We start from the raw sequence: 56,560 nt of genomic DNA on the forward strand, positions 1-56,560 counted from the left end.
GGCGGGGCGGGGGGGGGGCGAAGGGGGGGGGGCGGCCCCCCCCCCACCATTCACCAAAATCCACTTCTCCCCACCCCGCCAAACCCGCGGGGGGGGGCGGCGCCCCCCCCCCCTTCGTTTGGGAGGTTGTATCAGGCAGCGATGTCGAAACGGTCGGCGTTCATCACCTTGGTCCACGCCTTGACGAAATCGCCAACGAATTTCTGCCCGGCATCCGCCGACCCGTAGACCTCGGCCAGCGCGCGCAGCTGCGCATGCGAGCCGAAGATCAGGTCGGCGCGTGTGGCGGTCCACCTGACTGCGCTGGTCTTGCGGTCGCGTGCTTCATAGACCTCATGCGAGCCCGGCTCGGAGGCCGGATCCCAGATGGTGCTCATCGAGAGCAGGTTGACGAAGAAGTCGTTCGTCAGCGTGCCCGGCCTGTCGGTCAACACACCATGCTTCGAGCCGCCGGTGTTGGCGCCGAGCACGCGCAGGCCACCAACCAGCACCGTCATCTCCGGCGCCGTCAGGTTGAGCAGTTGCGCCCGGTCGACCAGCATGGCTTCGACCGACATCGGCGGTTTGCCCCTGACATAGTTGCGGAAGCCGTCAATTTTCGGCTCGAGCGCCGCAAAGGAATGGACGTCTGTCTGCGCCTGCGAGGCGTCGGTGCGGCCGGGCGTGAAGGGAACCTTCACCGCATTCCCGCCATCCGTTGCGGCTTTCTCGACCGCGGCGACGCCGCCGAGCACGATGAGGTCGGCCAGCGAGACCTTCTTGCCGCCTGCGTTGAACTCGTTCTGGATGGCTTCGAGCTTCGCCAGCACGGTAGCCAGTTCGACAGGCTGGTTGACCTCCCAGTCCTTCTGCGGCGCCAGGCGAATGCGCGCGCCATTGGCGCCGCCGCGCTTGTCGGAGTTGCGGAAGGTCGAGGCCGAGGCCCAGGCGGTCGAGACCAATTGCGAAACGCTGAGGCCCGAAGCCAGGATCTTGGCCTTCAGCAATGCGATGTCCTGGTCGCTGACCAGCTCATGGTCGACGGCCGGAACCGGATCCTGCCAGATCAGCTCTTCCTTCGGCACCAACGGGCCGAGATACCGCACGACCGGCCCCATGTCGCGATGGGTGAGCTTGTACCAGGCACGGGCGAAGGCATCGGCGAACTGCTCCGGATGCTCATGGAAGCGGCGCGAGATCTTCTCATAGGCCGGGTCGGCCCGCAGCGCGAGGTCGGTGGTCAGCATTGCCGGCGCATGACGCTTCGAGGGATTGTGCGCGTCCGGCACCGTAACCGCGCCAGAGCCGCCCTTCGGCGTCCACTGATGGGCCCCGGCCGGGCTCTTGGTCAGCTCCCATTCGAAGTTGAAGAGATTGTCGAAGAAGTTGTTGCTCCACTTGGTCGGCGTCGTCGTCCAGGTAACTTCGAGGCCGGACGTGATCGCATCGCCGGCAATGCCGGTGGCATGCTTGCTCGACCAGCCGAGGCCCTGCGCCTCGATGCCCGCGCCTTCCGGCTCGGCGCCGACCAGTGTTGCATCACCGGCGCCATGGGTCTTGCCGAAGGTGTGGCCGCCGGCGATCAGCGCCACGGTTTCCTCATCGTTCATTGCCATGCGTCCGAAGGTCTCGCGGATGTCGCGGGCCGAGGCCAGCGGATCCGGCTTGCCGTTCGGCCCTTCCGGGTTGACGTAGATCAGGCCCATCTGCACCGCGCCGAGATGGCCGTGCAACTCACGGTCGCCGGAATAGCGCTTGTCGTCGAGCCACTTGGTTTCCGAACCCCAGTCGACATCCTGCTCGGGCTCCCAGACATCGGCGCGGCCACCGGCAAAGCCAAAGGTCTTGAAGCCCATCGATTCCAGCGCGACGTTGCCGGTGAGAATCAACAGGTCGGCCCAGGAGATCTTGCGGCCGTATTTCTGCTTGACCGGCCACAGCAGCCGGCGCGCCTTGTCGAGATTGGCGTTGTCCGGCCAGCTGTTCAGCGGCGCGAAACGCTGCTGGCCCGCACCGGCGCCACCCCGGCCGTCGCCGATGCGATAGGTGCCGGCGCTGTGCCAGGCCATGCGGATGAACAGCGGCCCGTAATGGCCGAAATCGGCCGGCCACCAATCCTGCGAATCCGTCATCACCTTGTGCAAATCCTCGATCACCGCGTCGAGGTCGAGCGTCTTGAACTCCGCAGCGTAGTCGAAAGCTTCGCCCATCGGGTCCGAAAGGCTCGACTGCTGGTGGAGAACGCCGATGTCGAGCTGGTTCGGCCACCAGTCGCGGTTGGTCCTGGCGGAGGTTCCATGCGCGACCGGGCATTTGCCGGCGCTGTTGTCGTCGGTCATCGCGTCCATCTTGGCCTCCGAATTGCTGATTTATGTGTTGTTTTTTCCGGGCCGGCCGGGAGCCGCGCCACTCTGGAATGGTTCCAGACTAAGCCGTCTCTTCGATAAAAACAAATTGCCTTTCCTGTTTGTTGCGATAGGTTTTCCTTATGATTGGCTTGACCGTGCGGCAGATGCAATATTTCGAGGCTTTGGCGCAAACGCTGCATTTCGGCCGCGCCGCAAAACTCGCCGGCGTCAGCCAGCCGGCGCTGTCCGCGCAGATCGCCGAGATGGAGCAAAGGCTGAACTGCCGGCTGTTCGAGCGCGGCGGCAAGACGGTGCGGATGACGGAAGAGGCGCAAGCGCTGCTGCCACGCATCGAGCGCATCGTGCGCGATATCAGCGACGTCGAGACGACGGCCCGGCGCGGCCGCCCGGCCATGGAAGGCCGCTTCCGGCTAGGCATCATCCCGACCGTGGCGCCGTATCTTTTGCCGCATGTGCTCCCGGAACTGAAACGGCATTTTCCGTCCCTGCAGCTCGAACTGCGCGAAGCAGTCACCGCATCACTGGTCGAGGACACGGCAAGCGGACGGCTCGACGCCTTCATTGCCGCGCTGCCGCTCGACCAGCCGGGCCTGGTCACCGAGGAACTGTTCGCCGACCGCTTCTTCCTCGCCGTGCCAGCCGGAGATCCAGCCTTCGCCTCGCCACCGGTGCCGCCGGAAAGCCTGGCGCTGGAGCGGTTGATGCTTTTGGAGGAAGGCCACTGCCTGCGCGAACAGGCGCTGGCCCTGTGCGGCAGCGTGCGTCCCGTAGCGATGGCAAGCTACGGCGCCACCAGCCTGACGACGCTGCTGCAGATGGTGGCGCATGGTCTCGGCGTCACGCTCATCCCGGAAATGGCGGCGAAGCCGGCCAGCGCCATGCCGGACCTCAAGATCGTGCCGTTCCAGGAGCCAATGCCGCAACGCACGATCTGCCTCGCCTGGCGCCGCAACAAGGTGCGGCATGATGAGTGCGTCGAGTTGGCGAAGATCATTCGCGGACTGGATGGGGTGGTGATGGGGGTGTGAGTCGTTTGGGTCTTGGATGTCGCCTTGGGAACCCCCGAAAAGCTCAAATCAGGCGCGTTCGAGAATACCCGCCTTGATGGTTGGTCGCCAGATCTAACCAAAGCCTCAAGGGACAAATACCAGAAATACATACGTAAAAAACACAACGGCATGGACGATTCCGGTCAGGAAGGTCGTCCTTTCGTTGCTAAAGCTTACGCTGCATATGAAAAGCGCTAAAACCAAAAGTACGGCGTCAGCTTCCGGGAGCCCCAGGGTCAACCCTCGTCCCGTAAGCAGGCTGGCTGCTGCGACCGCAGGTATCGTCAAACCAATCGTGGCGCAAGCCGAACCCATTGCGACATTCAGGCCGCGCTGCAGCTCATTGTTGAGTGAAGCGCGAACCGCCGAAATGGCTTCCGGCATCAAAACCAGACCCGCGATCATTGCCCCCACAATGCTGTCAGCCTGGGTCACCTGGTAAGCAACGAGCGCATTTTCAACACTTGCGGCGACCTGCTCGGCGAGCATGACAATTCCGATCAGTCCGATTACCAGGAGCAGAGCGCTGGAAGAGATGCTTTTGGGAGGGGCGGTTCGCGCCGAAAGGTCGTGTGCCGGTCCTTCGATGAAATCGTCCCGGTGCCGGACTGTCTGCGCGAACACAAAGCTTGCATAGAGCAGCACGGAAAGAACGCTTACCAGGCCAAGCTGAGCTGCCGAAAATGTGCCGGGATCGGTGGTCCGCGTGTAGGTCGGCAGGATAAGCGTCATGACGGTCAGTGCGGCCAGAACCGCCAGATATGCGCTGGTCCCTTGCCGGACAATTGCCTGCTTGCGATGCCGCCAGCCGCCAAACGTGAGACACATTCCGACAACGCCGGTGGAGGCAATCATCACTGTCGAGAAGACCGATTCACGTGCAAGCGTGGGGTTGTTCTCTCCATGCAGCATCATGGAAACGATGATCGACACTTCGATTGCCGTCACGGCAAAAGTCAGCACCAATGTGCCGTAAGGCTCCCCCACACGGTGGGCCACCGCCTCGGCGTGATCGAGCACCACGAAAATAGTGATGAACATGATCGCACTCGAGAGCGCTCCGACGAGAATCCTGACGCTCGGCGAACCTTCGTCCACCGATAGCCCGCTGACTCTGACCGCAACGGCCAGTGCCAGCGCGGCCAAAGGCATCGCATAGGAAGTCGCTGATCGTGCGAAACCAGTCATTCAAGCCCCAATGCGTTCGGCGAACCTTGCGGAAGCCTGTCGAGCACCCCAATGTCGTTTCGAAGCCGGCAGTCCTGTCCCCGGCGTTCAACCCTCAAGCCGTCTTCTGCACCACCAGCCCCAGTTCCTCCACCATCGCCTCGCGCATCAGAAACTTCTGCGGTTTTCCCGTCACCGTCATGGGCAGTTCGGTGCGGAAGCGGATGTAGCGGGGGATTTTGTAGTGGGCGATCTGGCCGGCGCAGAAATTCTTGATCTCCTGCTCGGTGGCGATCTGGTTGGGCTTCAGCACGATCCAGGCGCACAGCTCCTCGCCATATTTGGCGTCGGGAATGCCGAACACCTGCACCTCCTTGACCTTGGGATGGCGATAGAGAAATTCCTCGACCTCTCTGGGATAGACGTTTTCGCCGCCGCGGATGACCATGTCCTTGACCCGGCCGACAATGTTGCAATAGCCCTCGGAGTCGATGGTGGCGAGATCACCGGTGTGCATCCAGCCGTCGGCGTCGATCGCCTCGCGGGTTTTTTCCGCGTCGTCCCAGTAGCCTTTCATGACGGAATAGCCGCGGGTGCACAGCTCGCCCGGCGCGCCGACGGCGACGGTGGCGCCCTCGGCGTCGATGGCCTTGACCTCGACATGCGGATGGATGCGGCCGACAGTGGAGACGCGTTTTTCCAGCGGATCGTCGACGCTGCTCTGGAACGAGACCGGGCTGGTCTCGGTCATGCCGTAGGCGATGGTCACCTCTTCCATATGCATCAGCGTCACCACCTTCTTCATCACCTCGATCGGGCATGGTGAGCCCGCCATGATGCCGGTGCGCAGGCTGGAGAGATCGAAGCTGGCGAAGTCCGCATGGTCGAGCATGGCGACGAACATGGTCGGCACGCCGTAGAGGCCGGTGCAGCGTTCCTGCGCCACCGCCTTCAGCGTCGCGCCGGCGTCAAAACCCTCGCCAGGAAACACCATGGTCGCGCCCTTGGTGACGCAGCCCATCGTGCCCATCGACATGCCGAAGCAGTGGTAGAGCGGCACCGGGATGCAGAGCCGGTCGTCGACGGTGAGCTTGATCGCAGCGGTGACGAAATTGCCATTGTTGACGATGTTGGTGTGGGTCAGCGTCGCGCCCTTGGGCGCGCCCGTCGTGCCTGATGTGAACTGGATGTTGATGGCCTCGCCCGGCTTCAGCCCTTCGGAGATGCGGTCGAGGCTGTCATGCTCGTCGCGGCCGGCCATCGACAGCACGTCGGCGAAATTGAACATGCCGGGCGAGTTGTCGTCGCCCATGCGAATGACGATCTTCAGCGTCGGCAATTTCTGCGCCTTGAGCTTGCCGGGGGTGGCCTTGGCGAGCTCAGGCGCCAGCGTCTCGATCATGCCGAGATAGTCGGAGGTCTTGAAACTGGCGGCGGTGACCAGCGCCTTGCAGCCGACCTTGTTGAGGGCATATTCCAGCTCCGTCAGCCGGTAGGCCGGGTTGATGTTGACCAGGATCAGGCCGATCCGAGCGGTGGCGAACTGGGTGACCAGCCATTCCCAGCGGTTGGGCGACCAGATGCCGACACGGTCTCCTTTGTCGAGGCCAAGCGCCAGGAAGCCGGCGGCGAGCGTATCGACCGTGTCCGACAATTCGCTCCAGGTGAAGCGCTTGTCCTGTCCGACGAAGACGGCAGCATCCTGCGTGGCGTATCTGCCGACCGTGTCGGAGAAAAGCTGAGGGATCGTCTTGTCGAGCAGCGGCACCGAACGGTCGCCCGACACATGTGCCCGGCCGTCGAGCGGAGCGATGAAAGCCCTGCCGCGCCCGCGCAGATTGGTGGCGTTCTTGAGCTCGTCGAGATTGATCGCCATCGCCGTTTCCTCCCGGGATATGGCGAGCCTATCAGCCTGATGGGATGGTGGAAAGTAGAGGCGGTTCCCCTCCCCCTCGCGGGGAGGGTGCCTCGCGAAGCGAGGCGGGTGGGACCCTCGGCGAAGTGCTCGACTTCCTTGCTCACGGTCGACCCGGCTTGGGTCGTCTCGCGTCGAGCACTGCCGGAGCGACCCCACCCGTCCATCCGCCTTTGGCGGCTGTCCACCCTCCCCTCAAGGGGGAGGGAGCGCGCTCATCTTCGCGGCTATTTCCCGCACTAGCGCCTCATCCGCAGCAGCACGATCTTTCCTGGCAGCCACGAGGCAGGCCTGCGACTTCAGCACAACCCCATCGGCCAGCACCTTGAGATGGTTGGCGCGCAGGGTCGAGCCGGTGGTGGTGATGTCGACGATGACATCGGCAAGGCCTGCCGCCGGCGCGCCTTCGGTGGCGCCGAGGCTTTCGACGATGCGGTAGACCTGGATGCCGTGCTTTTGCGAGAAGAACTGCTGCGTGAGCCGCCAGTATTTGGTTGCGATCCTCAGCCGCCTGCCGTGGCGCTGGCGGAAATCGGCGGCGACATCGTCGAGATCGGCCATAGTATCGACGTCGAGCCAGATGCCGGGCACCGCGACCACGACATCGGCATGGCCGAAGCCGAGGCGAGCGACGAATTCGGCGCGCGCCTCCCAGTCGGCGAGGTTTTCGCGCAGCAGATCCTCGCCGGTAATGCCGAGGTCGACCGAACCGTGCCCAATCTCGCCGGCGATTTCGGACGCCGACAGGAACGCCACCTCGATGCCCTCGGTGCCGTCGATGCGGGCGCGGTACTGGCGCTCATCGCCGGGCAGGCTGACGGCAAGCCCGGCCCTGGCCAGTACCTCCAAGGCCTGCTCCTTGAGCCGGCCTTTCGATGGGATCGCCAGCGTGATCATTGCGGCTCTCCCCGCAGCGCTTCGATGCGGTCGAGCCAGACGGAGAAGCCGACGCCGGGGATCGGCGTCTTGGCGCCGAGCAGGGTCAGCAGCCGGTCGTAGCGACCGCCGCCGGCCAGCGGCCGCTCGCCACCAAGTGCTGCGATCTCGAAGACGATGCCGGTGTAGTAATCCAGCGGACGGCCGAAGGCAGCGTCGTAGCGGATCGTCTTTGCAGGCAGGCCATGTGCCTCGATGGCTTTGGCGCGGGCGGCGAATTTTTCCAGCGCCGCGCCCAGCGAAAGCCCGGCACCAGCGGCGAAGCTTTCGAGCGCAGCGCTGGCGCCATCTAGTGGCACGTCGATGGCGAGAAAATCCCTGAGCGCCGCAAACGCTTCGTTCGACAGCCGCACGCTGCGCAGTTCGGCCTTTTCGATCAGCCGCCGGGCAATGTCGGCGGGCGCGCGTCCGCCGGATGCCAGCAGGCCGGCCTCTTCCATGCCGCCGGCAATGTGGGCGGAAAGCGCTTCGAGATCGCCATCGAGGACACGGGCCGCGACTTCGCCGTCAAGCTGACCGTTGCGCGGCGGGTTGGCGAGATCGGACAACGCTGCCTGCAGCATCGGCGCCGAACCGAAGGCGCGCGCAAGTCGCATGCGCCAGCCGCGCGGCAGGCCGAGGGCCGCCAGCACCGCCTCGAAGATGGTCTGGTCGCCGAGCGTGATCGCAAGAGGTTGCGCCGGCAGCACCAGCTGCAGCAGCGCGTGCGCATCGGCCAGCGAACGCGCATCGGCCTTGGCCGTATCGCGGTCGCCGAGATCCTCGATGCCGGCCTGAAAGAACTCGTTGCCGCCCTCGCGGCGCTGGCGGAACACTTCGCCGAGATAGGAATAGCGGCGCGGCGTGCCGGCCTGCGAGGCGATGTGGTCGAGGCAGACGGGGATGGTGAATTCGGGCCGCAGACACAGCGTCTTGCCGGTCTCGCTTTCGGTCAGAAAGATGCGGCGGCGCAGATCCTCGCCGGCCATGTCGAGGAATGGGTCGGCCGGCTGCAGCACCGCGACCTCGACCGCATGGGTGTTGCGGGTGGCGAAGAGCTTGGTGATTTCCGTGGCGATTGCGGGGCGGGAGGTCATGGGCGGCGCGAGGCACCCCCCTCTGGCCTGCCGGCCATCTCCCCCTCAAGGGGGGAGATTGGCAGCTTTAGCGTCGGATTGTTTCCTGCAGCGATGAAGATTTGCGAAAGCGCCGATGACATCCAATCTCCCCCCTTGAGGGGGAGATGGCCGGCAGGCCAGAGGGGGGCGTTCAAGCGCCACCCTTCGAACGGTCAGCGGCCTGCGCAGCCAAAATCTTCTTCACCTCGGCGACCAGCTCAGCCTCCGCCACCGTGACCTGTGCCGGCCTTGCGGCGCGCCATTCGGCGTTGTCGGTGATCTCTGCCGACATGCGCGCGCCCTCGATCAGATCCTTGATCTGCAACTCGCCCTTGGCGCGCTCGTCGCCGCCCTGGATAACGGCGACCGGGCTGCCGCGGCGGTCGGCATATTTCAGCTGCGCCTTCATGCCGGCGCCGCCGACATACATTTCGGAGCGGATGCCGGCCGCGCGCAGATCGGCCACCATCTTCTGGTAGCGACCGAGGCTTTCCGTATCCTTGTCCATCACCAGCACGACGACCGGCGCGATGACATCGGTGGTGTCCAGCTTGCCGAGGTTCTTCAGCGCCGTCATCAGGCGGGAGACGCCGATCGAAAAGCCGGTCGCCGGCACCGGCTCGCCACGGAAGCGCGAGACCAGCCCGTCATAGCGGCCGCCACCACCGACCGAACCGAAGCGCACGATCTGGCCGTCTTCGTTGGGGATTTCGGCCAGAAGCTCGGCCTCGAAAACCGGGCCGGTGTAGTATTCGAGGCCACGAACGACGGAGCGGTCCATGGCGATGCGATCTTCGCCATATCCGGCCGCCCTGACCAGGGCTTCAATCGTCGCGAGCTCGCTGACGCCTTCTTGGTAAGTCGGGTTCGAGCTCACTATGGAAACCTGGTCGACCTGTGCGTTCCTTGCCGTGGCGAGGAGAACTGCTTCAGCTTGCCCGTCGTCCAAACCAGCGCCCTTGGCGAAGTCGCCCTCGCCTTCCTTGCCGCCATCCCATCGGCCCGGCCCAAGCAGAAGCTTCACGCCTTCCGGCCCGAGCTTGTCCAGCTTGTCGATGGCGCGCAGCACGGTCAGCCGGCGGCCGGCATTGTTGTCACCGCCAAGGCCGATCGCCTCCAACACGCCGTCGAGCACCTTGCGGTTGTTGACGCGGATGACGTAGTCGCCGCGCCTGATGCCAAGCGCTTCCATCACGTCGGCCATCATCATGGCCATCTCGGCGTCGGCTGCGACGCCCGGCGTACCGATCGTATCGGCGTCGAACTGCATGAACTGGCGGAAGCGGCCCGGGCCGGGCTTTTCGTTGCGGAACACCCAGCCGGAGCGGTAGCTGCGATAGGGTTTCGGCAGCTTCTCAAAATTCTCGGCGACGTAGCGCGCTGTCGGCGCAGTCAAATCGTAGCGCAGCGACAGCCACTGCTCGTCATCGTCCTGGAAAGAAAATACGCCCTCATTAGGCCGGTCCTGGTCGGGCAGGAACTTGCCGAGCGCATCGGTGTATTCGATCAGCGGCTGCTCGGCCGGCTCGAAACCGTAGAGCTCATAGACCGAACGGATCGTCGCCATCATCTTCTCGACGGCGCGGATGTCTTCCGCGCTGCGGTCGGCAAAGCCGCGCGGCAGCCGCGCTTTCGTCTTTTCCGATTTGTCGGCCATGGGATGGGTCTTTTCGCTTAGTAATCGATGACTTGTTTGGAGTGGGCGTGTCCTAACCGAAGCGGCTTTGTGCGGCAAGGGTTTGCGCTTTTTCCTTCTCCTCCGAAACAAAACGCACCAAAAGGAAACAATTCCGCCATCGGCGCGGCATCGTGCCGACACAATCAGAGCCGATAAGCGCGCCGAAACAAAGGGTTGGGCCATGACTGCGGCACACAAGTTCGACATCAGAGACGACGGCCTGCATGAAGTTCGACTGCGGCCGGCCGAGAACCGTGCGCCGGTGACGGCGAGCCTCGGTCCGTTCGAGGTCACCGCCGACGAGCGCAAGCGTTCTACCATGCGCGAGGCGCTGATGACTGGATTGCTGGTGATTTATCCGACCTTTGCGGCACTGGCGGCGATTGTCGCCGGGCTTTTTCTGACGGGCGCCAGCGGGACGTGAGTTCCTTACCCTCCCCCTTGTGGGGAGGGTCGACGCGTAGCGTCGGGGTGGGGGTGCAGCGCCAAGATACCCCCACCCGCGCCTTCGGCGCGACCTCCCCACAAGGGGGAGGTAGGGGGACAGCGCCCTACTTCGGCCTCTTAAAGGCCTTGCGTTCCTTCTCCACCTGCTCCCGGCACACGCACCCTTCGAGATGGTCGTTGACCAGGCCCATCGCTTGCATGAAGGCATAGACCGTCGTCGGTCCGACAAAGCTCCAGCCGCGCTTTTTCAACTCCTTCGAAATCCTGATCGAAACCGCTGTCGTTGGGTTGGCGCGCAGGTGGGCGAGGTCGACGATCTCCGGCCGCTCGTCCGGCCCCGGTTCGAACTTCCAGAACCAGGCGGCCAGCGAGCCGAATTCATCCACCATTTCGCGCGCGCGTTTGGCATTGTTGATGGTCGAGACGATCTTGCCGCGGTGACGGATGATGCCGGCATTGGCGACCAAGCGCTCGACATCCTCGTCGGTGAAGGCGGCGACCTTGTCGAAGTCGAAACCGGCGAAGGCCTCGCGGAAATTCTCGCGCTTGCGCAGAATGGTCAGCCAGGACAGGCCGGACTGAAAGCCTTCGAGGCAGATTTTTTCGAACAGCCTGCGGTCGTCGGCGACCGGCCGGCCCCATTCATGGTCGTGGTAGTGCAGATAGTCCGGCAGATTGCCGTGCCAGAAGCAGCGCGTGATCCCGTCGGAGCCGGTCAAAAGGCCGGTGTTGTCTTGTGCCATGGCCAATCCATTCGTTGACGCGCCTGCGCGCTGCATTTACCGCGGCTTTACCAGATTCCTGAACCCGGCGGTAACCACACCAAAAGGTTTACTGACAAAGCGGCATTTTACGCATTCCGATTCATGTTTCGGTTGCCGCTTCGCGCCAAGGATCGCGCAACCGGAGGCAAGTTCCCGCCTCCGCCCGTTCGACGATCAAGGTGCGTTCCGATGAAGATGTTTTTGCGTTCCGTGCTCGGCGCCGCGGCCATTCTGGCCGCCGGCGTCACTTCCTCCGCCGCCGGCGACCGCTATGCCGACAGGCCGCCGGTGATGGTGAGTCCCGACCTTTCCGCACCCTGGGTGCTGCAGCTCGGCCGCGCGCCCGGCATTGTGCGGCAGAGCAGCCGCCAGGTGATCCAGCAGCCGCGCATTCGCTATGCGCAGCCGGCGCGGCCTGACCGGGTGCGCACCGCTTCCCTGCAGGCGCCGGCCAAGCGCGTGGTGATGCGGCCGCAGATCAATCCGCTCTATCTGCCGCAGGAAGTCGCCTATGACGGCCCGCAGAGGCCGGGCACGATCGTCATCGATACGACGCAGAACTTCCTGTTCCTGGTCGAGAAGAACGGCAAGGCGCGGCGCTATGGCGTCGGCACCGGCAAGCCTGGCTTCGAATGGTCTGGCACGCACAAGATCACCAACAAGCGCGTCTGGCCGGACTGGCGCCCGCCGGCGGAGATGATCAAGCGCGAGGCCGCCAAGGGCCGCTACCTCCCGACCTATCTGGCCGGTGGCGAAGAGAACCCGCTCGGCGCCCGCGCGCTCTATCTCGGCACGACGGAATACCGCATCCACGGCACCAACCAGCCATGGACCATCGGCGGCTCGGTGTCTTCCGGCTGCATCCGCATGCGCAACGAGGACGTGGTTGACCTTTACGAGAGGGTCAATGTTGGAACGACCGTGGTCGTGATATAGTCGGCTACCGAATCATCTGGTCCAGAAGGTTAGACCTTCAGGATCGGGCAGAGTTTACGGGGGACGGGGCGTGTGGGGATGCGGCCAGTCAGGAAAGGGCAGCCCGGGAAACCGCGCTGCCCTTTCTCTTTGCGGCTATAGCTGAGCCAGGCTGCGCCAGAACGTCGCGCCAGGGGGATGACGGTTCGCTTTCACGCTGCCTTGCCGCATTTCCCCTGCTATAGGGACGGCCAAACTCCCCTGCGCCAAACTCCGCTGCAAAGGTCCAGCCATGTCTCCGCCAGACGATAGCCGCTATCTCCGGGGCGGCCCGGTCGCCCAGCGCATCATGGCATCCGTGCGCGAGGATGCCGCCATCGCCACCGCCGAAGGTTTTCCGCCCAAGCTGGTGTCGATCACCGTCGGCGATACCGCTGCCGTCGATGTCTATGTGCGCAACCAGCGCGCCAAGGCCGCCCTTGCCGGCATCGGTTTCGAGGAGCGGCGGTTCCCCGCCGACATCAGCGCAGGCGAACTCGAGGCGGCGATCCATGGCCTGAACGCCGACCCGCGCGTCACCGGCATCATCATCCAGCGGCCGGTGCCGGCGCATATCCCGATCAAGACGCTGCAGGCCGCGGTGCATCCGCTGAAGGATGTCGAAGGCATGCACCCGGCCTCGATCGGCAACATCGTCTACAATCAGCTCGACCTCGCACCTTGCACGGCTGCTGCCTCGGTCGAGCTGCTGAAGGAAACCGGCCTCGATCTCAAGGGGCTGGAGGTCGTCGTCGTCGGCCATTCCGAGATCGTCGGCAAGCCGATTGCCTTCCTGCTGATGAGCGAAGGCGCAACGGTGACGGTGTGCCATCACATGACGCGCTCGGTGGCCGCCCATGCGCGCCGCGCCGACGCACTGTTCGTCGCCGTCGGCAAGCCCAGGCTGATCAAGGCCGACATGGTGAAGCCCCGTGCGGCCGTCATCGACATCGGCATCAATTCCGAGATCGGCCCGGACGGCACGAGCCGCATCGTCGGCGACGTCGACACCGAGAGCGTGAAGGAAGTCGCGTCCTGGATCACGCCGGTGCCCGGCGGCGTCGGTCCGATCACCGTGGCGATCCTGCTGCGCAACACAATGGTTGCGCTCAGCCGCCAGCGCGCGCGCTACCAGGCGACATATGGCGTGGTGGACCGGCTGGCAGCGGAATAGCTGCTTACTCGGCGGCGACCAGGTTTCCTTCGGAGACGCCCTCCGGCTTCGGACCACCATAGGCCCAGTCGAGCAGCTTGATCGTGTGCACCACCGGCAGCTTTGCAGCCGAAGCGATCTGGGTGATGCAGCCGATATTGCCGGTGGCAACGATCTCCGCGCCGGTGGCCTCGATGTTTTTCACCTTTCGGTCGCGCAGCTTCTCCGAAATCTCCGGCTGCAGGATGTTGTAGGTGCCGGCGGAGCCGCAGCACAGATGCCCCTCGCGCGGTTCGCGCACGACGAAGCCTGCCTTGGACAGCAATTCCTTCGGCTGGCGGATGATCTTCTGGCCGTGCTGCATCGAACAGGCGGAGTGATAGGCGACGACGGTGCCGGGTTTGCGCACCGGCTCGGGCAGGTCGAGGCTTGCGAGATATTCGGTAATGTCCCTGGCCAGCGCCGAGACCCGCGCGGCCTTGTCGGCATAGGCCGGATCGAGGCGCAGCATGAAGCCGTAGTCTTTGATCGTTGTGCCGCAGCCGGACGCGGTGATGACGATGGCATCGAGCCCGCCCTGGTCGATGGCACGCGTCCACGCATCGACATTCTGCCGGGCCGAGGCAAGGGCTGCTGCCTCGCGGCCCATATGATGGACCAGCGCGCCACAGCAGGCTTCGCCCTGCGGCACCACGACCTCGACGCCAAGCCTGGTCAGCAATGCAATCGTCGTCTCGTTGATGGCGGGGTCGAGTACCGATTGGGCGCAGCCGGTGAGGATGGCGACGCGGCCTCTCTTCGTCCCCTGCCCGGCATGGACGCCGGAAGAGGCCATTGGCGAGGCCGTCGGGATCGAGGCCGGCGCCAACTTCAGCATAGCACCGAGCGGCTTCAAGGCTGGGACCTTTTCGAACAGGCCGATGAACGGCTTGCCCAATCTCGCCAGCTTCAGCGCGGCGCGAAAGCGCGCGGGGTAAGGCAGCACTAGGGCCAGCATGGCGCGGATGAGCCGGTCGAGCAGCGGCCGCTTGTAAGTTTCCTCGATATGGGCGCGGGCATGGTCGACCAAGTGCATGTAATTGACGCCCGACGGGCAGGTCGTCATGCAGGCGAGGCAGGACAGGCAGCGGTCGATATGGGTGACGATCTCCTTGTCGGCCGGGCGGCCATTCTCCAGCATGTCCTTGATGAGATAGATGCGGCCGCGCGGCGAATCCAGTTCGTTGCCAAGCGTCACATAGGTCGGGCAGGTGGCGGTGCAGAAGCCGCAATGCACGCATTTGCGCAGGATCTTCTCCGATTCCGCGACATGCGGATCAGCAAGCTGGGCAAGGGAGAAGTTAGTTTGCATTATCTTAGCCTTGGGCCATGCGGCCGGGATTGAGGATGGACTTGGGATCGAACTCGGCCTTGAGCCGCGCCGACAATGCGGCCTTATGCGGTGCCTGCGGCTCGAACACCGGAACGGCGGTGCGATGCGAAGGGGTGGCGCGCACCAGCGTCGCGTGGCCGCCGCCGTGCTTTTTGATCAGCCCGCGCAGCAGGGCGGCCTCGGGATCGCCCTCCTCCATGCGCAGCCAGACCAGCCCGCCCTGCCAGTCGTAGAAGGCGCTGACACCGATCTGCATGCGCAGCGTCAGCACCATCTGATGGGCCTGAGACGGCGCCATGGAGACGCGCCAGACCGGCTTTTCGCTACGGTCGGCGAATGGCGTGCAGTCCCTTATGTCACGCCAGAGGGTATGCGAGGCCTCGCCTGCAATCTCCTGCAGCGGGCCCGCATTTTTGAGCAGGGTTTTCAGTGCCTCGATGCGGTAGGCGACCGAAGGGCCGAAGCCTTCGACGCGCAGCAGCGTTGCGGCGTCGGCCCCGAGACTGCCGCCGGCAACGCGCGCGGCGGTGCGCTCGGGCAGATGGGCGGCGCTCGACACTTCGGCGCTGGAGCCGAGCGCCAGCGCCATGGCGGCAGAGGCGGCATCGTCGAGTAGGCCGCGCATGGCAAGCGTCACCTCGGTCTCGGCCGCCGGCAGCACCTTGAAGGTGACATCGGTGAACACGGCCAGCGTGCCCCAGCTGTTGGCCATCAGCTTCGACAGATCGTAGCCGGTGACATTCTTGACGACGCGGCCGCCGGACTTGAAAGCCTCGCCGCGTCCGGCAACCGCATTGATGCCCAGAATATGGTCTCGCGCAGCCCCCGCCTTCAGCCGGCGCGGACCGGACAGGTTCGCCGCGAGCACGCCGCCGATGGTGCCCTTGCCGGGCTCGCCGCCGAGTAAAGGACCGTAATCCATCGGTTCGAAGGCGAGCTGCTGGCCGTTTTCGGCGAGCAGGTTTTCGATCTCGGAAAGCGGCGTGCCGGCCTTGGCCGACAGCACCAACTCGGCCGGCTCGTAGAGCGTGACGCCGGTGAGTTTTGAGAGATCGAGCGTGTGTTCGCTCTGCTGTGGCCGGCCGATGCGGCGCTTGGAGCCGTGGCCGATGATTTCCAAAGGTGACTCTTCCGCGGCCGCCCATTGGACGATGGAGAGGGTCTCGGCCGATGTGGTGGGAGTGAAGGTCGTCATGGCGAAGATGGGTCGAGTTCCTTCGCGCCCCCCTCTGTCCTGCCGGACATCTCCCCCTCAAGGGGGGAGATCGGAAGTCGCGTCCGATTTCGCCAATCTCCGACCTTGAAGGAGGGGTAAGGCGCGCAAGCTGCCAATCTCTCCCCTTGAGGGGGAGATGTCCGGCAGGACAGAGGGGGGTGTTCACGCGCCAACTTAGCCACTCAAAACCTCGGAATATCCGGAAACGCGACCTGCCCGCGATGCACATGCGTGCGTCCAAGCTCCGCGCAGCGGCGCAGTTGCGGGAACACTTTTCCCGGGTTGAGCAGATGGTTGGGATCGAAGGCGCATTTGACGCGCATTTGTTGGTCGAGGTCGATCTGGTTGAACATCTCCGGCATCAAATCGCGCTTCTCGACGCCGACGCCGTGCTCGCCGGTCAAGACGCCGCCGACCTTGACGCAGAGCCGCAAGATGTCGGCGCCAAAACTTTCCGCCTTGTCGAGTTCGCCCGGCACGTTGGCGTCATAGAGGATCAGCGGATGCAGATTGCCGTCGCCGGCGTGGAAGACATTGGCGACGCCGAGGCCGTATTTCTCCGACAGTTCGCGCATGCCGGCGAGCACACCCGGCAATTCCTTGCGCGGGATGGTGCCATCCATGCAGTAATAGTCGGGCGAGATGCGGCCGACCGCCGGGAAGGCCGCCTTGCGACCGGCCCAGAAGCTCAGCCGCTCCTGTTCGGATTGCGAGACGCGGCATGTGGTGGAGCCGTTCCTGTAGGCGATCGCTTCGACGAGACCGATCAGGTGATCGACCTCGACGCCCGGCCCGTCGAGTTCGACGATCAGCAGCGCCTCGACATCAAGGGGATAGCCGGCGTGGACGAAATCTTCCGCGGCATGGATCGCCGGCCGGTCCATCATCTCCATGCCGCCAGGGATAATGCCGGCGCCGATGATGTCGGCGACGCATTGGCCGCCCTGCTCGCTGGTCGGAAAGCCGATCAGCAGAGCACGGGCCGTCTCTGGCTTTTTCAGGATGCGCACGGTGACCTCGGTGACGACGCCGAGCAGGCCTTCGGACCCCGTCATGACGCCGAGGAGATCATAGCCTTCCGAGTCCAGATGATTGCCGCCAAGCCGCACCACCTCGCCGTTCATCAGCACCATCTCAATGCCCAGCACATTGTTGGCGGTCAGGCCGTATTTCAGGCAGTGCACGCCGCCGGAATTTTCAGCGACATTGCCGCCGATCGAGCAGGCGATCTGGGAGGATGGATCGGGCGCATAGTAGAAGCCCTCCTGCTCGACGGCGGTGGTGATGCCGAGATTGGTGACGCCGGGCTGAGCGACGACGACGCGATCGGGATAGTCGATGGCAAGGATGCGGTTGAAGCGGCTCATGACCAGCAGCACGGCATCCTCGAGCGGCAACGCGCCGCCGGAGAGCGAGGTGCCGGAGCCGCGCGGCACGACACGGATGTTGCGGTCGTTGCAGTATTTCAGCACCCGCGACACCTGCGCCACCGTTTCCGGCAGCACCACGACCAGCGGCAATTGCCGGTAGGCGGTGAGACCGTCGCTTTCGAAGGCGCGCATTTCGTTGGTGGCGTCGACGACGCCCTCGCCCGGCACGATGATGCGCATATCGGCGACGATCTCTGCGCGCCTTCGCATCGTGGCGTCGTCTGGCTTGGGCATGACAAGGCCGGACATTCGCGGCGTCCTCCGCTTGGCTGGTAAAAATCTTTTACCAGTTACATCCGGATGTTGCAAACACCGCGTCGGGCAAAGAGCGTACTGCCAGCCTTCCGCAGCGGCAATCTGCCGCTATGGATCTTAACCCTCCCCCTTGTGGGGAGGGTCGCGAACGCAGTGAGCGGGGTGGGGGTCCGCGCGACGAAAGCTCTTTACGAGCACCCTCACCCCGATCCGCTATGCGGATCGACCCTCCCCACAAGGGGGATGGTAAAGTGCGCTCCTACTCCCCCGGATGTTTCGCCGGCTCGGAGTGCATCCGCCTGACTCGCCGCACGCCCCACCAGACCAGCAGGATGGCGACCGGCACCGCGACGGCCGTGACGACTTCCGGTGCAAAGGCATGGCCGAAGATCGAGGCGCCCTTGGCGAGATAGGAGATCAGGCCGACGACATAGTAGGACACTGCCGCCACCGACAGGCCTTCCACCGTCTGCTGCAGCCGCAGTTGCAGCCGGGCACGGTTGTTCATCGACGCCAGCAGATCGCGGTTCTGCTTCTCGACCTCGACATCGACCCAGGTGCGCAGCAGCGTGGTGGCGCGGGTTAGTTTGCGCGACAGGTTGGCCTGGCGCTCCTCGACCGAACGGCAGGTGCGCATGGCGGGTGCCACCCGCCGCTGCAGGAAGCCGCCCCAAGTGTCGTAGCCGGGCACGGCTTCTTCGTCCAGCGCTTCCAGCCGCTCGACAACGATGCCGTCATAGGCGCGGCTGGCGCCGAAGCGATAGAGGCTGGAGGCGGCATCAGCCTCGAGTTCAGCGGCAAGCTCGGTCAGGTCGGCGAGCAGCGTCTGGCTGTCGCGGGTTTCAGCGACCTTCATTTCCAGCGTGGTCTGCGCCAGCCGGTCCTCAATGCGGCGGGCGCGGCCCGACAGCGTCAGCGCCAGCGGCAGGCCGAGCATGGCAAGCGTGCGATACGTCTCGACGTCGATCAGCCGCTGCGACAGCGCGCCGGTCCGCGCCGGCGTCAGGCCGCGATCAAGCACCAGGATGCGGGTCAGGCCGTCGCCGTCCTGGCGGAAATCGGTGACGATGGCCGCATTGCCGCGCTCGACCAGCGAATAGCAGAGGCTCGTCGGGTCGAAGGCCGCAATCAGCTTCTCGCTTGCCGGCGTCCATTTGCGGATCTCCAGCCTTATGCCTGAGATCACCGTTCCCGGCGGCGAGAACCCGTTGCCGAAAGGAGAATCCTCCTGCGCCCTGCCGCTTTCGGCAAGCGGCCCTTCCCAAAGATAGGTCGAGAATTCCGTATGCCGCTCCCAGCGCAGCGTACCCTTGCCCCACTTCATGGCGTGGTGGCGGGCATGACGGTCGGGCGCCGCGATGCCGAGGCGCCGCGACAGTTCGGAGAGCACGGCCATGTCGACGCTGGAGCCGCCCTCGGTCATGAAGGCGAGTTGCACAAGCACGCGCGGCTTCTCGATCAGCGGATGCGGCCGGGCATGGACCTCGCCGATCGCGCCGGGCCGTCCCTCATGCGCGGGAAAGCCCATCACGCTGCCCTGGGCGCGCGGCTGGAATTCGAGGTTGGACGTCTCGTCCGACACGGTGGTCCCCCTGTTCTCGACCCTTCGTGTGATGGCGTCCTCTAAAGGCAATCCATGAGGCGCGTAAACACCAAAGTCTAGCATCGTAGGTCCTGCCGGCGCGACGCGCAGACCGACCCGATTGGGCAAATTGGATAAATAATTTGACCAGTTGGCGACGCTGGCTTTATCTTGCGCGACGCCGGTTCAATTTCCCAGGCCCCCGTTGAGCGATATTTTCTCCAGGATCGAGCATTCGCGCACCGCCGACGAGGTGGTGCAGCAGATCGAAAGCCTGATCCTTGAAGGCGTGCTGCGCACCGGCGACCGGCTGCCGGGCGAGCGCGAGCTGGCGCGCCAGTTCGACGTGTCGCGGCCGATCCTGCGCGATGCGCTGAAGGCGCTGGAAGGGCGCGGGCTGCTGATCACCAAGGCCGGCGGCGGCACCCATGTCGCCGACGTCATCGGCCAGTTGTTCACCAAGCCGGTGACCGACCTCATCTCGATGCACCGCAAGGCGGTGACCGACTATCTGGAATACCGCCGCGAGATCGAAGGTGTTGCGGCCGAATATGCGGCGCGGCGCGCGACAGCGGACGACATTGCGCTGCTCGACCGCATCGTGGCGCGCATGGACGAGGCGCACCGCACCGGCGATTTCGACGACGAGGCGGAAATCGACGTCGAGTTCCACCATGCTGTGTGCGAATGCGCGCACAACATCATCCTCTTGCACACGCTGCGCTCCTGCTACCGGCTGCTGTCTGAAGGCGTGTTCCAGAACCGGCTTCTGGTGTTCAGCGTGCCCGGAGCGCGCGAGGCGCTGCTGGCCCAGCACGGCGCGATCTACAAAGCCGTGAAGGCCGGCGATCCCTCAGCTGCCCGCCAAGCGGCGATGGACCATATCTCCTATGTCGAGCGCTCGATGCTCGAGGCCGAACGCAGCGGCGACTGGCAGCGCGTGTCGCGGCTCAGGCTTAAGCAGCGCTCCGACGCCGACGACGGCTTCAAGACGACTGGCTAACGAGGAACCACCATGAGCGACATCCTCACCATTGCCGATCTCAAGGACCTGGCGCGCCGGCGGGTGCCGAAGATGTTCTTCGACTATGCCGATTCCGGCGCCTGGACCGAAAGCACCTACCGCGCCAACGAAGAGGACTTCCAGAAGATAAAATTCCGTCAGCGCGTACTGGTCGACATGAGCAACCGCTCGCTGGAATCGACCATGATCGGCGAGAAAGTGGCGATGCCGGTGGCGCTTGCCCCAACTGGAATGACCGGCATGCAGCATGCCGATGGCGAGATGCTGGCCGCGCAGGCGGCAGAGGAATTCGGCGTGCCGTTCACGCTGTCGACGATGAGCATCTGCTCGATCGAGGATGTCGCGTCGGTGACCAAGAAGCCGTTCTGGTTCCAGCTCTACGTGCTTCGCGACAAGGATTTCGTGCTCGACCTGATCGACAGGGCGAAGGCTGCAAAATGCTCGGCGCTGGTGTTGACGCTCGACCTGCAGATCTTGGGGCAGCGCCACAAGGATGTCCGCAACGGGCTGTCGGCGCCGCCCAAGATGACGCTGGCCAACATTGCCAACATCGCCATGCGGCCACGCTGGCTGATGGGCATTGCCGGCACCAAGCGCCGCACCTTCCGCAACATTGTCGGCCATGCCAAGGGCGTCGGCGACGTCGCTTCGCTGGCATCGTGGACGACGGAGCAGTTCGACCCGCATCTGTCGTGGAAGGATGTCGCCTGGATCAAGGAACGTTGGGGCGGCAAGCTGATCCTGAAAGGCATTCTCGACAAGGAGGACGCGCTGATGGCGGTCGAGACCGGCGCCGACGCCATCATCGTTTCCAACCATGGCGGGCGCCAGCTCGACGGCGCATCGTCGTCAATCATGGCGCTGGAAGAGATCGCCGATGCCGTCGGCGACAGGATCGAGGTGCATATGGACGGCGGCATCCGCTCGGGCCAGGACGTGCTGAAGGCGCTTTGCCTCGGCGCCAAGGGCACCTATATCGGCCGCCCGTTCCTGTACGGATTGGGCGCCATGGGCAAGCAAGGCGTGACCCTGGCGCTGGACATCATCCGCAAGGAGATGGACATCACGCTGGCACTGTGCGGCAAGCGGCTGGTGACCGACATGGGCAAGGACCAGTTGCGGCGCTAGGGTCTTGTTCACCGATTAGACCCTAGCCTCGCTGGATCACGGAGACGAAGCCGCCTTGACCGAGACCGGCATCCACTACCTCGACGCGCGCGCACCCGATGGCATGCGCCTCTATGCGATCGGCGACGTGCATGGCCGGCTCGATCTGCTCGCCGCCATGCATCGCCGCATCGAGAGCGAACTCGAATACAAGCCGACCAGCGATTGGCGCGTCATCCACCTCGGCGACTATGTCGACCGCGGACCAGAGTCCAAGGGCGTCATAGACTTCCTGATCGAGGCACAGAAACGCGATCCGCGGCATCTGATGCTCGCCGGCAACCACGATATCGGCTTCCTCGACTTTCTCGACGAGCCTGACCCGGAAGGGCTGTTCATCCGTTATGGCGGCGTGCAGACGGCACAATCCTATGGTGTCGACTTAGCGGGACACGCAAGCTGGTTCGGCAAGGCCGAGGCGTTACGGCGGGGACACCAGGCACTGGTCAATGCTGTACCGCAAGCCCATGTCGACTTCCTGCGGTCGCTGCAATTGTCACTGATATCAGGTGATTTCTTCTTCTGCCATGCTGGCGTCAGGCCTGACGTGCCGCTGGCGAGCCAGAGCCCGCAGGATCTGGTCTGGATACGCGACGTCTTCCACAACCATCCAGGGCTTTACCCCAAGGTGATCGTGCACGGCCACACACCGGTGCCGGAGGCGGAGGTGATGCCGAACCGCGTCAATGTCGACACACTCGCCTGGCAGTCAGGCATGCTCAGTGCGCTCGCCGTGGACGGCGCGGACAAGCGTATCCTGACTGTGCAGGGAAAAGCGTTTTAGCGAAGCGCGGCGGTGACGCCGTAGCCGTCGACGGCCTGATGGTTGTTGGCTGCATCGGCGGAATAAATGCCGAGACCGCACAAAACGATGGCAGACAGCATGACAAAGGACAGAAGCGCTGCTTTCACGGACGTCATCTCTAGTTGAGCTTCCTGCATCTGGGCACGAGGCGGTTACCAATGGGTTGAAACCGAGAATTCGTCTCAAAGTTTCGACGATTTCGCGCTTGTAGGTCGATTCTGTATCGGCGGTGTGTCGCGCGGATCACACAGAAGGTTCATCGCGGTTGCATTGCCGATGCAGAGCGCGCGCCTTGTAGGATAGCGTTCGGCCACAAACCAAGGACGAAAGAGGTTGTCCCCGGCGGATTCCCCGCCGCGTGCCAATTATGCAACGGATAGAGCGGTTCGCCGCTACGGCGAACCGCTCTATCTTTTTATCTGACGCAATTCCGGACGGAAAACCGCTTCACACTTTTCCTGGAATTGCTGACTGCGCGCGGCCAGTCTCAGATCGTCGCCACCCAGGCGCGGGCAATGGCCAAGCCCGCGGCGTCGGCCTGGGGGCCGTTGAGAGCCATTTCGCTGTCGAGGCGGTCGTGCCAGTCGGGATGGCGATCGGCAATCAGCGGCGCGAAGGACGTGCTCCAGTCCCTCACCATCGGCCGGTCGGCCTCGAAATGGAACTGGAAGCCGTAGACGGCGCGGCCGATACGGAACGCCTGGTTCTCAGCAATTTCGCTGCCGGCAAGCCGCACCGCATTTGACGGCAGCGCGAAAGTGTCGTCGTGCCATTCGAAGATGGGGAAATCCTGGGGAAGTGCGCCAAGCACCGGATCGGTTCTGGCATCCGGCGTCAGCGATACCTTGTGCCAGCCGAATTCCGAGGCGCCGCCGATCTGGTTCTCACCGCCGAAAGTGCGGGCAACCAACTGGCTGCCCAGGCAGATACCGAGAACCGAGCGATCCTTGGCGGCGAAATCGCGGGTCAGTTCGAGCAGCGCCGGGAAATACGGGTAGTCATCGTCGGCCAGCGCATTCTGACCGCCGCCAAGCATCACCATGGCATCGTGTCCGGTCGCGTCGTCCGGCAGCGCATCGCCCTTGTAGGGCCGGCGCAGGTCGAGATCGGCGCCGGCTTCGGCGAGCGCGGCACCAACCTGGCCAAGGCCGGTGTTTTCGTAGTTCTGGACCACCAGCACCCGCATCGCAAAACCCTGCTGACATGAAATGACGCGACGAGCGATATCATGTCGCCCGTATTGCAGCCAAGATGCGTATTCGGGAGAGAGCTATGCCACTGCAGAACCGGGTCGATCCGTTCGGCGCCATCCATGCCATATCCGAGCGCGGCCTGTTCACCGGCAATCGCGGCATCATCCACGATCCTGAGACCAAGACGCTGCTGAAAAAGCGTTGGGCCTTGCCGGCCTGGATCATCTGCGTCTGCCAATTCCGCAATGCGCGGCGCGAGCCGATGGGCAGGAACAGGCCGGGCGGCAGGGCCGGCTGGACCGAGTTGTTCTTCCTCGACGAGGTGACGGCGCTGGCCGCCGGGCACCGTCCCTGTTTCTATTGCCGGCGTGAGCGAGCCACGGATTTTGTCGGGCGTTTCGGCAAAGTCTTCGGTGTAAACGAACCGCGCGCGCCAATGGTGGACAAGCGCCTGCACAAGGAGCGGCTGGCTTCCGGCGGCAAGCCACCTGATGTCACCATGGGAGAGCTTGCCGAATTGCCGGACGGAGCGATGATCGCGGATGGCGGCTCGGCCTATGCGCTGCGCGGCGGCAACGCGCTGCCCTGGTCGTTCGCAGGCTATGGCGATGCGGCGGCCTTCGACAGCCTTGCCGGCCGGTCGCTGCGCCTGCTCACACCGGCCACGACCGTTTCGGTGCTGCGGCACGGTTTTGAACCGGTGTGGCATCGTTCCGCCGAGACTTGACGCCAGGCACCGCCTCGCCCATTCCTCGGCGATGCGCGCCAATTACAAGATGCAGCGGCTGTTCGTGCCGGACGACCTCGCGGCAGGCATCGAATTCGATGCCGGCCAGCAGCAGAGCCATTATCTCACGCATGTGCTGCGGCTCGGCGAAGGCGCCGAGATCCTGGTCTTCAACGGCCGCGACGGCGAGTGGTCGGCGGCGATTGCCACCAGGTCGAAAAGGGCGGTGCGGCTGAAGGTGCTGGCCTCGCAAAGACCGCAACCGCCCCTGCCTGACCTGATCTATTGCTTCGCGCCGCTGAAACAGGGCCGGCTCGACTATCTCGTGCAGAAGGCGGTCGAGATGGGCGCCGGCATCCTGCAGCCGGTGATCACCCAGCACACGCAAGTGGCAAAACCCTCCATCGACCGGCTGCGCGCCAATGTCGTCGAGGCGGCCGAGCAATGCGGCATACTGGCGGTGCCGGAAGTGCGCGAGGCCGAGAAATTCGAGCGCCTGCTCTCCGGCTGGGACAAGGAACGCCGGCTTATCTTCTGCGACGAGGATGCCTCGACCAACAATCCACTGCCAGCGCTGCAGGGGTTGAGGGAAAAGAAACTGGCGCTGATGGTCGGACCGGAAGGCGGCTTTTCCGACGAGGAACGCAAGATGCTGCGGGCGCTCCCCTTCGTCACCGCCATCCCGCTCGGACCGCGCATCCTGCGCGCCGATACGGCAGCGGTGGCGGCGCTTGCGGTGATGCAGGCGACGGTCGGAGACTGGTAAGAAGCGTAAAGATCAATTCCTGTTGACCTGTGGCTCAGGATTTTTCGCTTGATCGGCTGCTGACATTTCGTCCATTTAGCGCCGGCGGGCTCCGAGAGCCGCAGAGGGGGCCCCATGGCGCGCGACACAACCGATTTCCGGGCAATCGAAGGCATCGACGAACTGGTCGAGCATCTGGCCGAAGGCAACAAGCCGCGCGACAAGTGGCGCATCGGGACCGAGCACGAGAAGTTCCCCTTCTATGTCGACGGGAACGCGCCGGTGCCCTATGGCGGCGAGCGCGGCATCCGCGCCATCCTCGAAGGCATGCAGCAAAAGCTCGGCTGGGACCCGATCATCGATGACGGCCGCATCATCGGCCTGGTCGAGCCGACCGGACAGGGCGCGATCTCGCTGGAGCCTGGTGGCCAGTTCGAGCTGTCGGGCGCGCCGCTGGAAACGATCCACCAGACCTGTCGCGAGGGCAATGCGCATCTGGCGCAGGTCCGCGAGATCGCCGAGCCGATGGGCATCCGCTTTCTCGGCCTCGGCGGCAGCCCGAAATGGTCGCTGGCCGAGACGCCGAAAATGCCGAAATCGCGCTACGAAATCATGACCCGCTACATGCCCAAGGTCGGCACCAAGGGTCTCGACATGATGTATCGCACCTGCACCATCCAGGTGAACCTCGACTTCGAAAGCGAAGCCGACATGCGCCGCAAGATGCAGGTGTCGCTGAAGCTGCAGCCACTGTCGACGGCGCTGTTTGCCAACTCGCCCTTCACCGACAGCCGGCCGAACGGGCTGCAGAGCTGGCGCGGCGACATCTGGCGCGACACCGACAACCAGCGCTCGGGCCTGCTCGAATTCTGCTTCTCGCCCGAGTTCGGCTTTGCCGACTATGTCGAATGGGCGCTCGACGTGCCGATGTATTTCGTCATCCGCGACGGCCACTATCACGACATGACGCACATCACCTTCCGCCGGTTCATGGCCGGCGCTGCCCGCAATGAAGTACCAGACGGACTGCCGACCATGGGCGACTGGGCGAACCATCTGTCGACGCTGTTCCCCGACGTCAGGCTGAAGCGCTTCCTCGAAATGCGCGGCGCCGATGGCGGGCCGTGGCGCCGCATCTGCGCACTGCCGGCCTTCTGGGTCGGGCTGCTCTATGACGAGGCCGCGCTCGACGCCGCCGAGGCGCTGACTTCGAGCTGGACGTATGAAGAAACGCTGGCGATGCGCAATGCGGTGCCGGAACAAGGCATTTCCGCGCCGTTCCGCAACACGACGCTGCGTGAGATCGGCCGCGATGTAATGACGATTTCGCGCCTTGGGCTGAAAAATCGCGGCAGGAAGAACCGCGACGGCTATGACGAGACCTCGTTCCTCAACACGCTGGACGAAGTCGTGGCGCGCGGTACCACCAGTGCTGAGGAAATGCTGTCGGCCTACCACACGCGCTGGGGCGGCTCGATCGAGCCGGTGTTCATGGAATATGCGTATTAGCGTCGCGCCTTGAGCAGCGGCAAAAGCCGCTTCAATCGAACATCGAAACGAACTAGGTTCTCCCTCGAGGATTTCCCGGAGGAGAAACCGATGCCTACCTTGTTCGACATATTGGCGCAGGCGCAGAATGGCAACGGCATGCAGGCGCTTGCCCAGCAGTACGGGCTTTCCATGCAGCAGACGCAGGCGGCTGTCGCCGCTCTGCTGCCGGCCTTCTCGCAAGGGTTGCAACGCAACACCGCCGATCCCTATGGGCTAGGCGCCTTCATGACGGCGATGGCGAGCGGCCAGCACGCGAAATATTTCGAGGACGCGACCAGGGCTTTCTCACCGCAAGGCGTCAATGAGGGCAATGGCATTCTGGGTCATCTGTTCGGCTCGAAGGAGCTGTCGCGCGCGGTGGCCAGCCAGGCCGCGCAGGCGACCGGCGTCAGCCAGCAGATCCTGCAGCAGATGCTGCCGGCCATCGCTTCGATGGTGATGGGCGGATTGTTCAAGCAGACGACAAACCAGTTGACCGGGGGTCAGATGCAGGCCGCCGGTGGCTTCGGCGGCGGCAGCAATCCGCTCGGCGAGATCATCGAACAGATGATGCGGCAGGCGGGCGGCGGGGCACAGCCTGCGCCGCAGCCAGCACCCAATCCTTACGGTGAGAACCCGCTGGGCAAAGTGCTGCAGGACATGTTCGGCGGCGGCGCCCAACAGCCGCAAAGCCAGCCGCAACAGGCGCCCAACTCCTATGGCGACAATCCGCTGGGCAAGGTGCTGCAGGACATGTTCGGCGGTGGCGCGGCACAGCAACCGCAGGGCCGGCCGCAGCAGCCAACACAGCCGCAACAGACGCAGAGCCCTTACGGCGACAACCCGCTGGGCAAGATTTTTGAAGAGATGATGCGGCAAGGCGGTGGTGGCGGCTTCGGCCTGCCCGGTGGGCAGCCGGCGCCGCAGCAGCCGCAAGCACCCCAGCCGCGACAGGCACCGCAGGAGCGCGAGGCGCCGCAACCGCAGGCCAATCCGAGCGGCAGGCCACGCAATCCGTTCGACGATATTTTCGGCAAGATGTTCGAGACCGGCGCCCAGCAGCGCGACGACTATCAGAAGGGCGTGGAAACGATCTTCGACCAGTTCAAGCGGGACATGGACCGGCGGTAGTTGGCGGTAGTTGGGCGCTGACCTTCGCGGCTTCGGAGCAAGGAACGAAGCGAGCGGCGCAGACCGCACGATGACGACGGAGCTTTAAAAGAAAAGCCCGGTCCTGGAGGAGGACCGGGCCAGTGTGCAGGCTGGCCGGCGGGGAACCGGCAGGGAGTGGGGAGCCTGCTATACTCGTTGGTCGCAGCGAGCCTGAGAAAGGTTCACGGCAACCGAAACAATGCGCCCGATATCACGCTATCTGGCGGGCGAGATCTTCGATCGTATCGGCACGATCGCTCGCAATCGCACGCAGCTTCACGGTCGGATCGGCGCCGAACGGCACATCGATGGCGACATGGAGGTCCGAGCGCGTCAGGCCGATATCGGCGAGTTCGGCGTCCGACATCTCGCCAAGGCGATAGAAGGCGCGGCGATTTTTCCAGGCCTGGTAGGCATTGAGAAGAGTGTTGGCCACGCGCGTCGCAACGGCCGGACGCGAGGTGATGCGCGAGGTCTCGGTGGCGAAATCAAACGTGGTCATGTCGGTCTCCTTCAGACTCGAACTGGACAAGACCAGGCGATCGGCGCTGGGGACAGCGGCCGTTCCGGTCTCGATTCACATGCCTTCATGTGGACAATGTGAATTTGCCACGCACCGATTGATTAATCCAACGAATGTTTCTAATCTTTAGCATCAACGCTACTGATGGATTGGACCGATGAAAGCGCCACTCGATCTCGACCAGTTGCAGACCTTCATCTCGATTGCCGATACCGGCAGCTTTACCCGCGCGGCCGAGGAAGTGCTGCGCACGCAATCGGCGGTGTCGATGCAGATGCGCCGGCTGGAAGAGCGGATCGGCAAGCCGCTGTTCGAAAAGGACGGCCGCACCAACAGGCTGACCGAGGAAGGCGACAAGCTGCTCTCCTACGCGCGCCGCCTGCTCTATCTCAACCGCGAAACGCTGGCCGCCTTCGATGACCAGCGGCTCGAAGGCACCATCCGCATCGGCACCCCCGACGACTATGCCGACCGGTTCCTGCCCGAAATCATGGCACGCTTCACACGGTCAAACCCGCGCGTCGAACTGACCGTCATCTGCGAGCCTACGCCAGGCTTGGTCGAGCATATCAAGCGCGGCAATCTCGATCTTGCGCTGGTGACGCACAACGATACGCGCGGCCAGTCGGAAGTAGTGCGGCGCGAGCCGCTGCTATGGGTGACCTCGGCCAACCATGCCACGCACGAACAGGAAGTGCTGCCGATGGCCTTCGGCCGGCCGAACTGCATCTGGCGGCGCGCCGCCGTCGATGTGCTCGACCGGCAAAACCGCGACTATCGAATCCTGTTCACCAGCTTCTCGGCCACCGTCATCACCGCCGCGGTGCTGTCGGGGCTGGCGATCTCGGTGCTGCCGGAATGCGCGCTGCGGCCCGGCATGCGAGTGCTGGGCGAAGCCGACGGTTTTGGCGCCCTGCCCGACTGCCGCATCGGCATCATGCGCGGCCAGACCTCGCGTCCCGAAATCGTCGACGCTCTGGCCCGACACATCTCGGAAAGCCTCGACAATATTTCCGTGCCGCTCGGCGAAGAAACGGGAAGCTTCGATTTCGCCTCGCTCGCCTTCGCCAAGATGAAGCGGAGCAAGCCGAACCAGATCCTGCCTGGCTGGTAGGAACGATCAGGCCGACGCTGCCGCCTCCGTCGTTGCGTTGGCCGACGACAGGCCGGGCAGCGCCACCAATTGCGCCGGCTCCAGCGGCGGCGACAAGAGGTAGCCCTGCAGCTGCTGGCAGCCCATGGCGACCAGCAGCGCCTTTTGCACCTCGGTCTCTACGCCCTCGGCGGTGACCTCGACCTTGAGCGCGCCGGCGAGATCGATCAGCGCCTTGACGATGGCGCCCGAATTGCCGTCGCCGTCGAGAAGCCGCACGAAGGAACGGTCGATCTTGAGCTTGTCGATGGCATGGCGGCGCAGATAGCTCAGCGACGAATAGCCGGTGCCGAAATCGTCGAGCACAATGCCGACGCCCGACTGGCGCAAGGCTGCCAGAGCCGCTCTGGTGGTGTCGTTGTTTTCCAGGAGAACGTTTTCGGTGATTTCGAGCTGCAGGCGCTTCGGCGCCAGTCCGGTTTCGGCGAGGATCGAGGCAACCTCTTCGGCAAAGCCGGCGTCGCGCAATTGCAGCGGCGAGACATTGACGGCGAGCCACGGCAGTTTGGTCTTCACGGCGAAGCGGCAGGCTTCCAGCAGGGCCCATGCGCCGAGCTGCCCGATCATGCCGCGTTCCTCGGCGATGGCGATGAACTGCGCCGCCGGCAGTGCGCCATGGACCTCATGCGCCCAGCGGATCAGCGCCTCGGCGCCGACAATGGTCTTGCCGTCGCTGGCAAAGACCGGCTGGTAGGCGAGCTTGATACCGGTGCCGCCATTCAGCGCGCTGCGCAGCTCGCTCTCGACCTTGCGCTTGCGCAGCAAAAGGTCGTCCATGTCGCCGGCGAAGACCTGGTAGCGGCCACGGCCGTTCTTCTTGGCTTCGTAGAGCGCGATGTCGGCCTTGCGCAGCAGATCGTCTGCGTCGGCATCAGGGCCTGTCGACAAGGCTATGCCGATGCTGGCGCTGATAAAGACCTGATCGTCCATCAGCTTGAACGGCTCCTGCAGTTTCTGCAGCACCCTCTCGGAAATATCCTCGGCGTTCCTTACGTCGCGGACATCGATCAGGATCACCGCGAATTCGTCGCCACCCAGTCTTGCCACCGTGTCGACGTCGCGAACCGTATGCTGAAGCCTGGCCGCCGTCTGGCGCACGAGTTCGTCGCCTGCCGGGTGACCAAGCGTGTCGTTGACATGCTTGAAGCGATCTAGATCGAGATAAAGCAGCGCGACCTTGCTTTCATTGCCGGAGGTAAGCAAGGCACGCCGCAGCCTGTCCTCGAACAGTGCCCGGTTGGGCAGGCCGGTGAGCGTGTCGTGAAAGGCGAGATATTGCGCCTGGGCCTGGCTGGTCTGCAGCGCCGATGACGCACGGCGCAGACGCCGGAGCAGAAAGGCGAGCACGCTCGCCGCAACCAGCGCGGCCAGAGCCAGGGCCGGGCTGGCCTTGCCCACCAGCGTCAGGCCGGGCCGTTCCTGGTCCCAGGCAATATAGCCGAGGATGACACCCTGTTTGTCGATAAGCGGAATGGCAGCCGAGCCAAGCGGCTGAGCCATCGGCAGGAGATGCGCCCCCGCCAGCAGATATTTCTGCGCGATCTTGCCGATCACCGCGTCGTTGATGAACTCTATGGAGACATGCAGATATTCGCTGCCGGATGCCTGGGTGACGCGATCCGAACTCGGCACCAGAGGCATGACGCTGAGTATGGCAGGCTGACCGCCAAGCGAGACCAGATCGTCGGCAACGAATTTTGCGCCGGCCTGGCTTGCGTCCTTGCTCATCATCTGGCGCAACCTGGCGATGGTCGGCCGCAAAGCGGGTTCGTCCTCGCCAAAGACGGCAGGCGACACGACCTTGCCTTCGCGCATGGCGTGGACCGGCCGGTTGGCGTTGTCCAGCACATAGACCCGGTTGTGGCCGTAATACGAGTACATCCAGACGCTGAAATTCTCGGCCATCCAGGTCTGGTTGCCGGCCTTGGCGTTTATAACGGAATCATCCCAGACGGCGACGCTTTCCTGCTCGCGCTTTACCGCGGCGATCTGGTCCTGCAGGCCGTTGGCAAGGAAAACCTTCTCCCGCTCGAGCGAGACCCGGTCGGCCTGCATGGTGGCGTAAAGGCCGAAGCCGACAACGATGGCCAGTGCAAAAACGGCAAGCGTCAGCACCGTCAGGGTGACCTGGAACGTCAACGGGCTGCGTTGTTTGCGGGCGCTCATGCGTCCTCCTTGGCCCAGAGTCAATCAGGCCAGGCTTAAGATCAAGTTATGGAATCTTGACGCGGAGCGACAACAGCCGCTCAATCGGCCGATGAGCGACGCAGAATCCGAATCACGAACCAATGCCACCGAATACACGGTGAGCGAGATTTCCGGCGCGCTGAAGCGTACGGTCGAGGATGTCTTCGGCCATGTGCGGGTGCGCGGCGAAATTTCCGGCTATCGCGGGCCCCACTCTTCCGGCCATGCCTATTTCACGCTGAAGGACGACCGCGCGCGGCTTGACGCGGTGGTCTGGAAAGGCACGATGGGCCGGCTGAAATTCCGCCCCGAAGAGGGGATGGAGGTGATCGCCACCGGCAAACTCACCACCTATCCCGGCAAATCCAACTACCAGATCGTCATCGACAATCTCGAGCCGGCGGGCGCCGGGGCGCTGATGGCGCTTTTGGAAGAGCGCAAGCGGCGACTGCAGGCCGAAGGGCTGTTCGACGCCGGCCGCAAGCGGCGGCTGCCGTTCATGCCGCGCACCATCGGCGTCGTCACCTCGCCGACCGGATCGGTGATCCGTGACATCATCCATCGCATCAAGGACCGCTTTCCGCTGCATGTGCTGGTCTGGCCGGTAAGAGTGCAGGGCGAGACGGCGGGGGCGGAAGTGACGGCGGCCGTCAACGGCTTCAACGCGCTGGCCTGGGATGGAGCGATCGTGCCGCCCGACCTTCTGATCGTGGCGCGCGGCGGCGGCAGCCTCGAGGACCTCTGGGGGTTCAACGATGAAGGGCTGGCGCGCGCCGTCGCCGCCTCGCGCATCCCGGTGATTTCGGCCGTAGGGCACGAGACCGACTGGACCTTGATCGATCTCGTCGCCGACATGCGGGCACCCACGCCGACAGGTGCGGCGGAGATCGCGGTGCCGGTGAAAGCGGACCTCGAAGCGACACTAGCCAGTCTTGGCGCACGGCTCAAAGCAGCCACCTTGCGCAATTTCGAACGCAAGCGGCAGGCCTCGCGTGCGGCCGCCCGGGCACTGCCCTCACCCGACCAGTTGCTGGCGCTGCCGCGACGGCGGCTGGACGAGGCGGCCAGCCGGCTTAGCCGGGGGCTGATGGTCTCCACCGAAAGAAAGCAAGCTCGGTTCTTCGCCGTGAAGCTCACTCCGGCAACGCTGTCGCGGCGAATTGCCGAGGCGCGACGCACCAACGGCCGCAACCTTTTGCGCGCTCAAGGGGCGCTGCGCGCATTGGCGAGAGCCCGGCGCGCGGAGTTGAATCGTGCGGCGGATCAGTTGCCAAAATGTGCGAAAGCATCCCTGCAACGGCACAGGCAGCAACTGGCTTTGCTGCAAGGCCGCATTACGATCGAGCCAACGGCACGGCGGCAAACCGTGCAGAGGGATCTGCTGACAGCTTTGACGAGACGTGGCACGCAAGCGGTACTGCTCAGGCTGGAGCGACTGCGCGGCCGCATCGTCCAATCCGAGAGGCTGATGGCAACGCTGTCGCACAAGGCTGTGCTGGCCCGCGGCTTCACGCTGGTCAAGGATGCCGACGGCGCGGTGATCAAACTGGCAGTTGATGTGGCGCCGGGCGCTGGCCTGCAGCTGGAGTTCGCCGACGGCATCGTAAATGCAGTCGCGACCGGCGACGCCGAGCGGGTGCAGGCCGTTGCCAAACCAGCGGCCAGCAAACCCGCCGCAAAGCCGACGGCCAGCAAACCGAAAGAACCGGGCAATCAGGGCTCGCTTTTTTAGAGGACCGCATGACCGGACATGACCCGCATCTTCAAACGCCGGCGGGCAAGCCGCGCGCCCGTGCTTTCGGCATTGCCTTCGAGGGCACGCCGGGCGGCTTCAACGCCATCACCGATGTGCCCGGCGTATCGGTCGGCTATGCGACGCTGATTTCCGGCGAGGGTCTGCTCGAGGTTGGCACGGGGCCGGTGCGCACCGGCGTCACCGCCATCCTGCCGCGGCCGTTGGCTGAGCTCGCCACGCCGGTGTTTGCGGGTGTCTTCAGCCAGAACGGCAATGGCGAGTTGACGGGGTCGCACATTATCGAGGAAGTCGGCGCCTTCAACCTGCCCGTCACGATCACCAACACGCATTCCTGCGGCGTCACCCGCGACGGCACGCTGCGTTGGATGCAACGCGTGCTGCCGGCGGCGCTCGACAGCGGCTGGGGCCTGCCGGTTGCGGCGGAGACCTATGATGGTTTCCTCAACGACATCAACGGTCATCACGTCGGCTTCGAAGATGTCGAAGCCGCGCTCGACGGTGCCGCCGGTGGAGCGATCGAGGAAGGCAGTGTCGGCGGTGGCACCGGCATGATTGCCTTTGGCTTCAAGGCCGGCTCGGGCACGGCATCGCGCATCATCGAGTGGCAGGGCATCAGGCATACGGTCGGCGTATTCGTGCAGGCGAATTTCGGCAAGCGGCGCAATTTCACACTGCGCGGCGCCCGCGTCGGGCCCGATCTGGTGGAGCCGGCGATGCGCGAAGGCACGCCGCGTGCCGAAAAGGGCTCGATCATCGCCATCGTCGCCACCGATGCGCCATTTCTGCCGCACCAGATGAAGCGGCTGGCAAAGCGCGTGCCGCTCGGCATCGCCATGACAGGCGGCTTCGGCTACCACAGTTCGGGCGACATTTTTCTGGCCTTCACCACCGCCAATCCGCAAGCAGCACTTGCACCGTCGGGACGAACCGCAAACGCCGCTTACATCCCGGACGTCGATATCGATCCGTTCTTCGATGCGGTGGCGCAAGGCGTAGAGGAGGCGATCCTCAATGCAATGGTCGCCAATGAGGATATGAGCGGACGCGACGGCAATTTCGTGCCGGCGCTGCCGAAGGCCTGGCTGAAAGATCGATTTGGATAGAGGACAAGGCCTGGCGGCGCCAGGCCTGTTGCGTCACGGCTTGGCCGCGTTGCTCTGGTCGGCCTCGGCCGCCTCTTCGAGCCGCGATGCGATCAGTTCCTGGATGTCGCCGACTTCTTCCTGGATATCTTCCAGCGGAATGCCGACCTCAGCGGCCTTGGCCGCGCACTCCTTGGCGAGGGTCTCGGCCTGCTTCTCGATCTTTACCGGCGAGTGCTGGCAGTGGACCTTTTCACCGATCCATCCGCGCAAGAACTCGATCGCATGTTCACTCATACTGCTTTTCCCTGGCGGCTATGCCGGTTGGTAACCGTAAACGTCCGCACCCGGTAAAGGATGCATGCTGCCATTCGAACCGAGTCGGCTTCGCCCGGCAAGTTGATCTTGTCGGAGGTCCGAAGAGCCGAATGAAGGGAAGGGTTCAATGAGCACGTTCTGATTGTTTGATAGAGTGGTACGTTGGCCGGGATCGGCTTCGGCTCTATGCTGTTGTTCTTACGATCTTTTCCTGCTGTCGACGGCCGATTTGTATCACAATAGGGATCGCAACGCGTAACACATTTTCTGCTGCTTCGTGGTACACCGCCACAGCTACACGGTCGAAGCCGCCGCTATATAGTGACATCATTATGCGATGTCGACTCTATCAGCCATCCTGCTTCTTTCCGCCGCGCTGTGTCAAACGTCATCCCCGTCCAGTATGGAGATCGGATGGCCCCGGAGGGCGTATGAAGATGTTGATTTTATTGCGTTTCGTGGGCCAAAATCAGAAAGCTCTCGTCAGCGTCACCCCGCTCGACTGCCTCCGCCACACTCAGCGCCTCCGACGTCGATTCCTTGCACGTAAGGCGCGGGCCGGATGAACGACAACATTGGCGCTTTGGCAGCGCGCTCCTGCTAAGGACGATGTCTCGATGCAACAAGCTCTGCCTTTCGCTGCGCCGTCTCCAGACCGATTGAGATGAAGGCGCGCGCATGCCGGGCCAATTCCATATTGTCGGACCACAGATTGCGCCAGATCGCGGTCTTCCGTGACAGGTTCTCGTCGACGATCTTCGACGAGAAGGATTCAAAGCTGAGGTCGTCCCTATAGCCGATCGCGGTCAGCGCATCGAAGATGGCGGCAAAGTCGATATTGCCGGTGCCGAGGAAACCGCGATGGCTCTCGCCGATATGGACATAACCGATCTTGTCAGCGGCATGGCGGATAGCCAGTCCGACATCGGCCTCCTCGATGTTCATGTGGAAGGTATCGAGATGCAGGAAGATGTTGTCGGAGCCGGTGTCCGCGATGAAGGCCAGGCCTTGTGAAGCGGTGTTGAGAAGATTGCTTTCGAAGCGATTGACGATCTCCAGATTGAGCGTGACGCCGGCGGCCTTGGCCGTCTCCGCAACCTTCGCAAGTGTACCCGCGCTGCGGTTCCACTGATCGCGCGTCGGCGCCTGCGTCTGCAAGCCGTGGCTGGTACTGAGGATGCCGCCAATCTTCTGGCCGCCGAGATCGCGGGTGAGCGCGATCGTCTCGTTGAGGATCTCGACGCCGCGCGCGGCAACCGCCTTGTCGGCACTCGAAATGTCGCCGTCGGCCGGCAGGCCGATGCTGATCGCCACGCCAAGCTTGAGGTCGGCGATGCGCCTGGCCAGCCCGCCAACGTCGACATTGGCGGGGTCAAGATAGGAGAACTCGATCAGGTCGAAACCGGCCTCCTTGGTGTTGGCCAGCGTCCGTTCGAGGTCGCCTTGCGCCGAACTCGCCGACCAGACAAAGGAATGAATACCGATGCGCGACATGATCGTCTCCCGTTTCTGGAATTGAGTTGCGGCCGGGTTGCCCCGGCCGCATCGGCCTTGGGAGGCTTAGCGGGCTGCGGTCCAGCCCTTGTAGTCTTTCAGGTTCTCGGCCGTGATCAGCTTCGGGTCGAGCAGCACGGTCGGCTCCGCCGGCTTCTTGCCGGCAAGCAGCTCAGCCGCCATCGTCAGCGACTGGCCAGCCATCACGTAGGGATCCTGCGAAGCCGAGGCCTTGATCATCGAGGTGCCGGAAGCGAGTTCCTTCTCGATATCGGGAGCGCCATCCACTGCGGTGAAGATGAACTCCGAGCGATTGAGCTGCTTGGCCGCAAGCTGGGCGCCGATCGCCGTCGGATCGTTGATGGCAAACACCGCATCGATCTTGTCGAAGCGGGTGAGCAGCGACTGGAAGACCTTCAGGCCGCCGTCGCGCGAGCCTTCGGCATTCTGGTCGTCGGAGAGGATCTTGATGTCGGGGTGTTTTGCAAGGACGTCCTTGCAGCCCTTCACCCGCTCCAGGATCGACGACGACGCCGGGCCGTTGAGGATAACGTAGTCGCCCTTGCCGCCGGTGTGGTCGACCAGATACTGGCAGGCCTCTTCGCCGGCCTTGACGTTGTTGGTCATCACGGTGACGTCGGCGCCTGGCGCCGAGACGTCGAAGGCGGCAACGACGATGCCCGCTGCTTGCGCCTTCTTCACCGCCGGGCCGATCGCCTTGGCATCGACCGCATTGAGCATGATCACGTCGACCCCGGCGGCGATGAAGGAATCGACCTGAGAGACCTGCTTGTTGAGGTCGTAGTCGGCCGACACTGAGGTTACCTCGACCTTCGGGTTGATCTTCTTGGCTGCGTCCTCGATGCCCTTGATGGTGGCGACGAAGAAGGGGTTGCCGAGCAGGCCGACCGAGATGCCGACCTTGTTGAGGTCCTTGGCCGATGCGGGCGCGATGGCGGCGGCCGCGAGTGCGACGCCGCAGAGCAGTTTAGCGATGGTCTTCATTGCTTTCCTCCAATTGCCCCGCGCCTCTCACGGTGCGTTACACAAACCGGTCGTTTACGCCGGCGACCAAGGTCAATCACGTTCTCGCTCCTGCCTGGAGCCTGTAGCGGTCGAGGGCGACTGCCACGATGATGACCAATCCCTTGATGATGTACTGCCAGATGTCCGAGACACCGGCCAAGATGAGCCCGTTGGATAGCACCGCTATGATCAGGCCACCGATCAGCGTACCCCAGATCGAGCCGACGCCGCCGACGAAGCTGGTGCCGCCGAGAATAACCGCGGCAATGGCGTCGAGTTCGTAAGACTGCCCAAGCTGCAGCCCGTTGGCCGCATAGAGCCGGGCCGCTGACATGGCGCCGCCAAGGCCGGCCAGCAGGCCGGAAACGCCATAGACAAAGAGCAGCACCAGCGGCACCTTGATGCCGGTCAGCCGCGCCGCTTCGGCATTGCCGCCGACGGCATAGATCCAGGTGCCGAGCACGGTGCGCTTGAGCACCAGCCAGGACAGCACCACGACCGACAACGCGATGATGACCAGCCACGGAATGCCGAACAGCGAACCGTTGCCGATGAAGTCGAACGGCAGGTCCGAGTTGAACACCGTGGTGTCCTGGCCCAGCAGGCGGGCGACGCCGCGCACAGCGGTCAGCGACCCCAGCGTGACGATGAAGGGCGGCAGTCTGATATAGGCGATCAGCAGCCCGTTGATGACGCCGAAGCCGAGGCCGACGAGAATGGCCGCCGGCACGCCCAGCAGTCCCCAATCAGGCACCAGCGACACCATCACCGCCACCATCGCCGAGGCCGCAAGTATCGAGCCAACGGAAAGGTCGATCCCGCCGGTCAGGATGACGAAGGTCATGCCCGCTGCCAGCACAATGTTGATCGACGATTGCTGCATGACGATCAGCAAATTGGTCTGGGTGAAGAAGCGCGCGTTCATCAACTGAAAGCCGACCGCCAGCAGGATCAGGATCGGCAGCATGCCAAGGGCGGCGAAGGCGGTGCGCAACCGCCGGCTCCTGCCGACAGCCTGGCCACTGATCTCGGTCGCCTTGTCGGTCATCCCTTGGCCGCTCCCGTTGCAAGTTCCATGATTGCTTCCTGGCGCAGCGGCTGGTCTTTGGACGCCGTCACCTCGCCGGCGATCGTGCCGTCGCGCATTACCAGCACGCGGTCGGCGACGCCGATCACCTCCGGCAGTTCGCTGGAGATCATCAGGATGGCGATGCCCTTTTTGGCGAGATTGTCGATCAGCCGGTAGATTTCCGACTTCGCTCCGACATCGACGCCGCGCGTCGGTTCATCCAGGATGACCACTTGCGGCTCGGTCTCGAGCAGGCGGGCAAGCAACACTTTCTGCTGGTTGCCGCCCGACAGCGAACCGGCATTGGCCTGTACCGACCTGGTGCGGATGGAGAGATCCGAAACGGCCGTGGCAGCACGTCTCTCGGCGGCTTTGAAATCCCGCAAGCCGCCGGGCCGCGCATCCCTGGCCAGCACGCCCATGCTGATGTTGTCGGATATCGACATGTCGAGGAACAGGCCGAGCTCCTTGCGGTCCTCGGTGAGATAGGCGATGCCGGCATTCAGTGCCTCGCTTGGCGAGCCGATGGTTACGGGCTTGCCGTCGAGTTCCAGCGTGCCGGCGATGCGTCTGTCGGCACCGAAGATCAGTCGCGCGAGTTCGGTGCGGCCCGAGCCGACAAGGCCAGCCAAAGCCAGCACCTCGCCCTTATACAGTTCGAAGGAGCAGTTCTTCAGGAGATTGCCGTCCGCCATGCCGCGCACCGACAAGGCGACCGCGCGCTTGTTGTCCGGCGGGCGATGATCCTTCCTGTAAAAAGCGGACAGGTCGCGGCCAACCATCATCGAGACGAGGCGCGAGGCGTTCAGCTCGGCGCGCTCGAGTGTGCCGACATAGCCGCTGTCGCGCAGCACGCTGACACGGTCGGCCAACTGGTAGACCTCTTCCATGCGGTGGCTGATGTAGATGATGGCGATGCCTTGCGACTTCAGCGTCGCGATGACCTCGAAGAGACGGTCGGTCTCGCGCGAGGTCAGCGAGGTGGTTGGCTCGTCCATGACGATGATGCGCGCGCTGGTCGAAAGCGCGCGGGCGATTTCGACCAGCTGACGCTCGCCGAGCGACAGGCTGGAAACCTGGGCCCGTGCGGAGAAGGACACGCCGAGACGCTTGATGATCTCATTGCTGCGCCGGTAGCATTGGTCGCGGTCGACGATGCCGAAACGCCTCGGCTCATTGCCGAGGAAGATGTTCTGCGCGACCGTCAGGTTGGGCGCCAGCGACAGTTCCTGATAGATAACCGCAATGCCGTGAGCCCGCGCCTTGATCGGGTCGCCGGTGGCGACCGGCACGCCGTCAATCAGTATCTCGCCGCCGGCATCAGGCCGATAGGCGCCGGACAGCACCTTCATCAAAGTCGACTTGCCGGCACCGTTTTCACCCATCAGCGCATGGACTTCGCCGGCATGGACGGTCAGCGACACGTCCTGCAAGGCGCGGACTGGCCCGAACGTCTTCGAGATGTGCCGCATTTCCAGCACTGGCTGGCGCGTGACTTCGGCCTGAGCAGCGACGATCACCGTGCGCCTCCCGCTGCCGCGCGGGGGATGCCCTGCTCGCCGATGAGGCCACGCCATGTGTCGCGATATCGGGCAAGTCCGGTGAAGCTTGCGGCACGCACGGGCTCCGGCACTTCCGCGGCAAATTCGCGGCCGACGGTCTCGAAGGCCAGCGCCGCCGCCCCGGTGGCGCTGCCCTCCAGTGTGGCCCCTTGCAGGAAGGCCTGGCTGGGACGCAGTTGCGCCACTAGCCCGGCGAGCAGGCCGCCAGCGTTCAGTCCGCCATCGACGATCACGGTGTTGTCCGAATGGATCTGGTCGAGGCAGAGGTCGACCATCAGCGCGACGTAGAGCAGCGCCACGGCTGCGCGTTCCTCGGCGCTTGGCATGCGGCCGACCAATTTGCCGGCGCGGCCGGGCATTGGGCCGCCCGGCGCGAAGCTCGGCAGCGCCATGCTGCCGGCGTTGATCACCCGCTGCACTGCCGCCGGCGCGATCGCGCCTTGCCAGCCGTCGCTGATCGTGGCGAATTCTCGCCCGCCCATAAAGCGGATGGTCGGCACAGGGCCGCCGTCGACATCGACATTGACCAGCATGTCGCGCTGGCCATCGAGCGCGTCGAGCAGGCAATCCGGATTAAGCACGACGACCCAGGTGCCGGTCGAGACGACGGTGACCGGGCCAAGCTCCTGCCGGCGATAGGCATGGAGCGCGGCATTGCTGTCATGGACACCATTGTGGATGGCGATCCGCCGCTTCGTATCGCCGAGGCGTTGCTCGCCGACAACCGAGCCCGCCCGCTCGAAACCGGGCATCCGGTCGCGCCAGCCCTCAATGTCGACCAGCGAACTGAAGTCGCGCTTGCGCGGCGCCCATAAATGCGAGTGGCAGCCGAGATAGGACACTTCCGAGACCGCCCGGCCGCCAAACCGCCAGCTCCAGTATTGTGGATAGCCGAGGATCGATTTCGCGGCCGTGAATGCACCGGGTTGCACCGCCTGTAGCCACAGCATGTGGCGACCGTAGTTGAAGCCGAGCGGCAATCGCGGCGAGAAGGTCTCGGTGAAATCCGGAACGAGGCGATCAATTTGCGCGGCAATATCAGCCGGCGGCTCTTGCTCGTAATCGAGTATCGGATGCGTCAGCGCCGCCTCGTCGACCAGGGCAAAGGTGCAGCCATGGCCCGACACCATCACGCCCTCTACGCCATGGATGTCGGCGGCCTCGCCAACGGCGCGAACCGCCCAATCGTGAAGTGCTGCCTCATCAAGCACGCTGAAGCCATCTTTGCGCATCCAGTTCGGCCGGGTCCGGCGCTCGTCGACGATGCGCCCGTCCTGAGCGAAGACGAACAGCTTCGAATTGGTCTTGCCGAAATCGAGGACGGCCATCTTCACTGGATGGCTCCCGAAGCCGAAGCGATGCGCACCGTGACGCCCGCGTCTTCCAGCATGCGCGCGTCGACGTCGGACAGGCCGTCATCGGTCACCAGCGTGCCGATGCGCGACAAGGGCAGCGCGATGTTACGGGCGTGGATCGACAGTTTGCGGCTGTCGGCCAGCACCACGATCTGGTCGGCACACAGGCTGAGATCGGCGATGGAGCGGACCAGCAGCGGGTGCGATTCCAGCACGCCCTCCTGGCCAAGGCCTTGGGCGCCGAGAAAGAACTTCGATGCGTAGAACGGCTCCGCCTGGGTCGGTGAATGGATGATCCCCGGCTCACGATGCAGATCGCCGCCGGCAACGGTCAGGCTGCAATGGCCGTGGTCGCTCAGATAGGCCGCGAGCGGCATCGAATTGGTATAGAGACGGATGCTGCGCTCGGCGAGCTTGACCCCGAGGTGGAAGCAGGTCGAACCGCCATGCACGATGACCGCATCGCCGTCGCGCACCATCGTGGCCGCGAGAGCGGCGATCTGCCGCTTGGCCTCGACCGCGAGGTCGCGGTTCTCGTCATAGGGCCTGGCATAGGCAACACCCGCCTGTGAAGCACCGTCGAGCGCCGAGATGCCGCCATAGACCTTCCGTGCTTCACCGGCCTCGTCGATCTTGTCGATGTCGCGCCGCACCGTCGCCGCCGACACGCCGAGCTGCTCCTGCAGTTCGCGCACCGACGCGAAGGGGCGATCCCGTAGCAACTCGACGATCTGACGCTGGCGGCCGGAGTCGCTCAATCGTTTTTCCTCCCAGGAGCCGTTTTTGCCACGGCATTTGACGTAACTTACTCAGCATCTTTCCGATTGCAAGAACCTTTGATGAAATTAGATCACTATTGACGTAAGTCGCTCGCATCTGCGATACACATCAGCATCCCACGATGGGTATCCGAAGCTGCGAAGCTGACTGAGCTGACAGAGGAATTGCGCGATGGCGACCTATGCGGATGCGCAGGAAATGGCTGCCTTGCGGGCGCTTTCGGCCAGCATCGGGCGCAGCCCAAACCTGACCCAGGCCGCCGGCGGCAACACCTCGCTGAAAGCCGGCGACACGCTGTGGATCAAGGCTTCCGGCACATGGCTGAAGGATGCGCTCTCCGAAGACATCATGGTGCCGGTGGCGATGGCGCCGCTGCTCAGGGCTGTCGAACAGCGCGACAGCGCCGCCGACCAGCCGCAAATCTTCGCCATCGAGACGCTCAACGCCCGGCGCCTGCGCCCTTCGATTGAAACCACCGTTCACGCGCTGATGCCGCAGCGCGTCGTCCTGCATGTCCATTGCGTCGAAACCATTTCGCTGGCGGTACAGGCCAATTGCGAGGTGGAAGCCGCCAGACGCCTTGATGGTCTCAAATGGGCGTATGTTCCTTATTTCCGGCCAGGCCTGCCGCTTGCCCAGGGTATTGCCGAGCGGCTTCAGGCTGGGGTCGACGTGCTGATCCTTGCCAATCACGGGCTGGTCGTCGCGGCCGATACCGTCGCCGAGGCCGAAGTGCTGCTGCGCCGCGTCACGCTGCTTCTGGCGCGGCCGGCGCGCCAAGTGGCGGAACCGGATGTTGCGGGATTGGCGGCGCTGGCCGGGAAAACCGGTTACAGGCTGCCGGCGGAAATCGAGGCGCACGCGGTCGCCATCGATCCCGAAAGCCGCCGCATGGCGTCGGGGGGCAGCCTCTACCCCGATCACGTCATCTTTCTGGGTCGGGGGTCGGTGGTGGCAAAGCCCGGTGAGGATGTGCCGCGCGTCATCGAGCGGTGCGGTGCAAAGCCCGTGGCGATCCTGTTTCCCGGGCTGGGCGTGCTGATGCGCGGCGACGCCAGTGCCGGCGCCGACGCCATGCAACGCTGCCTTGCCGACGTGACGGCACGCATCGACATTGCAGCGCGGCTGAACTACCTCACCGCCGCCGAGAACGATGAACTGGTCAACTGGGACGCCGAGAAGTATCGCCAGAAACTCAATGCCGCCACCCGCTGACACGCCGCTTGCCATAGGCATCGACATCGGCACGTCCGGCGCGCGCGCGGTCGCCATGCGTCCAGATTTTTCCATTGCCGCGCGTTCCGCCGTTTCGCTCGAGTTGTTTGGCCGGAATGCCCGCGACCCTGCAGTGTGGTGGTCAGCGGTCGGCGCAGCGCTGGCGGAACTGCTTTCGGGCATCGACCGAACAGCGGTCCGGTCGATCGCTGTTGACGGCACTTCAGGTACGTTGCTGCCGGTCGACGGCGCCGGGCGGCCGCTGGCCGAGCCGCTGATGTACAACGATACGGTCGCCGACAACGCCATTCTGGTCGCGATCGCTCGCGAAGCCCCAGCGACCAGTGCCGCACTTGGGGCGACGTCCGGTCTCGCCAAGGCGCTCTGGTTCCAGCGCACGCCCGGTGTTGCCGCGGTGCTGCATCAGGCGGACTGGATCGCGGGACAATTCTCCGGTCGCTTTGATGTCAGCGACGAGAACAATGCCTTGAAAACCGGTTACGACGCCACGGCCCGCTGCTGGCCGGACTGGATTGCGGCGACCGAAATGCGCATGGAGTTGCTGCCCGGTGTCGTCAGGCCGGGCGATGTCGTCGGCAAGCTAACCGCGGATGCCGCGGATATGTTCGGCTTACCGCGCGAAATCGCCGTCGTCGGCGGAACGACCGATGGCTGCGCCTCGTTCCTGGCAACAGGTGCCGCGGCAATGGGCGACGGCGTCACCGCGCTGGGGTCGTCGTTGACCGTCAAGATCCTGTCCGACCGGCCTATCTCGGCGCCACGCTTCGGCATCTACAGCCATCGGCTTGGAGATGTCTGGCTGGCGGGCGGCGCATCGAACTCCGGCGGCAAGGTGCTGACACAGCATTTCCCTCTGGCGCGCATCGTCGAGCTGAGCATGGCGATCGACCCGATGACCGAGACCGGCCTCGACTACTATCCTCTTGCCACTGCAGGCGAACGCTTTCCGATCGCCGATCCGGCACTGCCGCCGCGTCTTGTGCCCCGACCGGTCGAGGACGCCGACTATCTGAAAGCCATGTTGGAGGGTATCGCCGCGATCGAGGCGCTCGGTTATGACAGGCTCGCCGAGCTCGGCGCGCCGCGGCTGACGTCGGTCAGAAGCGTCGGCGGCGGTGCGGCGAATGCCGCCTGGACGGCGATCCGGCGGCGCAGACTTGGTGTTGATTTCCTGCCGGCACTTTCGGACGAAGCCGCCGCCGGCACGGCGCGACTGGCGCTGACGGGCGCAAGCGCGGCGGGGCTTCTATGAGCGCGAAAACAGTCGAACACCTCAACGGAATCAGTCAGCTGGCCGAGCGCTATGATGTTTTCCTGCTCGATCAGTTCGGCGTGCTGCATGACGGCGCCAGCCCCTATCCAGGGGCGGTGGAAGCACTATCGGCGCTGAAGCGCGCCGGCAAGACCATTGTGCTGATTTCGAACTCCGGCAAGCGGGCGGGGCCCAACGAGACCCGGCTGCTAAAGCTCGGCTTCGAACCGGGAAGCTGGGACCATTTTGTTTCTTCCGGCGAGGTCGCGTGGGAGTTCTTCCACGACATGGCGGTATCCGGAAAGCTACTGCCAAACACGAAATGCCTGTTGATAAGCCGCGACGATGACCGCTCGGCGATCGAAGGTCTGCCCTTCGCATTGACCAAGGACGGTGACGATGCCGGGCTGGTGCTGATTTCGGCCAGCGAGGGCGACCGCTACGATCTTGAGCACTATCGCCGGCTTCTTGCGCCGGCTGCGGTGCGGCAGGTGCCATGCTTTTGCACCAACCCTGACAAGATCATGCTGACGGCAGTGGGGCCGCGCTTCGGCGCCGGCCGGCTGGCGGATCTCTACGAGGACCTCGGTGGTAGCGTCACGCGTATCGGCAAGCCTTACCCCACTATATTCGGCGCTGCGCTAGCGGTGGCAGGCAATCCAGACCGCAGCACTGTGGTCTGCGTCGGCGACAGCGTCGAACACGACATCGCCGGCGGACTTGCTGCCGGCGTGGCCACGGTGCTGGTTCTGTCAGGAATATTGGCGGACACACCTGACCTGTTCGACCTGTTCGACACGATGGACGCCTACCCGGATTACACCATGGATGGCTTCAGGTTTCGCTGATTTGATTAACCCGGCAGCGCTCGCGCCCGAATCCGGCCTCAACGCCTCGTGGCCACGAGCATTGGCCGGCTGGCTCAAGACTGCCGAACAGCGCGGATCCAGTCGAGCCGCGCGGCTGGAATGAGGCCGTAATTGTAGAAATTGACGCCGTCCACACCGGGCGCCAGCGCCGGCTTCACCTTGGCCGCGAGGATGTCGGGGCGGGCCATTTCCGGATAGAACAGCCGGTAGCCGGCGCCGAGGAATTTGTCCGCGCCCAGTGCCGCACGGCCGGCCGCCATCAGGCTGGCGACATCGCCGGCCTGCATGTCGTAGGCGCACAGGATCGCCCCGTCGCAGACCTTGCCCAGCGCTGCCAGATCGCAACCGCCAAGCCAGCCGTCTTTCAGATCGATAATGACGACCCGCGTCGTGGGATCGGCTACCTCGCGCAGTTCGGCGACCAGGCTGGTCACTGGCTCGAATCGCCACAAGAGATAGGCATGGAGCTCCGGCCACGGCGCAAAGGCGTCGAGGCCGCAGGCGGGGAAATCGGGAAAGCGCCGCTCAGGCACCGCACGCTCGCAGGTCTCGACGATCCATTGCCTGGTGAGCTTGCGCGCCGCCTCGGCATCGATGCCGGCTTTTGCCGCACCGGCGACGCAGGACGGACAGAAGCACAGAGACAAAAGAAAATCGTCTTCCGGCGTCAGCCCGACACCGTCCTTCTCGTGATGATATTCATGGGCAAAGCCCATGAAGGACGGGCTTTCAAGTTCTATCCGGTCCGGCCGGTAGCTGTGCGAGATGTCGGCGATCAGCGCGCGGACATAGGCGCGCGCATCGGGATGGGAGGGGCAGAGATTGTAGTAGTTGGCATCGCCGAAGGCGTTGCGGGTGACGGCCTGCGGATGCAGCATGCCCAGGCGGGTATTGTGCAGGCAGACCGTCCAGCACGAAACGCCTAGCCCGCCCGCATCGCGATGGCGGATGAGCTGACCGAGCACGTCGCCGCCCTCGGTGATCACGTCAGCCACCTTGGGTTGGATGGCTAGACTTCCCCAGCGCGCTGCGGTCGGCTTGAAATAGATGGTGCCGTCCTCAGGGAAATAGGCCTTGCGGCGCGGACTGCGCGGCTGCAGGAAGCGCCCGGCATGATAGGATGTCGCCAGGCTGATCATGTTGAGCCCGGCGCGCCCGACAAGATCACGTTCGACCGTCTCCAGGCCGAGATCCTGGATGTCCCAGGGATAGGTCCACATGGACAGTTGCTGCATGGAATATCCTCTGCCTGATCCGGGTTTGGCTCAGCCGTCGACCGGCTCTGCGACCTGCATTAGGCAGTCGCCCGCCTCACACATCGTGTGCAGCCGGCGCGACAGCACCAAGCCGCTTTCGGCGAAATGTAGGGCCTCCTCGGCAACATCGAGCCGCTCGAGATCGTGGTACCAGCCGGCCAATTGTCCTGAAGTGACACTGTCGCCGAGCCTGGCGGCGGGCTCGAACCAGCCGCGGCGGGTGGCATAGAGGCCCTGGCTGTGCCTGGACAGGGACAGCAGCCTTGTCGGCGCCGAATGCTTTTCGCCAGCGCCAAGAACCGGCGCGCCGACCACACCCATTGCTATCATCAGACGGTCGAGTGCGCGGGCCGTGATCGCCATCGAATCGACCGTTGCGGTGCCACCGCCGCCGAACTCACCGCTGACGCCGACGGCGCCGGCGCGGCGCGCTGCGCCCATCGAGGTTGGCGAGGCCTGGCCGTTGTCAGCGATAAAGCCGTAGGGCATGCCGAGCTTGCGCATCAGCTCGACGCCACGCCGGTGGCGCTCGGGATCGGCGTTGCGTTCGACCAGCGCGGTCGGCAGATGCTCCATCGACGTGCCGCCCGAATGGATATCGAAGACGACGTCGTGACGGGGGAACAGCTCCGTCTCAAGGAAATTGGCGAGCCGGCTTGTCGGCGTTCCCGAGGGATCGCCGGGAAAGGCCCGGTTGAGATTGCCGCCGTCGAGCGGCGAGCAGCGCTTGGCGGCCATCACCGCAGGGGCGTTGGCCATCGGCATGATGGTGATGCGGCCCTTGATCCGCTTCGGATCGAGCCGGCGCGCCAGTTTTGCCAGCAACAGCTCGCCCTCATATTCGTCGCCGTGATTGCCGGCCATCAAAAGCAGTGACGGGCCGTCGCCATTGCGGATGAGGCAGATCGGCACCTTGACCTGAAAGTAGGGCGAGCGATCGATCGAGAACGGAATGCTTAGATGGCTGAGCGTCTTGCCGTCGCGGTCGAAATCGAGCGTGTGGGCGAGGCCGGTGTGCATGGTCAGACCGCCGCGACCGCGGTGATTTCGATGCGCAGATCAGGGTCGGCAAGGCGCGCCTCGACGCAGGCCCGCGCCGGCAGGCGGGCAGGATCGATCCAGGCATCGTAGATGCTGTTCATGGCCTCGAAATCACCGATCTGCGGCAGGAAGATGTTGACCGCCACCAGCTTCGACTTGCTGCTGCCGGCCTCGACCAGCAGCGCCTCGACTTTGGCCAGCACGTCGCTGGTCTGGCCTTCTATGCCGGCCTTGCGATCGTTGGCCACCTGGCCGGCTATGTGAACGAGGCCGCCATAGACGACTGCCTGCGACATGCGCGAGCCGGACTGAAAATACTTGATCATATCGGATCCTTTCGAGGTTCTCTTTTTGGGGGATCTGGTCAGCCGAACCAGGTGGGGAAAGCGTGGCGGACGTGGCCGGTGGCGTCGACGCCGAAGATCACGCGATAACGGTCGAGGCAGGTGCAGGGATGCGAGATGCCGAATTCGACGACGTCGCCGACGGCCACGTCGTCGCTCGGTGCAATCGACAGGAAGGAATGCTGGTCGTTGAGCTTGACCACCTCGGCGCGCGCCGCCGGCATCGGCAGCGGCTTGCATGCACGAAAGACGGTGAGCGGCGTTGGAAAGCCCTGGTCGAACGACACGTCGCGCATGCCCATGCCGCAGATGACAAGGCCCGGCTCCGGACGCGACAGCACTTCGGCCCAAAGGCGTAGCGCAGGGCGAAAGGAATGCCGCGCCGAAGCGCTGATGCCGCCTATGGCAAAACCCTTGCGGGTATCGAGGGCGCCGAGCGAACGGTCATAGGTGCCGTGGTCGTGGAAGAAGATGGCGCCGCTGCGCAGCACCAGCGTTGCGTTGCCGTCGCTGGAAACGAGGGGTGCAAGCGCCGCGACCACCTGGTCGAAGAAGGCGGAGCCGCCGGCTGTGACGATCAGCGGTGCGTCGCCGCCGACGCGGGCACGCAGCCGCAGGAACATGTCGGCGGTCATTGCCAGCAGGCCGGATATCACCTCATCGGTGCGACCGGGCTCGGGTTGCGCCGCCGCCCCTTCATAGGTCGCAACGCCGGCGATCAGCAGCCGCCCGCCGGCAGCCGTGATCGCATCGGCGATGGCCTCGGCTTGCGCGGTGGTGCGGGCGCCCGCCCTGCCCGCACCAAGTTCGACCAGCACATGCAAAGGCGGCAGTGCCGCATTGGCGCGCCAAGCCTCGGCAAGCGCGTTCACGGCGTCGACCGAGTCGGCAAAGACATAGAGCTCGGCATCCGGCCAGGCACCAGCAAGCACGGCCAGCCGGTTGGCGCCGCCGGCTCCGCCAACCTCATTGGCGATGATCAGCCGTGTCAAGCCGGCCTTCAGCATCACTGTCGCTTGCCTGATGTCGGCGACCGTCGTGCCCCATGCGCCGGCCTCGACCAGCGACCGGGCAAGGTCGGGCGCCATCGGCGTCTTGGCATGCGGAGCGATCGCGACATTGTGTTCGCGCGCATAGCGCAGGAACAGGTCGCGATTGGCGGAGAAGGCCGCCTCGTCGAGGGTCAGCACCGGAAGCGCCATGCGTCCATCCGCGGGATGCCAGTGCTCGGCCGCGACAAGGCTGCTGTCAAGCCCGGTTGTGCCGGGAGGCACGCCGCGGATGCGGTCGTCGAGCTGAAAATTTTCGTGCACCGAAAGGGCTGGAACCAGTGAGTTTTCAGTCATCCGATGCTAACCCTTTCACCGTCGCAGAACGAAGCCAGAATCGATCGCCGGTCACAGCCTGAGAGAGATACGTGCCAGAACCTTACGCCGGACCGATCATCGACGCCCATCATCATCTTTGGGATCTCAGCCTGGGACGGCATCCCTGGCTCGACGCCACGGCCGGCGAGCGCGGCGGCCTGGGCGAGCTTGGCCCCTTGCGGCGGAACTATCTGCCCGGGGATTATGCGCGCGATGCCATAGGGCATAATGTCCTCGCCACCGTCCATGTCGAAGCCGGCTGGGCGAGTGGCGACTGGATCGGAGAAACGCGCTGGCTTGAAACACTCGACAAATCGCGCGGCGTCGCCGCCCGCTATGTCGTTCACGTGCCGCTCGCCGATCGCCAGGCGCCTGCGCTGATCGAAGCGCAAGCCGCGTTCGAGCGCGTCGCCGGCGTGCGCGACATATTGAGCTGGGATCCCGACCCTGCCCGCCGTTTTGCGGCCCGTGACGGCATCATGGACGATCCGGCCTGGCGCGCCGGGCTTGCCTTGCTTGGCCAGCATCGGCTGGCCTTCGACCTGATGGTGTTTCCGCGCCAGCTCGCCGACGCGGGGCGGCTTGCCAGGGCCTTCCCCAACCAGCAATTCGTGCTCAACCATTGCGGTAGCCCGATCGACCGCGACGCCGATGGCATGCAGGTGTGGCGCGACGGGCTGCGGCTTCTGTCGCAATGCGACAACGTCGCCATCAAAATATCGGATCTGGTCGCCTACGATCATGACTGGACGCTCGACAGTCTGGAGCCCGTCGTCCTGCATTGCATCGATTGTTTCGGCACCGGTCGCGCTATGTTCGGCAGCGACTTTCCGGTCGCCGGCCTGCATGCCTCGTTCGATGACATATATGACGGCTTCAGAACCATCACAGCGGACTTTTCCGCCGACGAGCAGACGGCGCTGTTCTTCGGCAACGCAAAGCGCATCTATCGGCTCGACGATGTGTCATCGGCGCGCCTGCTCCCGGCCTGAGAGCAGCAGCAGGCCGAGGATCAGCGAGCCGAACAGGATGCTGCGCCAGCCGGGCGATGCGTTGACGACGGTGATCAGCGCGGTGATGGTGACCAGCAGGATGGCGCCGGGGATGGTGCCGGCATAGGTGCCGAGCCCGCCGAGGATCGAGGTGCCACCGAGGACCACGGCGGCAATCGAGGCGAGCAGATAGGGATCGCCGATGCCGACATAGCCCTGTCCGTTCATGCCCAACACGAGCACGCCGGCAAGTCCCGAGCAGAAGCCGCTGATGCCGTAGACCGCAAGCGTCGTGGACGTGACCGGAACACCGGACAATGCCGCGGCAAGTGGGTTGGCGCCCATGGCGAAAATCCGGGCGCCGAGCGATGTCGCATGCATCGTGGTCAGCACGATCACCGAGACGACCACCCACAACAATACGCCAGCGGGAATGCCGGCCGGCCGGCCATTGCCGAGCCAGTGGACCAGCGGGTTCTCGGCGGTCACGGCGCTGCCGCCGGCGATGATGATCAACAGACCCTGCAAGAATGTCGCCATGGCCAATGTCATGATCATCGGGTGGACGCGCAGCAAAGCGACGCCGAGCCCGTTGACCAGGCCGATTGCCGTGGTCAGCACCAGAACGGCAAGAATGGCGGTGATGCCGGTCGGATCCACCTGCCACGACAGCAGCGGCAGGCTGACGGCGCTGACCGTGACGATGGCCGCGACGGAAAGGTCGATGCCGCCGGCGATCACCACAAAAGTCTGGCCCGCGGCAACCAGGCCGATGACGGCGCCGAGCTCCACCAGATAGCGCAGATGGCCATAAGCGCCGAAGCCGCGCGAAACGAAGCTCGCCACGATCCAGACCGCGGCAACGATGGCAACGGTGAGAAACGGCCGGCTGCGCAGGACCGTCAGGGCGCGTTTGCCGCCCGCGCTGTCATTCCATGCTGTCATTGCTGTGCCTTGCGGAATTGCGGGATGGCGACCGCGCCGATGATGATCAGGCCCTGGGCCACATATTGTGCGACCGGCGTGAAGCCGAGGAAGAACATGACGCTGATCATCAGGCTGAGCAGCAGGCTGCCGGCAAGCGCGCCGCGCATCGTGCCCTGGCCGCCGAGGAAGCCGATGCCGCCGAGCACCGCAGCGGCAATCGAGTTCAGGGTAAAGGCGGCGCCGATGACCGGGTCGCCCGAACCGGTCTGTGCGGCGACGAACAAGCCGGCGCCAGTGGAGAGCAGACCGCTGATCGCATAGGCCGCAATGCGCGCGCCGTCGACCGGCACGCCGGAGCGATAGGCGCCGACCGGATTCTCGCCGGCGGCATAGAGGCTCAAGCCAAGCGGCGTGGCGAGATAGAGCTTCCACAGGAGAATGATGACCACCAGCAGCACGAATGCCGCCGGTGTGTTGCCGGCAAGCAGGTCGGACAGCCACGCCGGGATTGCGCCGCCGGGCCGCGGCAGGATCAGCAGTGCGGCGCCGCCGATGATGAACGACCCGGCAAGCGTCACCACGATGGCCGGCAGGCGAAGCCGTACCACGATGAAGCCGGTCGCCGCCCCGATGCCGAGGCCCGTCAGCGCCACTGCGGCAGTGCCCCCGGCGACGCCCAGCGGCCCGGCCATCGTCGTCGCGGCGATGACCGCGCCCAAGCTGACCGTCGCGCCGATGGCTAGGCTGATGCCGCCGGTGAGCATCAGGATCGCCTGCGCCATGGCGACCAGCGCCAATGGAAACCAGCTCTGGGTGAATTTGGCGAAGCCGGACGCCGTGAACAGGCCCGGAAAGAGGACGCCATAGGCGATGAGAAACACCAGCACGACGGCAAACAGGCTGCGCACGCCGACATTGCGACGCATCTGCACCGGCCAGTAGAGCGCATCGGTCTGCCGGGCGGAGGAAGATCCGTTCATGCCGCAACCTTCCGCTGTTCGGCGGCCATCGCCGCGGAGACGATGGCTTCCTCGCTCAGCGCTCCACGCGCCAGCATGGCGACGATGCGGCCTTCGCGGACGATGGCTACACGGTCGCAAAGGTGCACGAGTTCGGGCGTGTCGGAACTGAGCAGCACGACCGCCTTGCCGGCGGCGGCGAAATTGCGAAGCATCATGTAGATCTCACGCTTGGTTTCGACGTCGACGCCGCGCGTCGGATCGTTGAGCAGAAGCACCAACGGGTCGTGCGGCATCCATTTCGCCAGCGCCACCTTCTGCTGGTTGCCGCCCGATAGAGCCTGCGCCGCCCGGCCGAGGTGACCCTTGATGCCGAGTTGGGCGGCAAGGCTTTTGGCCGTCTCGCGCTCTGCGCGGCGGCTGCGCAGCTTCAGCGCCGGCAGCCTGGCAAAGGCGGGCAGCATCATGTTGGTGATGATGGGATGGATCAGGTGCAGGCCCTCGCGCTTGCGATCCGCGGGCACATAGGCCAGCCCCAGCGCGTTGGCTTTCGGCACGCCGCCGGGCAGGCCGGAGGCGCCGTTGACGGTCGCCGACGCCGTCCGTGCCGGAATGGCGCCGTAGAGACCGAGCAGCAAATCTTCCTGCCCTTGCCCGACCAGGCCGCCAATGCCAAGCACTTCGCCCGTTTTGATATCCAGATCGACGTCGCGCATCAGGCCGGCCGAAAGATTTCGGACAGAGATAGCGTCGGCAGGCAAACTGGAAGGCTGCCATTGCGGAAAAAGATCACCGGGATCGCGGCCGACCATCAGCCGAACCAACCCGGCGGCGTCGGTGCCTTCCAGGGTGCGGTCGGCCGTGCAGGTGCCGTCCTTCAGAACGGTGACGTGCTGGCACAGCGCCATGACTTCGTTCAGTCGGTGCGAGATGTAGAGAATGGCGATGCCTTCGCCGCGCAACCGCTGCAGCAGATCGGTGAGGATTTTGGTTTCGGTTGCCGATAGCGACGATGTCGGTTCGTCGAGAATGAGCACGCGCGGCCGGCGGTAGAGCGCCTTGGCGATCTCCACCATTTGGCGGCGGCCGAGCGACAGATGCCCGACCGGCGTCGACAGCGGCTCGTGCAGCCCGACAAGTTCGCATGCGGCCCTCGCCCGCGCAGCGAGTTCGCGGTAGTCGATCAGGCCGAACCGTTTGGGATAGGCGCCGAGACCAATATTTTCGGCGATGGAAAGACTGGCCGTCAGGCTGAGTTCCTGCTGGACGACGGCGATGCCGGCCTGCCGCGCAACAGCCGGCGTCATGCGTGAGACCGCGCGTCCATCGACCTCGATCGTCCCGCCATCCGGTCTCAAGGCGCCGGACAAAAGGTTGATCAAGGTCGACTTTCCGGCGCCGTTCTCGCCGAGCAGCGCATGCACGCGGCCCGGCTGGAGAGCGATTGAAACGTCGCGCAGGACGGGGTTGCCGAAGAAAGACTTCGACACCCCGCGCGCCGCGAGCAGCGGAGCCATGGTTGTCAACGCTACAACCCTTCAGGCTTATTTCTGAGCCAGCAGCTTCTTGAACAGCTCCTCATCGTAAGGAGAAAAGATGTAGCCGTCAGCCGGGAAGTCCTTGGCCCGGGCGAGGTATTCGTCGATGTTGGAATTGTCGATCACCGGCAGCGGAATCTTGACGAAAGCCGGCACATCCTTGCCTTCCAGCGCCTGAACGGCGGTGTAGGTGGCGAAGGCGCCGAGCCAGTTCGGCTGCATCGTCGCCCAGCTCTTCAAGCCCTTTTCTTTCCAGAGTTCCAAAAACTGCCGGGCGTTCTCACCGGTGATCGGCACCTGTTCGCGGCCCTGCTTGTCGAGGGCCAGCACGGCGCCTGCCGACAGAGCACCGCCGAGTGACAGGATGCCGTCGATCTCGGGGTTGGCGAAGAGCAGGCTGGTGACGGCTTCCTGTGCCGGCGCGACGTTGTAGGGCGTGTTGGTCTCGGCAAGCACCGTCACGTCGGGATGGGCCTTGAGCTCAGCGTCGGCGCCTTTGCGCCTGTCATCGCTGACCGAAACCCCGGCCGGGCCGTTGAGGATGAGAATCTTGCCCTTGCCGCCGATAGCGTCGATCAGGAACTTGGCCGCCTGGTCGCCCCATTGCGAAGAATCGGTGTTGACCTTGGCGGTGACCTTGTCGGTGTCGACGAGGCTGTCGAAGTTGATGATGGCGATGCCCTTGGCGCAGGCGTCGGCCAGAACGCGTGCCGGTGCGGTCGACGAACCGGCGATCAGGATGATGGCGTCGACATCGGAATCGATCATCGACTGAATCTGCTGGATCTGGACGTTGGCATCGCCCTGAGCGTCGGTGACGACGAGCTTGTCGACCAGTCCCTGCTTCTTCAGGGTCTCGACTTCGGCTTCGATCGTGCCCTGGGTCTGCTTCATCCAGGTCGGCACGGAATAGATGTTGGCCCAGCCGATCGTGTACGGCGCCTTGCGGTCGCCCTTGATGCAGTTGGCGGCGGCATTGGCCTGCGAGGCGACGCCAAAGCTCAGCACGAGACCGAGGCAAAGCGCGCTGGCGGATGCGAAAAACGGTGATTTCATCATGACTGTTCCCTTCAGAGGTTGTGGCCTCGACGTGCAGAACAAGGGCGAGGAAACCCGTCGGTCGCCGGGTCTTGGAAACCGTGTGTCCTCTCGGGATTTGTCTGCGTCAGGCTCGTTAGTTTGTCTGGTATTTCAGACAATGTGTCTGTATATCGGACAAATTGGATGCTAGACCGAGCCTTGACATCTTTCAAGCGCCTTGAGACGAGAACCGAAATGATTTTGGCGGATGGTCATGAGCGACGGCACTAACGATGCGATCGGGAAGGAAGCCGGCGCGGAGCCGCGCAACGGCGAACGACGACGCGGCATTGACCGCGTCATCATGCTGCTCGAGGCGTTGCTGCGGCACCGCGCGCCAATGCGCGTCGGCGACATCGCCAAGATGATCGGCGCGCCGCGTTCGACCACCTACGAGATCGTCAACAGCCTGCTCGACGCCGAAATGCTCGAAAACGTCGGCGGTGAAGGTTACGTCTATTTCGGACGCGCCATGCATCTGTTCGGCTGGGCCTACTCACATCACAACGCCCATTACCGTCGCATCATCGAGACCTTGGATAAGTTGGCCGCCGAGACAGGCGAGACGGTCCAGCTATGCGGCCTGCGTGGCAACAAATACGTCGTTCTGGACTGCCGAGATTCGCCGGGCCCGTTCCGGATCTCAAGCGATGTCGGGGTCGAGGTGCCGATCCCATGGACGGCATCCGGACGGCTGCTCCTCGGCCATATGAACGAGCAAGAGTTGAGGGACTTCATCCCATCTGGCGACTACAAGCTTCCCGACGGCCGCATCATTGCACCAGCCGAATTCTTTGCCGATGTTGCCCTGGCCCACCGGCAGGGTTTCAGCGAGACCGCCGCTCTGGCGGACCGCTTCACCTGGTGCATGGCAGCGCCCATCCACGACGGCCACGGCGCCATCAAAAGGACCTTGTGTCTGGTGTTACCCGTCGACACGCCGGAGCCACGGCGCGACGAACTGCTTGCCTTGCTGCGCGAGCGCGCCCGTGGACTGTCTCTGGCGGGAGGCTGACGATCAGCCGTCGTGCCCTCTGGTTGAAGCCTCTTAAAGGCACATGGATTCCGCTCTTCCCCATTGGTTCCATTTAGGTTCGGGACCTCAGTCCCATAGTCGGTGGATAAGGTCCGAACCAGGGAACACGCAACCGGAAGCCACATTAGGAGAAGACCGTCGATCAAAGTCCCTTCATCGCCGGTTGAGGATCCCGCCGCACTTACTGTCGAGAGCGCGCGGGATCCTTACGCGCGGAGCGAGCACATGAGATTTGTCGAGATTTTCACAGATGTGCTTACGGCCCTGCTTCTCGCTTTATTCGTGTGCGGGATATTCGCTGTTTTCGGAGGCCATCTGGTTCCTCCACGCTACGCAAAGATGGTGTTGCTGCCGGACCTCGATAAGATGACGACTGCATCATCTACACCCAGCTTGCCCGATTCCATCGACTTGCAAGTTCAAAAGCGCCCAGAGGTGCAAAGGTCTGCCGGCGTGACACAGCGCGCAGTCGGTCTGGAGCCGCCAGTGCCATCCAGCAAGCGGTAAGAATCAGCGGAGTTTTCGTGGCTCCCCAGCTATCAGAGAGCGCCGGCGACTATTGACAGACCCGGCTCTTGAAATTGGCTGAAATCGCCGCTCCACATTTCCGCATCTGTTTGAATTGTGTTTATCAACTAGTGCGAACGCTATG

At 64.2% G+C, this 56,560-nt stretch carries 50 protein-coding genes (1 of these 50 cut by a window edge); 19 read left to right on the forward strand and 31 right to left on the reverse strand.

The window, feature by feature from the left end:
• Nucleotides 1-131: 131 nt before the first annotated feature.
• Nucleotides 132-2,327: a catalase/peroxidase HPI gene (gene katG, locus NKI31_RS23635; RefSeq protein WP_352652662.1), complete on the reverse strand. Its 2,196-nt coding sequence runs from the start codon at nt 2,325-2,327 to the stop codon at nt 132-134.
• A gap of 140 nt (nt 2,328-2,467) precedes the next feature.
• On the opposite strand from katG, the gene NKI31_RS23640 reads away from it, so the two are divergent.
• Nucleotides 2,468-3,376 carry a hydrogen peroxide-inducible genes activator gene (locus tag NKI31_RS23640; RefSeq protein ID WP_352652663.1) on the forward strand — a complete coding sequence of 303 codons (909 nt, stop codon included), beginning with the start codon at nt 2,468-2,470 and terminating at the stop codon, nt 3,374-3,376.
• A 105-nt stretch (nt 3,377-3,481) separates the two neighbouring features.
• Here the strand turns inward: NKI31_RS23640 and NKI31_RS23645 are convergent, their stop codons facing one another.
• The 5 genes from NKI31_RS23645 to hisS all read right to left on the reverse strand — a co-directional run bounded on the left by NKI31_RS23645 (nt 3,482) and on the right by hisS (nt 10,169).
• Nucleotides 3,482-4,585 carry a calcium:cation antiporter gene (locus NKI31_RS23645; protein WP_352652664.1) on the reverse strand — a complete coding sequence of 368 codons (1,104 nt, stop codon included), beginning with the start codon at nt 4,583-4,585 and terminating at the stop codon, nt 3,482-3,484.
• A 94-nt stretch (nt 4,586-4,679) separates the two neighbouring features.
• Nucleotides 4,680-6,440, reverse strand: a complete 1,761-nt coding sequence (locus NKI31_RS23650) for an AMP-binding protein (RefSeq protein WP_352652666.1) — start codon at nt 6,438-6,440, stop codon at nt 4,680-4,682.
• 234 nt (nt 6,441-6,674) lie between these two features.
• The gene (hisG, locus tag NKI31_RS23655) at nt 6,675-7,376 is read right to left on the reverse strand and encodes an ATP phosphoribosyltransferase (RefSeq protein ID WP_352652667.1); all 702 of its coding nucleotides are present in this window, start codon (nt 7,374-7,376) and stop codon (nt 6,675-6,677) included.
• A complete protein-coding gene (locus tag NKI31_RS23660; RefSeq protein ID WP_352652668.1) occupies nt 7,373-8,491 on the reverse strand; it encodes an ATP phosphoribosyltransferase regulatory subunit in 1,119 nt (372 codons plus the stop codon). The genes hisG and NKI31_RS23660 overlap by 4 nt, the downstream gene beginning before the upstream one ends.
• 172 nt (nt 8,492-8,663) lie before the next feature.
• Nucleotides 8,664-10,169, reverse strand: coding sequence for a histidine--tRNA ligase (hisS, locus tag NKI31_RS23665; protein WP_352652669.1), 1,506 nt, complete (start codon nt 10,167-10,169; stop codon nt 8,664-8,666).
• Between the two features lie 202 nt (nt 10,170-10,371).
• Here hisS and NKI31_RS23670 point away from each other — a divergent pair, with 202 nt between their 5' ends.
• Nucleotides 10,372-10,614 carry a hypothetical protein gene (locus NKI31_RS23670; RefSeq protein ID WP_023732340.1) on the forward strand — a complete coding sequence of 81 codons (243 nt, stop codon included), beginning with the start codon at nt 10,372-10,374 and terminating at the stop codon, nt 10,612-10,614.
• Nucleotides 10,615-10,741: 127 nt separating this feature from the next.
• On the opposite strand, the gene NKI31_RS23675 is transcribed toward NKI31_RS23670, so the two are convergent.
• Nucleotides 10,742-11,380 (reverse strand): DNA-3-methyladenine glycosylase I, encoded by a 639-nt coding sequence (locus tag NKI31_RS23675; RefSeq protein WP_352652670.1) that lies wholly within the window; start codon nt 11,378-11,380, stop codon nt 10,742-10,744.
• 210 nt (nt 11,381-11,590) lie between these two features.
• Between NKI31_RS23675 and NKI31_RS23680 the strand changes: the two genes are divergently transcribed.
• Both NKI31_RS23680 and NKI31_RS23685 read left to right on the forward strand, forming a co-directional pair.
• The gene (locus NKI31_RS23680; protein ID WP_352514656.1) at nt 11,591-12,337 is read left to right on the forward strand and encodes a L,D-transpeptidase; all 747 of its coding nucleotides are present in this window, start codon (nt 11,591-11,593) and stop codon (nt 12,335-12,337) included.
• Between the two features lie 271 nt (nt 12,338-12,608).
• Nucleotides 12,609-13,529: a bifunctional 5,10-methylenetetrahydrofolate dehydrogenase/5,10-methenyltetrahydrofolate cyclohydrolase gene (locus NKI31_RS23685; protein WP_352652671.1), complete on the forward strand. Its 921-nt coding sequence runs from the start codon at nt 12,609-12,611 to the stop codon at nt 13,527-13,529.
• 4 nt (nt 13,530-13,533) lie between these two features.
• On the opposite strand, the gene glcF is transcribed toward NKI31_RS23685, so the two are convergent.
• From glcF to NKI31_RS23705, 4 genes are all read right to left on the reverse strand, one after another.
• Complete coding sequence (gene glcF / locus NKI31_RS23690) at nt 13,534-14,859, reverse strand: glycolate oxidase subunit GlcF (protein ID WP_352652672.1); 1,326 nt, start codon at nt 14,857-14,859, stop codon at nt 13,534-13,536.
• A gap of 4 nt (nt 14,860-14,863) precedes the next feature.
• Entirely contained in the window at nt 14,864-16,075 is a 1,212-nt protein-coding gene (locus NKI31_RS23695) for an FAD-binding protein (protein WP_352652673.1), read from the reverse strand.
• Nucleotides 16,076-16,278: 203 nt separating this feature from the next.
• On the reverse strand, nt 16,279-17,775 hold the full coding sequence (locus NKI31_RS23700; RefSeq protein ID WP_352652674.1) for an FAD-linked oxidase C-terminal domain-containing protein: 1,497 nt from the start codon (nt 17,773-17,775) through the stop codon (nt 16,279-16,281).
• Nucleotides 17,776-18,040: 265 nt separating this feature from the next.
• Nucleotides 18,041-19,363 carry a DUF3422 family protein gene (locus NKI31_RS23705; RefSeq protein WP_023727715.1) on the reverse strand — a complete coding sequence of 441 codons (1,323 nt, stop codon included), beginning with the start codon at nt 19,361-19,363 and terminating at the stop codon, nt 18,041-18,043.
• A gap of 205 nt (nt 19,364-19,568) precedes the next feature.
• On the opposite strand from NKI31_RS23705, the gene NKI31_RS23710 reads away from it, so the two are divergent.
• The 3 genes from NKI31_RS23710 to NKI31_RS23720 are packed head-to-tail and all read left to right on the forward strand — an operon-like array spanning nt 19,569 to nt 22,338.
• The gene (locus NKI31_RS23710; RefSeq protein WP_023692349.1) at nt 19,569-20,366 is read left to right on the forward strand and encodes an FCD domain-containing protein; all 798 of its coding nucleotides are present in this window, start codon (nt 19,569-19,571) and stop codon (nt 20,364-20,366) included.
• Between the two features lie 12 nt (nt 20,367-20,378).
• The gene (locus NKI31_RS23715) at nt 20,379-21,515 is read left to right on the forward strand and encodes an alpha-hydroxy acid oxidase (RefSeq protein ID WP_023681836.1); all 1,137 of its coding nucleotides are present in this window, start codon (nt 20,379-20,381) and stop codon (nt 21,513-21,515) included.
• A 55-nt stretch (nt 21,516-21,570) separates the two neighbouring features.
• The gene (locus NKI31_RS23720) at nt 21,571-22,338 is read left to right on the forward strand and encodes a metallophosphoesterase family protein (protein WP_352652675.1); all 768 of its coding nucleotides are present in this window, start codon (nt 21,571-21,573) and stop codon (nt 22,336-22,338) included.
• Here NKI31_RS23720 and NKI31_RS23725 read toward each other — a convergent pair.
• Both NKI31_RS23725 and NKI31_RS23730 read right to left on the reverse strand, forming a co-directional pair.
• Complete coding sequence (locus NKI31_RS23725; protein WP_006206855.1) at nt 22,335-22,475, reverse strand: hypothetical protein; 141 nt, start codon at nt 22,473-22,475, stop codon at nt 22,335-22,337. The genes NKI31_RS23720 and NKI31_RS23725 overlap by 4 nt on opposite strands.
• A gap of 371 nt (nt 22,476-22,846) precedes the next feature.
• The gene (locus tag NKI31_RS23730) at nt 22,847-23,545 is read right to left on the reverse strand and encodes a type 1 glutamine amidotransferase (protein ID WP_023815108.1); all 699 of its coding nucleotides are present in this window, start codon (nt 23,543-23,545) and stop codon (nt 22,847-22,849) included.
• Between the two features lie 86 nt (nt 23,546-23,631).
• On the opposite strand from NKI31_RS23730, the gene NKI31_RS23735 reads away from it, so the two are divergent.
• From NKI31_RS23735 to NKI31_RS23750, 4 genes are all read left to right on the forward strand, one after another.
• Entirely contained in the window at nt 23,632-24,279 is a 648-nt protein-coding gene (locus NKI31_RS23735; RefSeq protein ID WP_023686822.1) for a hypothetical protein, read from the forward strand.
• A gap of 31 nt (nt 24,280-24,310) precedes the next feature.
• On the forward strand, nt 24,311-25,045 hold the full coding sequence (locus tag NKI31_RS23740) for a 16S rRNA (uracil(1498)-N(3))-methyltransferase (protein WP_023686821.1): 735 nt from the start codon (nt 24,311-24,313) through the stop codon (nt 25,043-25,045).
• Nucleotides 25,046-25,159: 114 nt separating this feature from the next.
• On the forward strand, nt 25,160-26,533 hold the full coding sequence (locus NKI31_RS23745) for a glutamate--cysteine ligase (RefSeq protein WP_023692353.1): 1,374 nt from the start codon (nt 25,160-25,162) through the stop codon (nt 26,531-26,533).
• A gap of 90 nt (nt 26,534-26,623) precedes the next feature.
• A complete protein-coding gene (locus NKI31_RS23750; protein ID WP_023704475.1) occupies nt 26,624-27,685 on the forward strand; it encodes a DUF937 domain-containing protein in 1,062 nt (353 codons plus the stop codon).
• 232 nt (nt 27,686-27,917) lie between these two features.
• Here NKI31_RS23750 and NKI31_RS23755 read toward each other — a convergent pair whose 3' ends face one another.
• Entirely contained in the window at nt 27,918-28,208 is a 291-nt protein-coding gene (locus NKI31_RS23755) for a DUF1127 domain-containing protein (protein ID WP_023692355.1), read from the reverse strand.
• 178 nt (nt 28,209-28,386) lie between these two features.
• Here NKI31_RS23755 and NKI31_RS23760 point away from each other — a divergent pair, with 178 nt between their 5' ends.
• Nucleotides 28,387-29,343, forward strand: a complete 957-nt coding sequence (locus NKI31_RS23760) for a LysR substrate-binding domain-containing protein (RefSeq protein WP_023695095.1) — start codon at nt 28,387-28,389, stop codon at nt 29,341-29,343.
• A gap of 6 nt (nt 29,344-29,349) precedes the next feature.
• Here NKI31_RS23760 and NKI31_RS23765 read toward each other — a convergent pair whose 3' ends face one another.
• Nucleotides 29,350-31,548 (reverse strand): bifunctional diguanylate cyclase/phosphodiesterase, encoded by a 2,199-nt coding sequence (locus NKI31_RS23765; protein ID WP_023723354.1) that lies wholly within the window; start codon nt 31,546-31,548, stop codon nt 29,350-29,352.
• A 91-nt stretch (nt 31,549-31,639) separates the two neighbouring features.
• Between NKI31_RS23765 and xseA the strand changes: the two genes are divergently transcribed.
• Complete coding sequence (gene xseA, locus NKI31_RS23770) at nt 31,640-33,301, forward strand: exodeoxyribonuclease VII large subunit (protein ID WP_352652677.1); 1,662 nt, start codon at nt 31,640-31,642, stop codon at nt 33,299-33,301.
• Nucleotides 33,302-33,309: 8 nt separating this feature from the next.
• Nucleotides 33,310-34,428, forward strand: coding sequence for a DmpA family aminopeptidase (locus NKI31_RS23775; protein WP_023695092.1), 1,119 nt, complete (start codon nt 33,310-33,312; stop codon nt 34,426-34,428).
• 33 nt (nt 34,429-34,461) lie between these two features.
• On the opposite strand, the gene NKI31_RS23780 is transcribed toward NKI31_RS23775, so the two are convergent.
• The 7 genes from NKI31_RS23780 to NKI31_RS23810 all read right to left on the reverse strand — a co-directional run bounded on the left by NKI31_RS23780 (nt 34,462) and on the right by NKI31_RS23810 (nt 41,989).
• Complete coding sequence (locus NKI31_RS23780) at nt 34,462-34,704, reverse strand: DUF768 domain-containing protein (RefSeq protein ID WP_023670565.1); 243 nt, start codon at nt 34,702-34,704, stop codon at nt 34,462-34,464.
• A 621-nt stretch (nt 34,705-35,325) separates the two neighbouring features.
• A complete protein-coding gene (locus tag NKI31_RS23785) occupies nt 35,326-36,219 on the reverse strand; it encodes a sugar phosphate isomerase/epimerase family protein (protein ID WP_023707957.1) in 894 nt (297 codons plus the stop codon).
• Between the two features lie 66 nt (nt 36,220-36,285).
• A complete protein-coding gene (locus NKI31_RS23790) occupies nt 36,286-37,224 on the reverse strand; it encodes an ABC transporter substrate-binding protein (protein ID WP_023670567.1) in 939 nt (312 codons plus the stop codon).
• A gap of 76 nt (nt 37,225-37,300) precedes the next feature.
• Entirely contained in the window at nt 37,301-38,293 is a 993-nt protein-coding gene (locus NKI31_RS23795; protein WP_023740485.1) for an ABC transporter permease subunit, read from the reverse strand.
• Complete coding sequence (locus NKI31_RS23800; RefSeq protein ID WP_050588083.1) at nt 38,290-39,786, reverse strand: sugar ABC transporter ATP-binding protein; 1,497 nt, start codon at nt 39,784-39,786, stop codon at nt 38,290-38,292. The genes NKI31_RS23795 and NKI31_RS23800 overlap by 4 nt, the downstream gene beginning before the upstream one ends.
• Before the next feature lie 44 nt (nt 39,787-39,830).
• Complete coding sequence (locus NKI31_RS23805) at nt 39,831-41,210, reverse strand: FGGY-family carbohydrate kinase (protein ID WP_352652678.1); 1,380 nt, start codon at nt 41,208-41,210, stop codon at nt 39,831-39,833.
• Nucleotides 41,207-41,989: a DeoR/GlpR family DNA-binding transcription regulator gene (locus NKI31_RS23810; protein ID WP_352652679.1), complete on the reverse strand. Its 783-nt coding sequence runs from the start codon at nt 41,987-41,989 to the stop codon at nt 41,207-41,209. The genes NKI31_RS23805 and NKI31_RS23810 overlap by 4 nt, the downstream gene beginning before the upstream one ends.
• A gap of 193 nt (nt 41,990-42,182) precedes the next feature.
• On the opposite strand from NKI31_RS23810, the gene NKI31_RS23815 reads away from it, so the two are divergent.
• The 3 genes from NKI31_RS23815 to NKI31_RS23825 are packed head-to-tail and all read left to right on the forward strand — an operon-like array spanning nt 42,183 to nt 45,347.
• Nucleotides 42,183-43,226 (forward strand): class II aldolase/adducin family protein, encoded by a 1,044-nt coding sequence (locus NKI31_RS23815; protein WP_352652680.1) that lies wholly within the window; start codon nt 42,183-42,185, stop codon nt 43,224-43,226.
• A complete protein-coding gene (locus NKI31_RS23820) occupies nt 43,210-44,499 on the forward strand; it encodes an FGGY-family carbohydrate kinase (RefSeq protein ID WP_352652681.1) in 1,290 nt (429 codons plus the stop codon). Before NKI31_RS23815 ends, NKI31_RS23820 begins: the two co-directional genes overlap by 17 nt.
• Nucleotides 44,496-45,347, forward strand: a complete 852-nt coding sequence (locus NKI31_RS23825; RefSeq protein WP_352652682.1) for a TIGR01459 family HAD-type hydrolase — start codon at nt 44,496-44,498, stop codon at nt 45,345-45,347. Before NKI31_RS23820 ends, NKI31_RS23825 begins: the two co-directional genes overlap by 4 nt.
• A gap of 74 nt (nt 45,348-45,421) precedes the next feature.
• Here NKI31_RS23825 and NKI31_RS23830 read toward each other — a convergent pair whose 3' ends face one another.
• From NKI31_RS23830 to NKI31_RS23845, 4 genes are read right to left on the reverse strand one after another with little or no spacing between them, the layout of a single operon-like run.
• Nucleotides 45,422-46,603, reverse strand: a complete 1,182-nt coding sequence (locus NKI31_RS23830) for a hypothetical protein (protein ID WP_352652683.1) — start codon at nt 46,601-46,603, stop codon at nt 45,422-45,424.
• Nucleotides 46,604-46,633: 30 nt separating this feature from the next.
• A complete protein-coding gene (locus tag NKI31_RS23835) occupies nt 46,634-47,644 on the reverse strand; it encodes a succinylglutamate desuccinylase/aspartoacylase family protein (protein WP_352652684.1) in 1,011 nt (336 codons plus the stop codon).
• A 2-nt stretch (nt 47,645-47,646) separates the two neighbouring features.
• On the reverse strand, nt 47,647-47,991 hold the full coding sequence (locus NKI31_RS23840) for a RidA family protein (RefSeq protein ID WP_023670576.1): 345 nt from the start codon (nt 47,989-47,991) through the stop codon (nt 47,647-47,649).
• 38 nt (nt 47,992-48,029) lie between these two features.
• Nucleotides 48,030-49,355: an alanine racemase gene (locus NKI31_RS23845; RefSeq protein ID WP_352652686.1), complete on the reverse strand. Its 1,326-nt coding sequence runs from the start codon at nt 49,353-49,355 to the stop codon at nt 48,030-48,032.
• Between the two features lie 71 nt (nt 49,356-49,426).
• Between NKI31_RS23845 and NKI31_RS23850 the strand changes: the two genes are divergently transcribed.
• Entirely contained in the window at nt 49,427-50,368 is a 942-nt protein-coding gene (locus tag NKI31_RS23850) for an amidohydrolase family protein (protein ID WP_352652687.1), read from the forward strand.
• Here the strand turns inward: NKI31_RS23850 and NKI31_RS23855 are convergent.
• From NKI31_RS23855 to NKI31_RS23870, 4 genes are read right to left on the reverse strand one after another with little or no spacing between them, the layout of a single operon-like run.
• On the reverse strand, nt 50,342-51,313 hold the full coding sequence (locus NKI31_RS23855) for an ABC transporter permease (RefSeq protein ID WP_023748645.1): 972 nt from the start codon (nt 51,311-51,313) through the stop codon (nt 50,342-50,344). The two genes, NKI31_RS23850 and NKI31_RS23855, sit on opposite strands and share 27 nt — an antisense overlap.
• Nucleotides 51,310-52,275, reverse strand: coding sequence for an ABC transporter permease (locus NKI31_RS23860; RefSeq protein ID WP_352652688.1), 966 nt, complete (start codon nt 52,273-52,275; stop codon nt 51,310-51,312). Before NKI31_RS23860 ends, NKI31_RS23855 begins: the two co-directional genes overlap by 4 nt.
• Nucleotides 52,272-53,771, reverse strand: a complete 1,500-nt coding sequence (locus tag NKI31_RS23865) for a sugar ABC transporter ATP-binding protein (RefSeq protein WP_352652689.1) — start codon at nt 53,769-53,771, stop codon at nt 52,272-52,274. The genes NKI31_RS23860 and NKI31_RS23865 overlap by 4 nt, the downstream gene beginning before the upstream one ends.
• A gap of 27 nt (nt 53,772-53,798) precedes the next feature.
• Complete coding sequence (locus NKI31_RS23870; protein ID WP_023748647.1) at nt 53,799-54,851, reverse strand: ABC transporter substrate-binding protein; 1,053 nt, start codon at nt 54,849-54,851, stop codon at nt 53,799-53,801.
• A gap of 235 nt (nt 54,852-55,086) precedes the next feature.
• Here NKI31_RS23870 and NKI31_RS23875 point away from each other — a divergent pair, with 235 nt between their 5' ends.
• Nucleotides 55,087-55,887: an IclR family transcriptional regulator gene (locus tag NKI31_RS23875; RefSeq protein ID WP_023686799.1), complete on the forward strand. Its 801-nt coding sequence runs from the start codon at nt 55,087-55,089 to the stop codon at nt 55,885-55,887.
• Nucleotides 55,888-56,555: 668 nt separating this feature from the next.
• Here the strand turns inward: NKI31_RS23875 and NKI31_RS23880 are convergent.
• Nucleotides 56,556-56,560, reverse strand: partial view of a hypothetical protein gene (locus tag NKI31_RS23880; protein WP_352652691.1) — the 3' portion only. It continues 340 nt past the right edge of the window; 5 of the gene's 345 nt are visible here — the last part of the coding sequence; its start codon lies off the right edge, out of view; it ends in the stop codon at nt 56,556-56,558.

The organism is Mesorhizobium sp. M0659, from assembly GCF_040320605.1.
GTDB lineage: Bacteria > Pseudomonadota > Alphaproteobacteria > Rhizobiales > Rhizobiaceae > Mesorhizobium.

What these genes read in the sequence shown, in the direction of transcription:
- katG (WP_352652662.1), bottom strand. Translation starts at nt 2,327, where the DNA reads ATGGACGCGATGACCGACGACAACAGCGCCGGCAAATGCCCGGTCGCG.
- NKI31_RS23640 (WP_352652663.1), top strand. Translation starts at nt 2,468, where the DNA reads ATGATTGGCTTGACCGTGCGGCAGATGCAATATTTCGAGGCTTTGGCG.
- NKI31_RS23645 (WP_352652664.1), bottom strand. Translation starts at nt 4,585, where the DNA reads ATGACTGGTTTCGCACGATCAGCGACTTCCTATGCGATGCCTTTGGCC.
- NKI31_RS23650 (WP_352652666.1), bottom strand. Translation starts at nt 6,440, where the DNA reads ATGGCGATCAATCTCGACGAGCTCAAGAACGCCACCAATCTGCGCGGG.
- hisG (WP_352652667.1), bottom strand. Translation starts at nt 7,376, where the DNA reads ATGATCACGCTGGCGATCCCATCGAAAGGCCGGCTCAAGGAGCAGGCC.
- NKI31_RS23660 (WP_352652668.1), bottom strand. Translation starts at nt 8,491, where the DNA reads ATGACCTCCCGCCCCGCAATCGCCACGGAAATCACCAAGCTCTTCGCC.
- hisS (WP_352652669.1), bottom strand. Translation starts at nt 10,169, where the DNA reads ATGGCCGACAAATCGGAAAAGACGAAAGCGCGGCTGCCGCGCGGCTTT.
- NKI31_RS23670 (WP_023732340.1), top strand. Translation starts at nt 10,372, where the DNA reads ATGACTGCGGCACACAAGTTCGACATCAGAGACGACGGCCTGCATGAA.
- NKI31_RS23675 (WP_352652670.1), bottom strand. Translation starts at nt 11,380, where the DNA reads ATGGCACAAGACAACACCGGCCTTTTGACCGGCTCCGACGGGATCACG.
- NKI31_RS23680 (WP_352514656.1), top strand. Translation starts at nt 11,591, where the DNA reads ATGAAGATGTTTTTGCGTTCCGTGCTCGGCGCCGCGGCCATTCTGGCC.
- NKI31_RS23685 (WP_352652671.1), top strand. Translation starts at nt 12,609, where the DNA reads ATGTCTCCGCCAGACGATAGCCGCTATCTCCGGGGCGGCCCGGTCGCC.
- glcF (WP_352652672.1), bottom strand. Translation starts at nt 14,859, where the DNA reads ATGCAAACTAACTTCTCCCTTGCCCAGCTTGCTGATCCGCATGTCGCG.
- NKI31_RS23695 (WP_352652673.1), bottom strand. Translation starts at nt 16,075, where the DNA reads ATGACGACCTTCACTCCCACCACATCGGCCGAGACCCTCTCCATCGTC.
- NKI31_RS23700 (WP_352652674.1), bottom strand. Translation starts at nt 17,775, where the DNA reads ATGTCCGGCCTTGTCATGCCCAAGCCAGACGACGCCACGATGCGAAGG.
- NKI31_RS23715 (WP_023681836.1), top strand. Translation starts at nt 20,379, where the DNA reads ATGAGCGACATCCTCACCATTGCCGATCTCAAGGACCTGGCGCGCCGG.
- NKI31_RS23725 (WP_006206855.1), bottom strand. Translation starts at nt 22,475, where the DNA reads ATGACGTCCGTGAAAGCAGCGCTTCTGTCCTTTGTCATGCTGTCTGCC.
- NKI31_RS23730 (WP_023815108.1), bottom strand. Translation starts at nt 23,545, where the DNA reads ATGCGGGTGCTGGTGGTCCAGAACTACGAAAACACCGGCCTTGGCCAG.
- NKI31_RS23735 (WP_023686822.1), top strand. Translation starts at nt 23,632, where the DNA reads ATGCCACTGCAGAACCGGGTCGATCCGTTCGGCGCCATCCATGCCATA.
- NKI31_RS23740 (WP_023686821.1), top strand. Translation starts at nt 24,311, where the DNA reads ATGCGCGCCAATTACAAGATGCAGCGGCTGTTCGTGCCGGACGACCTC.
- NKI31_RS23745 (WP_023692353.1), top strand. Translation starts at nt 25,160, where the DNA reads ATGGCGCGCGACACAACCGATTTCCGGGCAATCGAAGGCATCGACGAA.
- NKI31_RS23750 (WP_023704475.1), top strand. Translation starts at nt 26,624, where the DNA reads ATGCCTACCTTGTTCGACATATTGGCGCAGGCGCAGAATGGCAACGGC.
- NKI31_RS23755 (WP_023692355.1), bottom strand. Translation starts at nt 28,208, where the DNA reads ATGACCACGTTTGATTTCGCCACCGAGACCTCGCGCATCACCTCGCGT.
- NKI31_RS23760 (WP_023695095.1), top strand. Translation starts at nt 28,387, where the DNA reads ATGAAAGCGCCACTCGATCTCGACCAGTTGCAGACCTTCATCTCGATT.
- NKI31_RS23765 (WP_023723354.1), bottom strand. Translation starts at nt 31,548, where the DNA reads ATGAGCGCCCGCAAACAACGCAGCCCGTTGACGTTCCAGGTCACCCTG.
- xseA (WP_352652677.1), top strand. Translation starts at nt 31,640, where the DNA reads ATGAGCGACGCAGAATCCGAATCACGAACCAATGCCACCGAATACACG.
- NKI31_RS23775 (WP_023695092.1), top strand. Translation starts at nt 33,310, where the DNA reads ATGACCGGACATGACCCGCATCTTCAAACGCCGGCGGGCAAGCCGCGC.
- NKI31_RS23780 (WP_023670565.1), bottom strand. Translation starts at nt 34,704, where the DNA reads ATGAGTGAACATGCGATCGAGTTCTTGCGCGGATGGATCGGTGAAAAG.
- NKI31_RS23785 (WP_023707957.1), bottom strand. Translation starts at nt 36,219, where the DNA reads ATGTCGCGCATCGGTATTCATTCCTTTGTCTGGTCGGCGAGTTCGGCG.
- NKI31_RS23790 (WP_023670567.1), bottom strand. Translation starts at nt 37,224, where the DNA reads ATGAAGACCATCGCTAAACTGCTCTGCGGCGTCGCACTCGCGGCCGCC.
- NKI31_RS23795 (WP_023740485.1), bottom strand. Translation starts at nt 38,293, where the DNA reads ATGACCGACAAGGCGACCGAGATCAGTGGCCAGGCTGTCGGCAGGAGC.
- NKI31_RS23800 (WP_050588083.1), bottom strand. Translation starts at nt 39,786, where the DNA reads ATGCGGCACATCTCGAAGACGTTCGGGCCAGTCCGCGCCTTGCAGGAC.
- NKI31_RS23815 (WP_352652680.1), top strand. Translation starts at nt 42,183, where the DNA reads ATGGCGACCTATGCGGATGCGCAGGAAATGGCTGCCTTGCGGGCGCTT.
- NKI31_RS23820 (WP_352652681.1), top strand. Translation starts at nt 43,210, where the DNA reads ATGCCGCCACCCGCTGACACGCCGCTTGCCATAGGCATCGACATCGGC.
- NKI31_RS23825 (WP_352652682.1), top strand. Translation starts at nt 44,496, where the DNA reads ATGAGCGCGAAAACAGTCGAACACCTCAACGGAATCAGTCAGCTGGCC.
- NKI31_RS23830 (WP_352652683.1), bottom strand. Translation starts at nt 46,603, where the DNA reads ATGCAGCAACTGTCCATGTGGACCTATCCCTGGGACATCCAGGATCTC.
- NKI31_RS23835 (WP_352652684.1), bottom strand. Translation starts at nt 47,644, where the DNA reads ATGCACACCGGCCTCGCCCACACGCTCGATTTCGACCGCGACGGCAAG.
- NKI31_RS23840 (WP_023670576.1), bottom strand. Translation starts at nt 47,991, where the DNA reads ATGATCAAGTATTTTCAGTCCGGCTCGCGCATGTCGCAGGCAGTCGTC.
- NKI31_RS23845 (WP_352652686.1), bottom strand. Translation starts at nt 49,355, where the DNA reads ATGACTGAAAACTCACTGGTTCCAGCCCTTTCGGTGCACGAAAATTTT.
- NKI31_RS23855 (WP_023748645.1), bottom strand. Translation starts at nt 51,313, where the DNA reads ATGACAGCATGGAATGACAGCGCGGGCGGCAAACGCGCCCTGACGGTC.
- NKI31_RS23860 (WP_352652688.1), bottom strand. Translation starts at nt 52,275, where the DNA reads ATGAACGGATCTTCCTCCGCCCGGCAGACCGATGCGCTCTACTGGCCG.
- NKI31_RS23865 (WP_352652689.1), bottom strand. Translation starts at nt 53,771, where the DNA reads ATGGCTCCGCTGCTCGCGGCGCGCGGGGTGTCGAAGTCTTTCTTCGGC.
- NKI31_RS23870 (WP_023748647.1), bottom strand. Translation starts at nt 54,851, where the DNA reads ATGATGAAATCACCGTTTTTCGCATCCGCCAGCGCGCTTTGCCTCGGT.
- NKI31_RS23875 (WP_023686799.1), top strand. Translation starts at nt 55,087, where the DNA reads ATGAGCGACGGCACTAACGATGCGATCGGGAAGGAAGCCGGCGCGGAG.